Origin of the sequence: Paracoccus versutus (assembly GCF_000763885.1) — a bacterium.
GTDB lineage: Bacteria > Pseudomonadota > Alphaproteobacteria > Rhodobacterales > Rhodobacteraceae > Paracoccus > Paracoccus versutus.
In genome coordinates this window covers 1-55,882 of sequence record NZ_JRKO01000030.1, presented here as the reverse complement: position 1 = coordinate 55,882, position 55,882 = coordinate 1, and the positions used below count along the sequence as shown (strand labels likewise).

Annotated in this window: 51 protein-coding genes and 1 tRNA gene (1 of these 52 cut by a window edge); 19 read left to right on the top strand and 33 right to left on the bottom strand. The window is 68.8% G+C overall.

Annotated elements, in window-relative coordinates; translation table 11 throughout:
* Positions 1–583, bottom strand: partial view of a UbiX family flavin prenyltransferase gene (locus IT40_RS14680; RefSeq protein WP_036756583.1) — the 5' portion only. Its footprint begins 11 nt before the window's first position; only the first 583 of its 594 coding nucleotides appear in the window; it begins with the start codon at positions 581–583; its stop codon lies off the left edge, out of view.
* Complete coding sequence (locus IT40_RS14675) at positions 580–2,049, bottom strand: UbiD family decarboxylase (protein WP_036756580.1); 1,470 nt, start codon at positions 2,047–2,049, stop codon at positions 580–582. Before IT40_RS14675 ends, IT40_RS14680 begins: the two co-directional genes overlap by 4 nt.
* 123 nt (positions 2,050–2,172) lie before the next feature.
* On the opposite strand from IT40_RS14675, the gene ubiT reads away from it, so the two are divergent.
* The 4 genes from ubiT to IT40_RS14655 are packed head-to-tail and all read left to right on the top strand — an operon-like array spanning position 2,173 to position 5,829.
* Positions 2,173–2,706, top strand: a complete 534-nt coding sequence (ubiT, locus tag IT40_RS14670) for a ubiquinone anaerobic biosynthesis accessory factor UbiT (RefSeq protein WP_036756577.1) — start codon at positions 2,173–2,175, stop codon at positions 2,704–2,706.
* Complete coding sequence (gene ubiU / locus IT40_RS14665; protein WP_036756575.1) at positions 2,706–3,698, top strand: ubiquinone anaerobic biosynthesis protein UbiU; 993 nt, start codon at positions 2,706–2,708, stop codon at positions 3,696–3,698. Before ubiT ends, ubiU begins: the two co-directional genes overlap by 1 nt.
* 2 nt (positions 3,699–3,700) lie before the next feature.
* The gene (gene ubiV / locus IT40_RS14660) at positions 3,701–4,591 is read left to right on the top strand and encodes a ubiquinone anaerobic biosynthesis protein UbiV (RefSeq protein WP_036756572.1); all 891 of its coding nucleotides are present in this window, start codon (positions 3,701–3,703) and stop codon (positions 4,589–4,591) included.
* A 23-nt stretch (positions 4,592–4,614) separates the two neighbouring features.
* The gene (locus IT40_RS14655; protein WP_036756569.1) at positions 4,615–5,829 is read left to right on the top strand and encodes an NnrS family protein; all 1,215 of its coding nucleotides are present in this window, start codon (positions 4,615–4,617) and stop codon (positions 5,827–5,829) included.
* A 94-nt stretch (positions 5,830–5,923) separates the two neighbouring features.
* On the opposite strand, the gene IT40_RS14650 is transcribed toward IT40_RS14655, so the two are convergent.
* Genes IT40_RS14650 through IT40_RS14620 form a run of 7 tightly spaced genes read right to left on the bottom strand, consistent with a single transcriptional unit; the run spans position 5,924 to position 16,639 of the window.
* Positions 5,924–6,436 carry a DUF2478 domain-containing protein gene (locus IT40_RS14650; RefSeq protein ID WP_036756566.1) on the bottom strand — a complete coding sequence of 171 codons (513 nt, stop codon included), beginning with the start codon at positions 6,434–6,436 and terminating at the stop codon, positions 5,924–5,926.
* Entirely contained in the window at positions 6,436–7,239 is an 804-nt protein-coding gene (locus tag IT40_RS14645; protein ID WP_036756563.1) for a peptidylprolyl isomerase, read from the bottom strand. The genes IT40_RS14650 and IT40_RS14645 overlap by 1 nt, the downstream gene beginning before the upstream one ends.
* A 6-nt stretch (positions 7,240–7,245) precedes the next feature.
* Complete coding sequence (narI, locus tag IT40_RS14640) at positions 7,246–7,947, bottom strand: respiratory nitrate reductase subunit gamma (protein WP_036756561.1); 702 nt, start codon at positions 7,945–7,947, stop codon at positions 7,246–7,248.
* A 10-nt stretch (positions 7,948–7,957) separates the two neighbouring features.
* A complete protein-coding gene (gene narJ / locus IT40_RS14635) occupies positions 7,958–8,647 on the bottom strand; it encodes a nitrate reductase molybdenum cofactor assembly chaperone (protein WP_036756559.1) in 690 nt (229 codons plus the stop codon).
* A complete protein-coding gene (gene narH / locus IT40_RS14630) occupies positions 8,644–10,161 on the bottom strand; it encodes a nitrate reductase subunit beta (protein ID WP_036756557.1) in 1,518 nt (505 codons plus the stop codon). Before narH ends, narJ begins: the two co-directional genes overlap by 4 nt.
* Entirely contained in the window at positions 10,158–13,907 is a 3,750-nt protein-coding gene (locus IT40_RS14625) for a nitrate reductase subunit alpha (protein ID WP_036756554.1), read from the bottom strand. The genes narH and IT40_RS14625 overlap by 4 nt, the downstream gene beginning before the upstream one ends.
* A 14-nt stretch (positions 13,908–13,921) precedes the next feature.
* Positions 13,922–16,639 (bottom strand): nitrate/nitrite transporter, encoded by a 2,718-nt coding sequence (locus IT40_RS14620; protein ID WP_036756551.1) that lies wholly within the window; start codon positions 16,637–16,639, stop codon positions 13,922–13,924.
* A gap of 273 nt (positions 16,640–16,912) precedes the next feature.
* Between IT40_RS14620 and IT40_RS14615 the strand changes: the two genes are divergently transcribed.
* Complete coding sequence (locus IT40_RS14615) at positions 16,913–17,617, top strand: helix-turn-helix domain-containing protein (protein WP_036756548.1); 705 nt, start codon at positions 16,913–16,915, stop codon at positions 17,615–17,617.
* Between the two features lie 222 nt (positions 17,618–17,839).
* Here IT40_RS14615 and IT40_RS14610 read toward each other — a convergent pair whose 3' ends face one another.
* Positions 17,840–19,030, bottom strand: a complete 1,191-nt coding sequence (locus IT40_RS14610) for a multidrug effflux MFS transporter (protein ID WP_036756545.1) — start codon at positions 19,028–19,030, stop codon at positions 17,840–17,842.
* A gap of 390 nt (positions 19,031–19,420) precedes the next feature.
* Between IT40_RS14610 and IT40_RS14605 the strand changes: the two genes are divergently transcribed.
* Together IT40_RS14605 and IT40_RS14600 are read left to right on the top strand one after the other, a co-directional pair.
* The gene (locus IT40_RS14605) at positions 19,421–20,113 is read left to right on the top strand and encodes a FadR/GntR family transcriptional regulator (RefSeq protein ID WP_240540514.1); all 693 of its coding nucleotides are present in this window, start codon (positions 19,421–19,423) and stop codon (positions 20,111–20,113) included.
* A gap of 210 nt (positions 20,114–20,323) precedes the next feature.
* Complete coding sequence (locus tag IT40_RS14600) at positions 20,324–21,283, top strand: asparaginase (RefSeq protein WP_036756539.1); 960 nt, start codon at positions 20,324–20,326, stop codon at positions 21,281–21,283.
* 188 nt (positions 21,284–21,471) lie between these two features.
* Here the strand turns inward: IT40_RS14600 and IT40_RS14595 are convergent.
* From IT40_RS14595 to coaBC, 12 genes are all read right to left on the bottom strand, one after another.
* Positions 21,472–21,548, bottom strand: a tRNA-Arg gene (locus IT40_RS14595).
* Positions 21,549–21,601: 53 nt separating this feature from the next.
* Positions 21,602–22,258 (bottom strand): cytochrome b/b6 domain-containing protein, encoded by a 657-nt coding sequence (locus IT40_RS14590; protein ID WP_036756536.1) that lies wholly within the window; start codon positions 22,256–22,258, stop codon positions 21,602–21,604.
* Positions 22,251–23,873 (bottom strand): tetrathionate reductase family octaheme c-type cytochrome, encoded by a 1,623-nt coding sequence (locus tag IT40_RS14585; protein WP_036756533.1) that lies wholly within the window; start codon positions 23,871–23,873, stop codon positions 22,251–22,253. Before IT40_RS14585 ends, IT40_RS14590 begins: the two co-directional genes overlap by 8 nt.
* A 177-nt stretch (positions 23,874–24,050) precedes the next feature.
* Complete coding sequence (locus IT40_RS14580; protein WP_036756531.1) at positions 24,051–25,262, bottom strand: cysteine desulfurase; 1,212 nt, start codon at positions 25,260–25,262, stop codon at positions 24,051–24,053.
* Positions 25,259–25,846 (bottom strand): YIP1 family protein, encoded by a 588-nt coding sequence (locus IT40_RS14575; RefSeq protein WP_036756528.1) that lies wholly within the window; start codon positions 25,844–25,846, stop codon positions 25,259–25,261. The genes IT40_RS14580 and IT40_RS14575 overlap by 4 nt, the downstream gene beginning before the upstream one ends.
* Positions 25,843–26,331, bottom strand: coding sequence for a hypothetical protein (locus IT40_RS14570; protein ID WP_036756525.1), 489 nt, complete (start codon positions 26,329–26,331; stop codon positions 25,843–25,845). The genes IT40_RS14575 and IT40_RS14570 overlap by 4 nt, the downstream gene beginning before the upstream one ends.
* A complete protein-coding gene (locus tag IT40_RS14565; protein ID WP_036756615.1) occupies positions 26,328–27,689 on the bottom strand; it encodes a SufB/SufD family protein in 1,362 nt (453 codons plus the stop codon). Before IT40_RS14565 ends, IT40_RS14570 begins: the two co-directional genes overlap by 4 nt.
* Positions 27,689–28,444 (bottom strand): Fe-S cluster assembly ATPase SufC, encoded by a 756-nt coding sequence (gene sufC / locus IT40_RS14560; RefSeq protein WP_036756524.1) that lies wholly within the window; start codon positions 28,442–28,444, stop codon positions 27,689–27,691. Before sufC ends, IT40_RS14565 begins: the two co-directional genes overlap by 1 nt.
* 9 nt (positions 28,445–28,453) lie before the next feature.
* Positions 28,454–28,765, bottom strand: coding sequence for a heavy metal-binding domain-containing protein (locus IT40_RS14555; RefSeq protein ID WP_036756521.1), 312 nt, complete (start codon positions 28,763–28,765; stop codon positions 28,454–28,456).
* A complete protein-coding gene (sufB, locus tag IT40_RS14550; RefSeq protein ID WP_036756519.1) occupies positions 28,762–30,288 on the bottom strand; it encodes a Fe-S cluster assembly protein SufB in 1,527 nt (508 codons plus the stop codon). Before sufB ends, IT40_RS14555 begins: the two co-directional genes overlap by 4 nt.
* Before the next feature lies 1 nt (position 30,289).
* The gene (locus IT40_RS14545; protein WP_036756517.1) at positions 30,290–31,363 is read right to left on the bottom strand and encodes a cysteine desulfurase family protein; all 1,074 of its coding nucleotides are present in this window, start codon (positions 31,361–31,363) and stop codon (positions 30,290–30,292) included.
* Entirely contained in the window at positions 31,360–32,634 is a 1,275-nt protein-coding gene (gene coaBC, locus IT40_RS14540; RefSeq protein WP_036756515.1) for a bifunctional phosphopantothenoylcysteine decarboxylase/phosphopantothenate--cysteine ligase CoaBC, read from the bottom strand. Before coaBC ends, IT40_RS14545 begins: the two co-directional genes overlap by 4 nt.
* 146 nt (positions 32,635–32,780) lie before the next feature.
* Here coaBC and IT40_RS14535 point away from each other — a divergent pair, with 146 nt between their 5' ends.
* A complete protein-coding gene (locus IT40_RS14535; RefSeq protein WP_036756512.1) occupies positions 32,781–34,295 on the top strand; it encodes a YifB family Mg chelatase-like AAA ATPase in 1,515 nt (504 codons plus the stop codon).
* A gap of 331 nt (positions 34,296–34,626) precedes the next feature.
* Here IT40_RS14535 and gshB read toward each other — a convergent pair whose 3' ends face one another.
* From gshB to IT40_RS14520, 3 genes are all read right to left on the bottom strand, one after another.
* Complete coding sequence (gene gshB, locus IT40_RS14530; protein WP_036756510.1) at positions 34,627–35,577, bottom strand: glutathione synthase; 951 nt, start codon at positions 35,575–35,577, stop codon at positions 34,627–34,629.
* A 149-nt stretch (positions 35,578–35,726) separates the two neighbouring features.
* Entirely contained in the window at positions 35,727–36,479 is a 753-nt protein-coding gene (locus tag IT40_RS14525; protein ID WP_036756507.1) for an RlmE family RNA methyltransferase, read from the bottom strand.
* A gap of 2 nt (positions 36,480–36,481) precedes the next feature.
* Positions 36,482–37,606, bottom strand: coding sequence for a Ppx/GppA phosphatase family protein (locus IT40_RS14520; RefSeq protein ID WP_036756504.1), 1,125 nt, complete (start codon positions 37,604–37,606; stop codon positions 36,482–36,484).
* Between the two features lie 76 nt (positions 37,607–37,682).
* Between IT40_RS14520 and IT40_RS28680 the strand changes: the two genes are divergently transcribed.
* The 6 genes from IT40_RS28680 (at position 37,683) to IT40_RS14495 (ending at position 43,986) form a co-directional block, all read left to right on the top strand.
* Positions 37,683–37,889: a hypothetical protein gene (locus IT40_RS28680; protein ID WP_147307311.1), complete on the top strand. Its 207-nt coding sequence runs from the start codon at positions 37,683–37,685 to the stop codon at positions 37,887–37,889.
* Entirely contained in the window at positions 37,889–39,070 is a 1,182-nt protein-coding gene (locus tag IT40_RS14515; RefSeq protein WP_036756501.1) for a vWA domain-containing protein, read from the top strand. The genes IT40_RS28680 and IT40_RS14515 overlap by 1 nt, the downstream gene beginning before the upstream one ends.
* Before the next feature lie 27 nt (positions 39,071–39,097).
* On the top strand, positions 39,098–39,784 hold the full coding sequence (locus IT40_RS14510) for a M48 family metallopeptidase (RefSeq protein WP_036756498.1): 687 nt from the start codon (positions 39,098–39,100) through the stop codon (positions 39,782–39,784).
* 53 nt (positions 39,785–39,837) lie between these two features.
* On the top strand, positions 39,838–41,037 hold the full coding sequence (locus IT40_RS14505; RefSeq protein WP_036756496.1) for a hypothetical protein: 1,200 nt from the start codon (positions 39,838–39,840) through the stop codon (positions 41,035–41,037).
* On the top strand, positions 41,034–42,389 hold the full coding sequence (locus tag IT40_RS14500) for a cytochrome P450 (protein WP_036756613.1): 1,356 nt from the start codon (positions 41,034–41,036) through the stop codon (positions 42,387–42,389). The genes IT40_RS14505 and IT40_RS14500 overlap by 4 nt, the downstream gene beginning before the upstream one ends.
* A gap of 235 nt (positions 42,390–42,624) precedes the next feature.
* A complete protein-coding gene (locus tag IT40_RS14495; protein ID WP_036756611.1) occupies positions 42,625–43,986 on the top strand; it encodes an aminotransferase in 1,362 nt (453 codons plus the stop codon).
* A 15-nt stretch (positions 43,987–44,001) separates the two neighbouring features.
* On the opposite strand, the gene IT40_RS14490 is transcribed toward IT40_RS14495, so the two are convergent.
* Positions 44,002–44,271: a DUF3572 domain-containing protein gene (locus IT40_RS14490; protein ID WP_036756493.1), complete on the bottom strand. Its 270-nt coding sequence runs from the start codon at positions 44,269–44,271 to the stop codon at positions 44,002–44,004.
* A gap of 114 nt (positions 44,272–44,385) precedes the next feature.
* Between IT40_RS14490 and IT40_RS14485 the strand changes: the two genes are divergently transcribed.
* The 3 genes from IT40_RS14485 to IT40_RS14475 all read left to right on the top strand — a co-directional run bounded on the left by IT40_RS14485 (position 44,386) and on the right by IT40_RS14475 (position 47,034).
* Positions 44,386–45,774, top strand: a complete 1,389-nt coding sequence (locus tag IT40_RS14485) for a diguanylate cyclase (RefSeq protein ID WP_036756491.1) — start codon at positions 44,386–44,388, stop codon at positions 45,772–45,774.
* Positions 45,775–45,877: 103 nt separating this feature from the next.
* Positions 45,878–46,312, top strand: coding sequence for a DUF983 domain-containing protein (locus IT40_RS14480; RefSeq protein WP_036756488.1), 435 nt, complete (start codon positions 45,878–45,880; stop codon positions 46,310–46,312).
* 5 nt (positions 46,313–46,317) lie between these two features.
* On the top strand, positions 46,318–47,034 hold the full coding sequence (locus IT40_RS14475) for an NUDIX hydrolase (RefSeq protein WP_036756485.1): 717 nt from the start codon (positions 46,318–46,320) through the stop codon (positions 47,032–47,034).
* Between the two features lie 19 nt (positions 47,035–47,053).
* Here IT40_RS14475 and IT40_RS14470 read toward each other — a convergent pair whose 3' ends face one another.
* The 7 genes from IT40_RS14470 to IT40_RS14440 form a co-directional block, all read right to left on the bottom strand.
* Positions 47,054–47,824 carry an enoyl-CoA hydratase-related protein gene (locus tag IT40_RS14470; protein ID WP_036756483.1) on the bottom strand — a complete coding sequence of 257 codons (771 nt, stop codon included), beginning with the start codon at positions 47,822–47,824 and terminating at the stop codon, positions 47,054–47,056.
* 67 nt (positions 47,825–47,891) lie between these two features.
* On the bottom strand, positions 47,892–48,344 hold the full coding sequence (locus IT40_RS14465) for a cytochrome c-type biogenesis protein (RefSeq protein ID WP_036756481.1): 453 nt from the start codon (positions 48,342–48,344) through the stop codon (positions 47,892–47,894).
* Between the two features lie 3 nt (positions 48,345–48,347).
* Positions 48,348–50,309 carry a heme lyase CcmF/NrfE family subunit gene (locus IT40_RS14460; RefSeq protein WP_036756478.1) on the bottom strand — a complete coding sequence of 654 codons (1,962 nt, stop codon included), beginning with the start codon at positions 50,307–50,309 and terminating at the stop codon, positions 48,348–48,350.
* A 90-nt stretch (positions 50,310–50,399) separates the two neighbouring features.
* On the bottom strand, positions 50,400–50,933 hold the full coding sequence (locus IT40_RS14455) for a holin family protein (RefSeq protein WP_036756476.1): 534 nt from the start codon (positions 50,931–50,933) through the stop codon (positions 50,400–50,402).
* Complete coding sequence (locus IT40_RS14450; protein ID WP_036756474.1) at positions 50,924–51,535, bottom strand: holin-associated N-acetylmuramidase; 612 nt, start codon at positions 51,533–51,535, stop codon at positions 50,924–50,926. The genes IT40_RS14455 and IT40_RS14450 overlap by 10 nt, the downstream gene beginning before the upstream one ends.
* A 76-nt stretch (positions 51,536–51,611) precedes the next feature.
* Positions 51,612–52,055: a cytochrome c maturation protein CcmE gene (ccmE, locus tag IT40_RS14445; protein WP_036756472.1), complete on the bottom strand. Its 444-nt coding sequence runs from the start codon at positions 52,053–52,055 to the stop codon at positions 51,612–51,614.
* A gap of 18 nt (positions 52,056–52,073) precedes the next feature.
* Positions 52,074–52,886 (bottom strand): glutamate racemase, encoded by an 813-nt coding sequence (locus tag IT40_RS14440; protein ID WP_036756470.1) that lies wholly within the window; start codon positions 52,884–52,886, stop codon positions 52,074–52,076.
* A 476-nt stretch (positions 52,887–53,362) separates the two neighbouring features.
* On the opposite strand from IT40_RS14440, the gene IT40_RS14435 reads away from it, so the two are divergent.
* Both IT40_RS14435 and purL read left to right on the top strand, forming a co-directional pair.
* Positions 53,363–54,283, top strand: coding sequence for a LysR family transcriptional regulator (locus IT40_RS14435; RefSeq protein ID WP_036756468.1), 921 nt, complete (start codon positions 53,363–53,365; stop codon positions 54,281–54,283).
* Positions 54,284–54,589: 306 nt separating this feature from the next.
* Positions 54,590–55,882, top strand: a 1,293-nt coding sequence (gene purL, locus IT40_RS14430) for a phosphoribosylformylglycinamidine synthase subunit PurL (protein WP_036756466.1), incomplete at its 3' end; no start/stop codon positions are given.

The window sequence follows — 55,882 nt, the reverse complement described above, 5'->3', positions numbered from 1 at the left end:
GGTCTCCTCCATGGGGGGCGGGTCGAGAGGGGGCCCAGGCTTGGGCCAGGGGCGGGCCGAGGCGCAGCAGATCGACCGCGCGGGCGGCGATCTGGGCGGTGACTTCGGCCAGGCTTTGCGGGCGCAGGTAGAAGGCCGGCACCGGCGGCAGGATCACCGCGCCCATCCGGGTCGCGGCCTGCATGTTTTCCAGATGCGCCAGGGTCAGCGGCGCCTCGCGCGCCAGCAGCACCAGCGGCCGGCGTTCCTTCAGCTGCACCCCGGCGGCGCGGGTCAGCAACCCGTCGTCGAAGCCATGCGCGATGGCCGCGAGGCTGCGCATGGAACAGGGCGCGACGATCATGCCCGCGACCGGGCACGACCCCGAGGCGATGGCCGCGCCCAGGTCGCGCTGCGCATGCACGCGCGCGGCCAGCGCCTGCAAGGCGGTCAGCGCGTCCAGCCCGACCTCTTCGGCCAGCGTGCGCCGCGCCATGTCCGAGACGACCAGGTCGATTTCCGCCCCGGCGCGGGCCAGCGCGCGGGCGCAATCCAGCGCCAGCATCGCGCCCGAGGCTCCCGAGACGCCCAGCACCACCCTCATGGCAGCACCGCGGCCAGCAGCGCCTCGGCCCGCGCCTCGTGCGTCGGGTCAAGCCGCATGACACGGCCCCATTCGCGGCTGGTCTCGGCGCCGATCTTGGTGGTGGCGTCCAGCCCCAGCTTGCCCGCCAGCCCCTCGACGGGCGAGGCGAAGTCCAGGTAGTCCATCGGCGTGCGGTCCAGCAGCATCACGTCGCGGCCGGGGTCCATCCGGGTCGAGATCGCCCAGGCGATGTCGTCCCAGCTGCGCACGTCGATGTCGCGGTCCACGACCACCACCAGCTTGGTATAGCTGAATTGCGGCAGCATCCCCCACAGCGCCATCATCACCCGCCGCGCCTGGCCGGGATAGCGCTTGTCGATCGCCACCACCGCCATGCGATAGGAACAGGCGGCGGGCGGCAGCCACAGGTCGGTGATCTCGGGGATCTGGGCGCGGATCACCGGCAGGGCGAGATCGTTGAACACCTCGCCGATGACCGAGGGCTCGTCGGGCGGCCGGCCGGTGACGGTCGACAGGTAAAGCGGATCGCCCCGGCAGGTGATGCGGCTGACGCGCATGACCGGAAAGGACTCGACGGCGTTGTAATAGCCGGTGTGGTCGCCGAAGGGGCCCTCGGGTGCGGTCTCGCCGGGATGCACCCAGCCCTCGATGACGATTTCGGCGCGGGCGGGGACCATCAGCGGCACGGTCTGCGCCGCAACCAGTTCGGTCCGCGCGCCGCGCAGCACGCCGGAAAAACCCAGTTCGGAAACCGTCTCGGGCAGCGGCAGCGCGGCGGCCAGCAGCAGCGCCGGATCGGCGCCAAGCGCGATGGCGACCGGCATCGGCTCGTCCGCCTGCGCCCAGCTGCGGTGATGCGCCGCACCGCCGCGATGCGCCAGCCAGCGCAGAATCAGCCGGTCGGGGCCCAGCACCTGCGCGCGATAGACGCCCAGGTTGTAGCGGGTCAGATCCTCGGCCCGGCTGTCCTGCGGCCGGGTCAGCACCACCGGCCAGGTGATCAGCGGCCCGCCATCCTCGGGCCAGGGCGTCTGCACCGGCAGCGAATCGAGGCCGGGCAGTTCGGCCTCTTGCACCGGGCCGTGGCGCAAGAGCTTCGGCCGCGTCGCCAGCGCCGCGCGCAGCATGGGCCAGCGCGACATGGCGTCGCGCATGCCCTCGACCGGGGCCGGGCTGCGCAGCGCGGCCAGGAATTCGCCAAAGCCCGCGACCTCGTCCGGCTGCAGGCCCAACCCGGCCGCGACCCGCGCCCTGGTGCCGAAAAGATTGGCGATGACGGGGATGCGCGCGCCCTCGGGCCGGTCGAAGCGCAGCGCCGGCCCGCCGCGGCGCAGGCAGGCCAACTCGACCGCCGTCATCTCGTGGCGCAGCGACACCGGCTCGGCGATGCGCGCGAACTCGCCCCGCGCCTCCAGCCAGGACAGAAAGGCCCGCAGGTCGGGAAATGAGGGAAGGCTGCGCATCAAGGGCTCCGGCAGGCCCGCGGCAAGGCGGGCGGATCATGGCGGAAAGGCTAGGCGGGAATTTCCGCGGCTGATTTGACGAATATCAATCACAGCGCCGATTGATCGGCCTAGACCCGGAACATGACCCAGCGCCCCACCCTGCCGCCGCTGCTGATGCGGCTTCCGCCCCCGCCGCTTTCCCGCCCGGCCCTTGGCCTGGCGCTGACCGCGTTCCTGCGCCGGATCGCCGCGAAGAACCCGGCGATCCTGGCGCGCCTTGGTCCCTATGGCCAGGCGCGCTTCCTGCTCGATGTCAGCGACGGGCCGTTCCTGCTGCTGATGCAGCCCCAGGCGCGGCGGCTGACCGCCCATCCGCGCCATGCCCCCGAGCCCGAGCATGACGCCGCGATCCGGGGCGGGCTGGCGGCCTTCCTTGCCATGCTGCATGGCGCCGAGGACGGGGACGCGCTGTTCTTTTCCGGCGAGTTGCAGATCGGCGGCGATACCTCGGCGGTTCTGGCGCTGCGCAATGCGCTGGACGATGCCGAGCTGGACCTGACCGAGGAACTGGCGGCGCTGACCGGCCGGCCGCTGGACCGCTGGCTGCGCCGCGGCTCGGCGCTGGTCGCGCGCAGAAGCGGGCTGGTCCTGTCCCGACAAGAGGTGATGCCATGATGGAGCTGGTCTGCCCGGCCGGAACCCCGGCGGCCTTGCGCGCCGCGGTCGATGCGGGGGCGCATACGGTCTATTGCGGCTTTGCCGACGAAACCAATGCCCGCAACTTCCCCGGCCTGAACTTCAGCCGCGAGGAACTGGCCGAGGGCATCGCCTATGCCCATGCCCGCGGCGCGCATGTGCTGGTGGCGATCAACACCTTCCCGCGCGCCGGCGACCAGGCGCTGTGGCACCGCGCCGTCGGCGACGCCGCCCGGCTGGGCGCGGATGCGGTGATCCTGGCCGACCTGGGCCTGATCGCGCATGCCGCCGAGGCCCATCCCGGCCTGCGGCTGCACCTGTCGGTGCAGGCCGCCGCCGCCAATCCCGACGCGATCAACTTCTATGCCGAAACCTTCGGCATCCGCCGGGTCGTGCTGCCCCGCGTGCTGTCGGTCGAGGAGATCACCGCCATCAACCGCGAGATCGAGGTGGAAACCGAGGTCTTCGTCTTTGGCGGGCTCTGCGTCATGGCCGAGGGGCGCTGTTCGCTGTCCTCCTATGCCACCGGGCTGTCGCCGAACATGAACGGCGTCTGCTCGCCCGCCAGCCACGTCGCCTACGCCGATGTCGCCGGCAATCACGAGGCGCGGCTGGGCGATTTCCTGATCCACCGCACGCCCAAGGGGATGCCGGTGCCCTATCCGACGCTGTGCAAGGGCTGCTTCAGCTCGCCCGACGGCAAGGGCGGCGGCCAGACCGGCCATATCTTCGAGGATCCGGTCAGCCTGGACGCGACCCGGCTGATCCCGGCGCTGCAAAAGGCCGGGGTCAGCGCATTGAAGATCGAGGGGCGGCAACGCTCTCGCGCCTATGTGGCGCAGGTGGTGCGCGCCTTCCGCGCCGCTGTCGAGGCTGCCGACCAGGGCGCGCCCATGCCCGAGGGACTGCTTGCGCGGCTGACCGAGGGCCAGGCCGCGACCACCGGCGCCTATGCCAAGACCTGGAGATGACCATGGACCTGACCGTCGGCCCCATCGCCTTTTTCTGGAGCGCGGAGCAGGTCCGCGCCTTTTACCGGACGCTGGCCGATACCCCCGTTCAGCGGGTTGTGATCGGCGAATGGGTCTGCTCGAAGCGCCTGCCCTTCTGGCAGCACGAGATCCCCGCCGCGGTCGAGGTGCTGCAGGCCGCAGGCAAGGAGGTGGCGCTTTCCACGCTGACGCTGATCACGCTCAAGCGCGAGCGGCGGCAGACGGCCGAGCTGTTCGCCTCGGGCCTGCCGGTCGAGATCGCCGACCTGACCGCGCTCCAGCACCTGCCCGAGGGCGCCCCCTTCTGGGTCGGCCCGACGGTCAACGTCTATAACGAGGGCACGCTGGAGTGGCTGGCCGCGAAAGGCGCGCAGCGCATCTGCCTGCCGCCCGAGCTGCCGCTGGAATCGGTGGCGCAGCTGGCCCGCGCCGGGCAGGACGCCGGCGTCGCGGTCGAGGTCTGGGGCCATGGCCGGGCGCCGCTGGCGATCTCGGGGCGCTGCTATCACGCGCGGCTGCACGACCGCGCCAAGGACAGCTGCCAGTTCGTCTGCGCCGAGGATCCCGACGGCCGCACGGTCGAGACGCTGGAGGGCCAGCCCTTCCTGACCGTGAACGGCGTGCAGACGCTGAGCTATACGCATATGAGCGTCGCGGGACAGGCCGATGCCCTGCGCGATGCCGGCGTCGCCGCGCTGCGGCTTTCGCCGCAGCCGGGCGATTTCGCCGCCGTGACCCGGCTTTACGCCCAACTGCTGGAAAGCGGGCTTTCGGCGCAGGACGCGCTGGCCGGCTTGCGCCGCATCCAGCCCGGCGCCATCTTTGCCCAAGGGTTCCTGGAGGCGCGCCCCGGCGCCGCCCCCTGCCCATGACCCCATCTTGACGGAGACGCGCGATGTCCACCTCGGAACGCATGCGCAACTATCGCGGGCCGGTGCTGCTGAGCCACGGCTTCCGCGCCTTCTTCCTGATCTCGGCGCTCTGGGCGGCGCTGGCCATGGCGATCTGGGTGGCCATGCTGGCGGGGGCCGAGATCCTGCCCCTGGCCTTCGACCCGTTCAGCTGGCACGCCCATGAATTCCTTTACGGCTATCTCGGCGGGGTCATCGCCGGCTTCCTGCTGACCGCGGTGCCGAACTGGACCGGGCGGCTGCCGGTGATGGGGGCGCCCCTGGCCGGGCTGGTCGGGCTGTGGCTTCTGGGCCGGGCCGCGGTCGGGGTCTCGGCGCTGCTCGACTGGCGCGTGGTCCTGCTGGCCGATCTGGCCTGCGGGCTCATGCTGCTGGCCTTCCTGGCGCGCGAGATCCTGCATGGCCGGAACTGGCGCAACCTGCCGGTTCTGGCGCTGCTGGGGCTGTTCGCCGCCGGCAACGCGCTGTTCCATGCCGAGGCCGCCCGCGGCGACGCGGCCTTCGAGGGCATGGGGATGCGGCTGGGCCTGGCCGCGGGCCTGATGCTGATCGCGCTGATCGGCGGGCGCATCATCCCCAGCTTCACCCGCAACTGGCTGGCGGCGCGGGGGGCGCAGCAACTGCCGGCGCCCTTCGACCGCGGCGACGGGCTGGTGCTGGGGCTGACCGGGGTGACGCTGGCGGGCTTCGTCGCCCTGCCCGACGGCCGGGCCATGCCCTGGCTGATGCTGGCCTGCGGCGCGGCGCATCTGTGGCGGCTGGCGCGCTGGCAGGGGGCGCGGACCGGGGCCGAGCCGCTGCTTTGGGTGCTGCACCTGGCCTATGGCTTCCTGGCGCTCGGCTTCTGGGCCGAGGCGGCGGCGGGCCTGGGCCTGATGGCGGCGGCACCGGCGCGGCATGTCTGGCTGGCCGGCGCCATCGGGCTGATGACGCTGGCGGTGATGAGCCGGGCGAGCCTGGGCCATAGCGGGCGGGCGCTGCATGCTGGGCGCGGCACCACGGCGCTTTACCTGGCGCTCGCCGCCTCGGTGGTGCTGCGGCTGCTGGCCGGGGTACTGCCGGCGCAGGTCTGGCTGCTGCACCTGTCGGGGACGCTGTGGGTTCTGGCCTTCGGCGGCTTCGCCCTGCTCTACCTGCCGGTGCTGGCGCGGCCGCGCGTGGCGAAAAAGCCGGTCTCGGGCGCAAGGCGGACAGCCTGAAGCGCACCACGAAAAGAAAGGCCCGGTCGCGACGACCGGGCCTTTTTCGTTGCATGAGCCTTGGGGGCTTTGGGGGCCTTGGCGGCCTTGCAGGTCAGGCGGGCTGCAGCCGGCAGGCCCGCTGGCACCAGCCCATGACCGCCGCCTGATCGGCGGGAAGCGGCATGGCGAGCCCGTCTGCAAAGGCCTGGAACGCCGGCAGGTTCAGCCCGTTCACCCCGGCCAGCACCGGGATGCCGCGCGACAGCGCCTCGGCGATCAGGGGCGCAAAGCCGCGGCCCTCGGATTCCTGCTTGCCGAACTTGTTGACCAGCAGCAGGTCGGCGCCGGGCAGCGCGGCGGCGACGCCCAGCACCGCCGCCTCCAGCACGCCGGCGTCCAGCCGGCAGCCGCGGGCGCCGTTGCCGCGATCCTCGCTGATGCGCAGCACCGGGCCGTCGGGCAGCACGCGCAGGTCCATGTCGCATTTGACGCGGCCCTCGCGCTCGGGGTTGGTCTGCACCGTCCCGGCCAGCCGCAGCCCCGCCGCCTGCGCCGCCCCGGCAAGGGCGGCAAGGAAGCGGTCGTTCGCGCCGCGGCCGGGCAGGCTGACATAGGCCAGTTGCATCACGCCCGCCTTTCCTGGTCGAAGGAAACGCCCGAGATCTCGGCCCCGGCGACCAGCCCGTCCAGGTAGTCGCGGCTGGCGCGCAGCCAGGCCGCCTTGTCATGCGCCTGGCGCAATTGCGGCAGCACGGCCTGGAACGGCAGCACCGCGCCCTGCGCGCGCGCATCCAGGCGGACGACATGCAGGCCATAGCGGGTTTCGGCCAGGGCCAGCGCGCCTTCCTCCATCGTGGCCAGCACGGCCTCGAACTCGGGGACGGTATCGCCCGAGGTCAGCTGCCCCAGAACCCCGCCGGCATTCTTGGAAGAACAGGCGCTCAACTCGGCCGCCAGTTCGGCAAAGCGGCGCGGCTGGGCGCGCAACTGGGCCAGCACCGCCTCGGCCTTGGCCTGCGCCTGGGCACGGGCCTCGGCATCGTCGGGGGCGGCGGCGAACAGGATATGCGCCGCCTCGAAAAGCGAGGGGGCGCGGAACTGTTCGGGATGGGCGGCGTAATGCGCGGCCAGCGCCGCCTCGTCGGCGGGCGCGGGCCGGATCTTCTGGTCCAGCAGGGCGCGGATCGCGGCCTCGTCCTCGGTCTCCCACTGGCCGGGGGCAAGCTCGGCCGGTTCGGCCGCGATGCCCTGGGCGCGGGCTTCCTGCAGCAGAAGCTCGCGCACCGCCAGCGCCCGCGCGGCGGCGCGCCAGGCATGGCCGGGCTTGCCCTTGGGCGCGGGGTGGTTCTGCGCCTCGGCCGCGATGCGGCCGGGGTCCAGGGTCACGCCGTTCACGACGACGGGCGGCAAGAGCGGTTTCACCTCCATCGCCGCTTACTCCGCCGGGTGGCGCTTGGCCGGGTAACGCTTGGTCCGCACGATCTGGTAGCCCGGCCGCCACAGGTAGCGCACGGGGGCCGAGATCATGTGGACCAGCCGGGTGAACGGGAACAGCAGGAAGATGGTCAGCCCCAGCAGGATATGCAGCTTGAAGAGCCAATGCACGCCCACCAGGTGATCCGCCGCGCCCGAGCGGAAATAGACGATGCCCTGCGCCCAGGACATCAGCCGCGTCATCTCGTGCCCGTCCAGGTGCTGCATCGAGACCAGGATGGTCGCAAGCCCCAGCACCAGCTGGGCGACCAGCAGGGCCAGGATGCCGGTATCGGCCAGCGTCGTATGGGCGCGCACCCGCGGGTCGGTCAGCCGGCGATGCAGCAGCATCCCGCCGCCCACCAGCGCCATGACCCCGGCGATGCCGCCGGCGGTCATCGCCAGCACCTGCTTGGCGCCATGGCTGATGCCGAAGGCGTCGAACACCGCGATCGGGGTCAGGAGCCCGACCAGATGGCCGAAGAAGATCACCAGCACGCCGACATGGAACAGGACCGAACCGATGACGAATTGCCGCCGCCGCAGGATCTGGCTGGACTTGGATTTCCAGCTGAACGGATCCTGGTCATAGCGGATGATCGAGCCGAGGATCATCACCGTGATGGCGATATAGGGATAGATCCCGAAAAGGAAATTGTTCATCTGCTCCTCCTCATTGCGCCGGGTTCGCGACGCGCGGGGCGTCCATGCGGGCAAGGATGTCGCGGCTGACCGGGCAGCCGGCATTGGGGTCGGGACCGAAAGTGACCTGCGCCTCTTCCCAGACGGCATCCAGCGCGGCCAGATCCTCGGGGTCGTCGTCGGGAACGGCGGCCAGCTCCTCGGGCAGTTCGGGCGGCTCGGTCACGACCAGCGTCACCAGCGCGCTCAGCACGCCGGCATAGGCGCTTTCGCGCCGCGTCAGCCGGTCGGCCAGCGCGACCAGGATATGGGCGGCATCGGCCAGCAGCGCCTCGGCCTCGGGCAAGGGCCGGGTGGACAGGTATTCCAGCAGCACCGGCAGGTGGTCGGGCAGTTCCGGCCCGACCAGGTCGAAGCCGCCGGCGCGATAGGTTTCCAAGAGATCGACCATGGCGCCGCCGCGGTCGCGGCTTTCGCCATGCACATGCTCGAACAGGTTCAGCGACAGGCTGCGCGAGCGGTCGAACAGCAGCACATAGCGTTCCTGCAGGTCGTAGAGGTCGCCCTGGCGCAGCTCTTGCAGCAGCCGGGCGATTTCCTCCATGCGCTTGGGGCCAAGCAGCCCCTCGGCATGCAGCACCGCGTCGATTTCGGGCAGCGCGGCGATCAACTCCTCGCTGGGATAGGAAAGCAGCGCGGAAAGGGCCTTGAAGCTTTTCATGCGATGAACTCCTGCGGGCTGCGGAACTTCTTGCCGCCGAAGAGCGAGGGGGTGTCGCCCGACGAACAGCCGTGCCCGTCGGTAAAGCCGCAGCCGCCGCGCAGGTCATAGGCGTCCTCGACGATCTCGCGATGCGTGGTCGGGATGACGAAGCGGTCCTCGTAATTGGCGATGGCGAGCAGCTGATACATCTCGTCGATCTGGTGCGGGGTCAGGCCGACGCGCTTGGCCACGCCCAGGTTCACCACCCCGTCCAGCGTCTTGGAACGCATGTAGCTGCGCATGGCCAGCATCCGCTCCAGCGCGGCGGCGACCGGGGCCTCGTCCCCCGCGGTCAGCATGTTGGCCAGGTAGCGCAGCGGGATGCGCAGGCTGCGCACGTCGGGCATGTCGTCCTGCGCTGCGATCTTGCCCGCCTCGGCCGCGTTCTGGATCGGCGACAGCGGCGGGACATACCAGACCATCGGCAGGGTGCGATATTCCGGGTGCAGCGGGAAGGCGATCTTCCATTCCATCGCCATCTTCCAGATCGGCGAGCGCTGCGCGCCGCGGATCCAGTCCTCGGGCACGCCCTCGGCGCGGGCGGCGGCGATCACCTCGGGGTCGTTCGGGTCCAGGAACACGCCCAGCTGCGCGTCGTAGAGGTCCATTTCCGATTCCGCCGCCGCGGCTTCGGCGATCCTGTCCGCGTCATAGAGCATCACCCCCAGGTAGCGGATGCGGCCGACGCAGGTTTCCGAACAGACCGTGGGCTGGCCCGATTCAAGCCGGGGATAGCACAGGATGCATTTTTCCGACTTCCCGGTGGACCAGTTGTAATAGATCTTCTTGTAGGGGCAGCCGGACACGCACATCCGCCAGCCCCGGCACTTGTCCTGGTCGATCAGCACCACCCCGTCCTCTTCGCGCTTGTAGATCGCGCCCGAGGGGCAAGAGGCGACGCAGGCCGGGTTGAGGCAATGCTCGCAAAGCCTCGGCAGATACATCATGAAGGTGTTTTCATATTCGCCGTAGATGTCCTTCTGGATGCCCTCGAAGTTGTAGTCCTTGCTGCGTTTCTCGAACTCGCCGCCCAGGATTTCCTCCCAGTTCGGGCCCCATTCGATCTTTTCCATCCGCTCGCCCGAGATCTTGGATCGCGGCCTTGCGGTCGGGAAGGCCTGCATCTCGGGCGCCGATTTCAGGTGGTCGTAGTCGAAATCGAAGGGCTCGTAGAAATCGTCGATCTCGGGCAGGTCGGGGTTGGCAAAGATATTGGCCAGGATGCGCCACTTGCCGCCCTGCTTGGGCCGCAGATGGCCCGAGCGGGTCCGCACCCAGCCGCCGTTCCAGCGCTTCTGGTTTTCCCAGTCCTTGGGATAGCCGATGCCGGGCTTGGTCTCGACGTTGTTGAACCAAGCGTATTCGACGCCTTCGCGCGAGGTCCAGACGTTCTTGCACGTCACCGAGCAGGTATGGCAGCCGATACACTTGTCCAGGTTCAGCACCATGCCGATTTGCGCACGCACTTTCATTCCGCTGCCTCCATCTTTTGGGTTGCGGGCTGGTCGAGCCAGTCGACCTTGTTCATCTTGCGGACGATGACGAATTCGTCGCGGTTGGCCCCCACGGTGCCGTAGTAGTTGAAGCCATAGGCCAGTTGCGCATAGCCGCCGATCATGTGGGTGGGCTTGGGCACGATGCGCGTCACCGAATTGTGGATGCCGCCGCGCAGGTTGGTGATCTGGCTGCCGGGCGTGTTCACGATCTTTTCCTGTGCGTGATACATGAACATGCTGCCTTCCTTCATGCGCTGGCTGACCACCGCGCGCGCGGTGATGACGCCATTGCTGTTGAAGACCTCGACCCAGTCGTTGTCGACCAGCCCGGCTTTCCTGGCGTCGATCTCGGATATCCACACCACCGGGCCGCCGCGGTTCAGCGTCAGCATCAGCAAGTTGTCGGTATAGGTCGAATGGATGCCCCATTTCTGGTGCGGGGTGATGAAGTTCAGCACTACGTGCTTTTCGCCCGCGGCCAGCGACTTCCTCGCATCCGCGCCGACGGTCTTCAGGTCCACCGGCGGGCGCCAGGTCACGAAGCTTTCGCCAAAGGCGCGCATCCATTCGTGGTCCTGGTAAAGCTGCTGGCGGCCCGAGACGGTACGCCACGGGATCAGCTCATGCACGTTGGTCCAGCCAGCGTTATAGCAGACCTCCTCGCTTTCGATGCCGGACCAGGTGGGGGACGAGATGATCTTGCGCGGCTGGGCGGCGATGTCGCGGAAGCGGATCTTCTCGTCCTCCTTGACCTCGGCCAGATGGGCGTGGTCGCGGCCCGTGGCGCGGCCGAGCGCGGCCCATGCCTTGACCGCCACCTCGCCATTGGTTTCGGGCGCCAGCATCAGCACCACCTCGGCGGCGTCGATCGCCGTCTCGATCCGCGCCATGCCCTTGGTCGCGCCCTCTTCGGTCACGCGGCCGTTCAGCGCCTGCAGGTGATGCACCTCGTCCTTGGTGTCCCAGCTGATGCCCTTGCCCCCGTTGCCCAGCTTTTCCATCAAGGGGCCCAGCGCGGTGAAGCGCTTGTAGAGGTTCGGATAGTCGCGCTCGATCTCGATATAGGCGGGCGCGGTCTTGCCGGGGATCAGCTCGCATTCGCCCAGCTTCCAGTCCTGCACGAAGGGCTGGGCGATCTCGCCGGCGCTGTCGTGCTGCAGGGGCAGCTGCACCACGTCGGTCTCGACCCCCAGCACCTCGGGCGCGATCTCCGAGAACTTGCGGGCGATGGACTTGAAGATCTCCCAGTCGGATTTCGACTCGTAGGCCGGGTCCACCGCCGCTTGCAGCGGGTGGATGAACGGATGCATGTCCGAGGTGTTCATGTCGTCCTTTTCATACCAGCTGGCGGTCGGCAGGACGATGTCGGCATAGACGGCGGTGGTGGACATGCGGAAGTCGATGGTGACCAGCAGGTCCAGCTTGCCCTCCGGCGCCTGCTCGTGCCAGGCGGCCTCGACCGGCTTCTGCCGGCCCTCCTGGCCCAGATCCTTGCCCTGCACGCCGTGATCGGTGCCCAAGAGGTGCTTGAGGAAATATTCATGCCCCTTGCCCGAGGAACCGAGCAGGTTCGAGCGCCAGACGAACAGGTTCCTCGGCCAGTTCTCGGGCGCGTCGGGGTCTTCGCAGGACATCTGCAGATCGCCTGACTTCAGCTCGCGCGCGACGTAATCCCTGGCGGGGATGCCTTCGGCCTTGGCGGCACGGCCGACCTCCAGCGGGTTGGTCCTCAACTGCGGGGCCGAGGGCAGCCAGCCCATCCGCTCGGCGCGGATGTTGTAGTCGATCAGGCTGAGCCGGTTCCAGTCGCCCGCCGGCGCGGTCGGCGACAGGATCTCCTGCGCGCTGACCGTCTCGTAGCGCCATTGGTCGGTATGGGCATACCAGGCCGAGGTCGCGTTCATGTGCCGCGGCGGGCGCGCCCAGTCCAGCGCGAATGCCAGCGCCGTCCAGCCGGTCTGCGGGCGCAGCTTTTCCTGGCCGACGTAATGCGCCCAGCCGCCGCCCGACTGGCCGACGCAGCCGCACATCACCAGCATGTTGATGACGGCGCGATAGTTCATGTCCATGTGGAACCAATGGTTCATCGCCGCGCCGATGATGATCATCGACCGCCCATTGGTCTTTTCGGCATTGGCGGCGAATTCGCGCGCGACCTGGATGATCTTGTCGCGGCGCACGCCGGTGATGCGCTCGGCCCAGGCGGGGGTAAAGGGCACGTCGGCGTCATAGTCGCGCGCGACGTTCTCGCCGCCCAGGCCCCGGTCCAGGCTGTAATTGGCGCAGAACAGGTCGAAGACGGTGGCGACCAGCGCCTGCTGGCCATCGGCCAGGGTCAGCCGCTTGACCGGCACGTTGCGGGTCAGCACCGCGCCGCGGTCGTCGACGGCGAAGCCATTGGTCGCGGCGCCGCCGAAATAGGGGAAGTCGACGCCGACCACGTCGTCGCGATCCTCGTCCAGGATCAGGCTCATCTTCAGCCGGACCTCGTCCCCGCCGGCCTTCTGCTCAAGGTTCCAGCGCCCCTGCTCGCCCCAGCGGAAGCCGACCGAGCCGTTCGGGACCACGATGCGGCCGGTCACGTCGTCGATGGCGACCGTCTTCCATTCCGGGTTGTTCGCCTGGTCCAGCGCGCCGTCGAAATCGCTGGCGCGCAGCTGGCGGCCGGGGATCAGGCGGCCGTCCTGTTCCTCCAGCCGCACCAGCATGGGCATGTCGGAATAGCGCCGGCAGTAATCCTCGAAATATTCGGCCTGCCGGTCCAGGTGGAACTCGCGCAGGATGACATGGCCGAAGGCCATGCCCAGCGCCGCGTCGGTGCCCTGCTTGGCGTTCAGCCAGATGTCGCCGAACTTCGCCGCCTCGGAATAGTCGGGGCAGATCACCGCCGACTTGGTGCCGCGATAGCGCGCCTCGGTATAGAAATGCGCGTCGGGCGTGCGGGTCTGCGGCACGTTCGAACCCCAGAGCAGCAGGTAGCCCACGTTATACCAATCCGCCGATTCCGGCACGTCGGTCTGTTCGCCCCAGGTCTGCGGGCTGGCCGGCGGCAGGTCGCAATACCAGTCATAGAAGGACATGCAGGTGCCGCCCAAGAGCGACAGATAGCGCGTGCCCGCCGCATAGGAGATCATCGACATGGCCGGGATCGGCGAGAAGCCGAAGACCCGGTCGGGGCCATAGGTTTTCGCCGTATAGGCATTGGCCGCGGCCACGATCTCGGTCGCCTCGTCCCAGGTCGCGCGCACGAAGCCGCCCTTGCCGCGGATGCGGGTATAGCTTTCGCGCGCCTGCGGGTCGGCCTGGATCGCGCTCCAGGCCTCGATGGGGGTCATGGTCCGGCGCTTTTCGCGCCAGAGCTTCATCAGCCGGCCGCGGATCAGCGGCGTCTTCACCCGGTTCGCGGAATAGAGATACCAGCTGTAGGAGGCGCCGCGCGCGCAACCGCGCGGCTCGTGGTTGGGCAGGTCCGGCCTGGTGCGGGGATAGTCGGTCTGCTGCGTTTCCCAGGTGACGATGCCGGATTTGACATAGATCTTCCAGGAACAGGAGCCGGTGCAGTTCACCCCATGGGTCGAGCGCACGATCTTGTCGTGCCGCCAGCGCCCGCGATAGGTGTCCTCCCAGTCGCGGTTCTCGGTCGTGGTCTGGCCATGCCCTTCCGAAAACACGTCCTTGCGCGTGGATTTCAGGAAGTTCAGGCGGTCCAGCAGATGGCTCATGGCTGTCTCCTATGTCAGGCAGGGGTGGCGGCGCCGGCAGGGGCGCGGCCGCGTTCGATGTCGTGCAAAAGCCCGCCCGGCCGGGTGTAGAACACCCAGGTCACGGCAAGGCACAGCACGTAGAAGCCCAGGAAGGCCCAGAGCGCGCCCAACGCCGATCCGGTCAGCGCGATCGAGCTGCCGTAGGCCTTGGGTATGAAGAAGCCGCCATAGGCGCCGATCGCGCTGGTGAAGGCGATGATCGCGGCGGATTCGCGGTCGGACTGCCGGCGGCGGTCCTCGGGGGAAAGCTGCGGCTCAAGCCGGGCGACTTCCTTGCGCATGATGACGGGGATCATCTGGAAGGTCGAGGAATTGCCGACCCCGGTAAAGAAGAACAGCGCCATGAAGCCCGCGAAGAAGCCCCAGAAGGACAGCGCCTGGAGCGAGACGATCACCAGCCCCACCGACACGATCATGCCGGCAAAGACCCAGAAGGTCACGCGCCCGCCGCCGACCCGGTCGGAAAGCCAGCCCGTCCCCGCCCGGCTGAGCGCGCCGACCAGCGGCCCCAGGAAGACGAATTGCAGCGCGTTCACATCGGGGAAGGCCAGCTTGATCAGCAGCGGGAAGCCCGCCGAATAGCCGATGAAGCTGCCGAAGGTGCCGATATAGAGCAGGCACATCACCCAGTTGTGCAGCCGGGTAAAGATCACCGCCTGCTCGCGGAAGCTGGCGCGGGCATCGGTGATGTCGTTCATGCCCAGCCATGCCGCGATGGTCGAGGCGATGATGAAGGGCACCCAGATGAAGCCCGCGTTCTGCATCCAAAGCCGGCTGCCGTCCGAAAGCTCCTGCGCCGCGCCGCCCATGGCGCCGAAGACGCCCATGGTGATGACGATGGGCACCAGGAACTGCATCAGCGACACGCCCAGGTTGCCCAGGCCCGCGTTCAGCCCCAGGGCGTTGCCCTTTTCCGATTTCGGGAAGAAGAAGCTGATATTGGCCATGGACGAGGCGAAGTTCGCGCCCCCCAGCCCGCAAAGCAGCGCCAGCGCCACGAAGATCACATAGGGCGTCGAGGGATCCTGCACCGCATAGCCGATGCCCATGGCCGGGATCAGCAGCGAGGCGGTGGACAGCGTGGTCCACAGCCGCCCGCCAAAGATCGGCACCATGAAGCTGTAGAAGATGCGCAGCGTGGCCCCCGACAGCGCCGGTAGCGCCGCCAGCCAGAACAGCTGGTCCTGCGTGAAGTCGAAGCCGATCAGCGGCAGCTTGGCCACGACCACCGACCACACCATCCAGACCGCGAAGGCCAGCGTCAGCGCCGGGATCGAGATCCACAGGTTGCGCCGGGCGATCCTGCGGCCCTGCTCGGCCCAGAAGGTCGGGTTCTCGGGGCGCCAGTCGTCCAGCACGCGCGGCATCACCGTGCGCTCGGGGTCATGCACCTCGGCCAGTTCGGGAAAGTTCGGCAGCCGGTCCAGGGCGCGGCCCTGGGCGCGGCGCTCCATGGCGCGGATCGACAGGTGCATCCAGGCCATCGAGACGACGACGATCAGCAAAAGCAGGGCAAAGCACGAGGTCCAGATCCCGGTCAGGTCCAGCGCCGCGCCGAAGATGATGGGCAGAACGAAGCCCCCCAGCCCGCCGATCATGCCGACAAGCCCGCCGACCGCGCCGACGTGGTTCGGGTAATAGACCGGGATGTGCTTGAAGATCGCGGCCTTGCCCAGGCTCATGAAGAAGCCCAGCGCAAAGAGCGTCACCACGAAGGGCCAGAGCCCCATCTCGGTCGAGAACGAGATCAGCCCGTCCTTGCCGCGGATGGTATAGTCGGTCGGCGGATAGGACAGCATGAACAGGAACAGCGCGCTGAAGCCGAAGGTCCAGTACATCACCGTGCGCGCGCCGAAACGGTCCGACAGGATGCCGCCATAGGCGCGGAAGATGCTGGCCGACAGGCTGAAGGCCGCCGCCGCCATGCCGGCCACCCGCAGGTCGACGCCATAGACCTGCGTCAGGTAATGCGGCAGCCACAGCGCCAGGGCGACGAAGCCGCCGAAGACGAAGAAGTAGTAAAGCGCAAACCGCCAGACCTGCAGATTCCTGAGCGGCGCGAACTGCTCGGCCAGGGTCGGCGCGGCGATGCCCTGGGCGCGGCGCGCCTCGAAATCGGGATCGTCGCGGGCGACCAGCAGGAAGACCACGCCCATCAGCGCGATGCCCACCGCCCAGATCTGCGCGACCGCCTGCCAGCCCCAGGCCACCAGGATGAAGGGCGCGATGAACTTGGTCACCGCGGCGCCGACATTGCCCATGCCGAAGATGCCAAGCGCGGTCCCCTGGCGCTGGGCCGGGAACCATTTCGAGACATAGGCGACGCCGATGATGAAGGAACCGCCCGCCATGCCCACGCCAAGCGCGGCCAGCAGGAAGGTGGCATAGCTGTCGGCCCAGGTCAGCGCCCAGGTGGCAAGGCCGGTGAACAGCATCTGCAACGAGAACACCAGGCGCCCGCCATAGCGTTCGGTCCAGACGCCCAGGATCAGCCGGATCAGCGACCCGGTCAGGATGGGCGTGGCGATCAGCACGCCATATTCGAACTCGGTCAGGCCGAGTTCCTGCTTGATGGTGATGCCGATGATGGAAAAGATCGTCCAGACGGCGAAGCACAGCGTGAAGGCGGTGGTGCTGAGCCACAGCGCCTTTTGCTGCTGCATCGGGGAATAGGAACTTGGGTCCGGCATGGCGGATGCTCCGATTGGGACGTTCGCGCGCTGTTTGTGGCGCTCACCCAACACGGACCCCGGCGGCAATGTTTGATCTGGATCAACCTGTCCCAGCCGCACCCCGAAAACCGACCGGATTTCGATTCTGCGCCGTCAGGATTGGAGGATACTCAATCCGGCACCCATCATTCTCCCTGTCATTTCATGACAAATATGCCATCATTGATTGACAAATATCAAGATTTTTGCTATGTCAGAGGCGATTCCAGACCCATCCGACAGGACAGCTTTATGCGCGAAGAGGACCGCAACGACATCCGCAACCTGCCGCTGTTTCGCAACATGACCAGCCCGTGCTTCGACGCGCTGATCCATGCGGCCTACGACCAGGTGTTTCCCGCCCAGCTGGAGCTGATCCGGCAGGGCGAGGTGGCGAATTTCCTGCATGTCGTGCTGGAGGGCGCGGTCGAGCTTTACGCCAACTGGCAGGACCGCGACACCACCATGGCCGTGGTCCAGCCGGTCGCCACCTTCATCCTGGCCGCCTGCATGCGCGACGCGCCCTATCTGATGTCGGCGCGCACCCTGCAACGCTCGCGCATCGTGCTGATCCCGGCGGTGGACGTGCGCGCGGCCTTTTCGCGCGACCACGGCTTTGCCCTGGCCACGGTGCAGGAACTGTCCGAGGGCTATCGCAACCTGGTGCGCCATGCCAAGAACCTCAAGCTGCGCAATGCCCGCGAAAGGCTGGGCGCCTATCTGTGGCAGCGGTCGCAGGACGCGGGCGGCGTGGCGGGATTCGTGCTGCCGCAGGAAAAGCGGCTGCTGGCCTCTTACCTGGGCATGACGCCGGAAAGCCTGTCGCGCGCCTTCAAGGCGCTGCGCGACCATGGCGTGCATATCGACGGCATGCGCGTCACCATCACCGACCCGGCCGCGCTGAAGGCGCTGGTCCAGCCCAACACCCTGCTGGACACGGCGCTGAACATTCCCTGACGGCAGGGATCCGAGCACAAGCGGCGGCCTCCGACCGCGCCCGGATATGCCGGCGGATAGGTTCCGCCGATCCTAACCGAAAGGCAGCGGGTGCTGGCGCGCGACACGACGGGCCGGCCCAGCGTGCCAGCCCGCCGGCGCGATCCATGATGCGGGTTTCGGCCCGAGCGCGCCCTGCCCGCCCGCAAGGGCGCGGCGCAGGCTGGGGCGGAACCGGGAAGGTCAGGCCAGCAGCCGCAGCCGCGGCAGCGAGGCCGCGGCCGCCGCCCAGGCAAGGGCCGCGCAAAGCGTGATCGCCGGCACCATGGTCGCCGCGGTATTGTCCAGGAGCGGCCCGGTCACGGCGATCATCAGCCCGCCCGTCAGCATCTGCAGCGTCCCGCCCAGCGACGAGGCGAGCCCGGCGATGTCGGGATGCGGGTCCAGCGACATGACCATGGCCGTCGGCATGACCAGCCCCAGGCAGGCATTGGCCACAAACAGCCCGGCGATGACCACCGCCAGCGCGTCGAACCCCGCCAGCACCACCAGGGATAGCGCCAGCGACAGCCCGGCAAAGCCGGTGATGGCCAGCGAGATCACCCGCTCCATCCCGAAGCGCTCGGCCAGCCGGCCGGCGAATTGCGAGGCGGTGAAGAAGCCCACCGCATTCACCGCGAAGGCCAGCGAGAACCCGGTCGGGCTGAGCCCGTATTGCCGGGTATAGACGAAGCTCGCCGAGGCCAGGAACACGAAGAAGCTGGCCATGCCGAAGCCGCCGATCATGGTCAGCCCCAGAAAGCGGCGGTCGGACAGCAGCCGCCGCGCCCCGGCCGTCATGGCCGCCAGCCGCACCGGCCGGCGCCGCTCGGCCGGCAGGGTCTCGGGCAGCACGAACAGGATCAGCCCCAGGCTCAGCAAGGCGGCCGCGGCCAGCACGGCGAAGATCTCGCGCCAGCCGCCCCAGGCCATCACCGCCGATCCGGTCAGCGGCGCCAGCATGGGCGAGACCGAGATCACGATCATGATCGCCGCCATCATCCTGGCCGCCGCGGGGCCGGTCGCCATGTCGCGGATCACCGCGCGCGGCACCGCCATCAGCGTGGCCGCGCCCAGCCCCTGCAAGGCGCGGGCGGCGATCAGCCAGCCGATGGTCGGCGCCAGGCTGGCCGCGACGGTGGCGGCCAGAAAGATCGCCACGCCGATCACCAGCGGCTTCTTGCGCCCGACCGCATCGGCCATGGGCCCATAGATCATCTGCGCAAAGCCGAAGACGATGAAATACGAGGTCAGGGTCAGCGCCGCCCCGGCCTCGGTGGTGCCAAGGTCGCTGGCCACCTGCGGCAGGGCGGGCAGATACATGTCGATCGCAAAGGGACCGACGGCGGAAAGCAGGCCAAGAAGCAGGGCCATGCGGAACAGGGGATCACGCATCGGAAAACCTGTAGCTGTTCGGATATGGGAAATGCGGGCGCAGAATCGCGCCAAGGGTCGTTCGCCGCCGCCGGCCCTGACTGCCATACCGCAGCGGCGGGCGCAACCCCGCACGGGCCAGGCGGGCAGAGTTGATAAATGTTCACCGCGCCCGGAATCCGACTTCCAAAAATCCGCGACCCCCGGCAGGATGAGAAACGATTTCCCCGGATTCTGGACGCGGAGCGACGCGGATGAGGATCTATCACCTGATTTTCATGGCGCAGATCGCCGGCCTGGCCGGGCTGCTCGGCGCCGCCATTCTGTACTGGTAGACGGTTCCCCCACAGCACGTCTTGACAGGTGCGCCTGACATGCAACATTGGCGCCATGAACAAGGTGGCTGATTGGTTGTCCCATAAGAGCCCGGTCAGTCGGAAAAACGCCGCCGAGACGGTGTTCGAGGATCTGCGAGGCGCGATACTGGCCGGCCGCTTGCCGGTCGGCATCCGGCTGCCCTCCGAGGCCAAGCTGGCCGAGCATTACGGCGTCAGCCGCCCGATCATCCGCGAGGCCATGCGCTCGCTGCAGACGCTGGGCCTGACACGCAGCCGCAGCGGCAGCGGCAGCTTCGTCATCTCGGACCGGCAGGCGCCGGAGCTTGCCTATGGCAATTATTCGGCGCGCGAGCTGATCGAGGCCCGCCCCTTCATCGAGATCCCCGCCGCCGGCTGGGCCGCCCTGCGCCGCAGCGACGAGGACATGGCCCGGCTCTTGCAGCTTTGCGACAGCATGGAGCGACAGGAGGACGCGCTGAAATGGGTGCGGCTGGATTCCGATTTCCACTGCCTGATCGCCGAGGCCGCCCGCAACCGGCTGTTCGCCCGCATCGTCACCGATTCCCGCGACGCGCTGATGCGGCAGTCCGAACTGGTGAACCTGATGGCGGATCGGCGCATCACCTCGAACCTGGAACATCGCCGCATCGCCGAGGCGATCGCCGCCGGCTCCGAGACCGAGGCGCGCACCGCCATGCGCGACCATCTCGACGAGGTCGAACAGGCGATGACCTGGATCATCAGCCAGCGCCCGGCCAATTCCTGATCTTGCGGTGGCAGGCCCGCTGCGGCAATGATCCGCCCGCTTTCGCCCCCGTCCGCGCAAGATTACGCAGGGTGCGGGCGACCGGCCGGGCTTGACCCCGGCGGCGGCTGTGTTTATCGCAAGCTGTCAGACAGATCGCGGCAGGCCGGGCCCGCCCAAGCCGGCCGCAGTTCTGCAAGGGAGGGATTGCGCAACCATGCAGTTCGTGTCGTGACCGGGACCGGACGGATTCCGCTGCTGGCGGTGCTTGCCACCGGCGGCACCATCGCCAGCAGCCGGGACACGAACGGCGCCGCCAGCCCCAGCCTGGGGGCGGCGGATCTTTTGGCGATGCTGCCGCCGATGGCGGCCGACCTGCGCCCGCAAGAGGTGCTGGCCAAGGATTCCGCCAGCCTGACGCTGGCCGACATGCAGCGCATCAGCGACGCGGTGGCGGCCCAGCTGGCCGACCCCGGCATCGCCGGCATCATCGCCCTGCACGGCACCGACGCGATGGAGGAAACCGCGCTTCTGGTGCAATTGCAGCATGCGCCGCGCAAGCCGGTGGTGTTCACGGGGGCGCAATTCGCCTCGGACCACCCGCGTTCGGACGGGGCGCGCAACCTGGCCGATGCCGTCCGCGCGGCCCTGCAGCCGCCTGGCCAGGGGGGCGTGGTCCTGGCCTTCGGCGGCCGGCTGCTGCCGGTCTGGGGGCTTTACAAATTCGCCTCGGACGCGCCGGACGCCTTTCGCCGCGTGGCCGAGGAAGGGCCCAGCGTCACCCAGCCCCTGCCCGTCCCGGTCGACGGCCTGCGCGTCGACATCGTCGCCACCCATCCCGGCAGCGACGGGCTGCATCTCGAGGCCAGCCTGGCCGCCGGGGCGCGGGGCATCGTGATCTCGGCGCTGGGATCGGGCAATGCCACGCCCGAACTGGTCGCCGCCATTGCGCGGGCACGGGCGCAGGGCGTGGTGGTGGTGGTCTCCAGCCGGGTGCCCGAGGGGCTGCTGTCGCCGATCTATGGCGGCGGCGGCGGCGGCCATGACATGCGTCGTGCGGGTGCCATCCATGCCCGGCTGCTGCGCCCCGGCCAGGCGCGCATCCTGCTGGCGGCGATGCTGGCCAATGGCTGCCCCGAGGCCGAGATCGCCCGCGCCTTCGAAACCGCGCCGGAAGCCGCAACGACCTGAGCCCGGCCGCGCAGCTCGTGGCTGACGCCACGCCGCTGATCTTGGCGGATGGAAGCCTCTGCCCACCCGCCAACGAATCGCGCCGCGGCGGGCCTTTCCCGCGCAGCCAATGCAGGGGAACCGTGGTGGTTGGCCAAGCCCGGCAGGAACATCCCAAGCGGCCGATGTCCGGTGGTGGTTCGGGGAAATGGCGCACCCGACAGGATTCGAACCTGTGACCTTCGCCTTCGGAGGGCGACACTCTATCCAGCTGAGCTACGGGTGCCTCAGGCCGGTCCATAGCCGATCGGACCGGCCCCCGCAATGGCAAATCGCCGGTCAGGGCTTCAGGCGCCGGGGTTCCTCGGCGGCCAGATAGGCTTCCTGCTCGGGCGTCAGGTCGACGGTCTCGAACCCGGTCAGCATCGGCTTCACATGCTCGCGAAAGCCGTGGCCGACGGTCAGCAGGTAGACATGCGCCACCACGAAGCTGCCGATCGCAAAGGCGGTCAGGATGTGGATATTGGCCACCGCCCAGATCGCCCAGCCCGACGGGTCGAGATCGTCCCACAAGCCATAGCCCAGATAGGCAATGCCGCTGAGAAACACCGCCGGGAACAGCAGCACCTTCAACGCCAGATAGGCCAGCGCCTGCAGGGGGTTGTGCCGGCGCCGCAGCACCTTGCGATAGGGGTGCTCCTCGCCGCGGAACACCCCCCAGGCATAGAAGCGCGCGACCTGCCACAGCCCCGCCCGGCGCGGCGCGAACTGCCGCCACGTCCCGGTCGTCAGCAGCCAGAAGGCGGTGAAGGCCCAGAGCAGCATCAGCGCCACCGCGACGACGGAATGGATCGTCACCGCCAGGCCGAAGGTCAGAACCCCGTGCAGCCCCATGATCCGCAGCCCGGTGAACAGCAGGACCAGGATCGAGGCCGCCTGGCTCCAGTGCCACAGCCGGTTGAAGCGGGTATAGACCAGAACCTTGCGCTCAGCCATGATGCGCCCCCTTTCCCTTCCTGCCAAGCAGGCGCAGAAGCCCGTGCCCGGCCACGCCCGCGACCGCCATCGCCAGCAGGGCCAGCCCGATGATCCCGCCCGGCGGCAGGCCGGTGCCGGGAATATAGACGCCGGTGATTCCGGCCATGCGGCCTTCCGGCCGGTGGCAGGCACCGCATTTCAGCGCATCCTCGGCCGGCGCGACCATATGGGTGATCGGCCAATACATCTGCGTGTCGACGAAATCGAACTTCCCGGAATAATCCGTGCCCATGTAATGCGCCGCCGCCTGCAGCGCCTTGGACCAGTCGAAATTCGTCCAGAAGGCGGTGTCGGTCTGCGGGCCATAGACCTGGCTGTGCAGAAGCACGTTGCGCTCGGTGTCGAAGGCCTGGCGGCCGACCATCTGCTTGAAGGGCCAGATCCGCGCATCCGGGTCGGCGGCCGACCCCTCGAGCCGGTTGATCTCGACCGGCAGCGACGGATCGAAGACCGTCTCGGCGGTGGTGTATTCGACCGTGCCGTTGAACCAGCCATAGAAGGGCACCACGTTCTCGGCCCATTCGAAATTGCCCTTGGTGGACAGATAGGTATGCAGGTGCTGGCCGTCGGACTGGGTGAACTCCTCCTCGGCGAAGGGCTTGCCGTCCTTGAACTTGCCGGCGGTCGACCAGTCCCACAGCGTCTTGGTCGCGACGCCGCCGCGGGCAAAGGACGGAATGTGGCAGGTCTGGCAGGCGACGCGGTCGGTATGGTCGTTCAGCTTCATCCCCGTCGGCGTCGCGGCATGGGGCCGGTTGCCGTGGCAGCTTTCGCAGGTCGCGGCATCGCGCGGCTGGCCCAGCAGATGCGCGTCGACGATGTCCTTGGCCTCGACGGCATAGCGCGAGCCGGCGACGCGGTGATCCTCGGTGACATGGCAGGTCTGGCAGGTGAAATTGCCGCCCTCGGGCGACATATGCACATCGGTCGCCAGGTCCGGCCGGATCAGCGCCGAGGACAGGTCGCCATGCTTCACGTTGTCGCCGCCGCCGCCGTAGAAATGGCAGTTGCCGCAATTGTCGCGTCCCGGCGCGCCCACCGATTGCGCCGCCCGCGCCAGATCGACCGGCTTGGCATCGGCGCCGGTGATGGTCTTGGCCCCGGCGGGCACCGGCTCGAGCGGCGGGTGGCCCGCCATGTTGTCGAGCTTGGTATATTGGCCGGAACGGTCATGGCAGGCCAGGCAATCAACCCGCGCCGGGTCAGAGGGGGGCGGCTGGCGCACGTCGGTCCAGCCATAGCCGGCGTGGCAGGATGTGCAGCGCGCCTCGTTCGAGCCGACATTGCCGCAAAACGAATTGATGACGCTGGATTTTCCCAGCTTCTGCCCAGTTTCGGCATGGGTATAGTCCCATGTCCAGTGCAGCGTGTGCATGACCTGGTCGCCCGCCTCGGTATGGCAGGACAGGCAGGCCTGGGTGACTTCCAGCCCCGATGAGAAGGGCCCCTTCAGCGCCGGAAATTTCGAATGGTCGGCGGTGCTGCCGCTGCCCGGAACGGCAGGCGCCTCCTGCGCCTGCGCCGGCGCGGCCATCGCGGCCGCGACCCAAAAGGCCCATGCGAGCAAACGCATGGCCCGGTTTGTCGGTGGCATTTGCCCTCTTCCTCCCAAGGGTCGGCCGGTTCGCTACGGCCGAAGAGAGCGCGCTTCCTGAATGCAGTCTAGCAATGCCGGCACAACGCCGCCAGAATCGGGCGCCGCCGCAAATTGACGCATGCCTACGAAGGAACGAATATTACGCCGGAGGGGTCAGGCGAACAGTTCCCGGCAGAAAGACAGCCCGTCCACCAGCGCATCGACCTCGGCGCGGGTGTTATACATGGCGAAGCTGGCGCGCGCGGTGGCGCTGAGGCCAAAGAAATCCAGCAGGGGCATGGCGCAATGCGTTCCCGCCCGCACCGCGATGCCGCGCTTGTCGAGGATGGTCGAGATGTCATGGGCATGCGCGCCCTGCATCGTCATCGAGAAGATCGCGCCCTTCTCGGCCGCGTCGCCCTGCACCGACAGCCAGTTCAGGCTGCGCAGCCGCTCGCGGGCATAGTCGCGCAGGTCGCGCTCATGCGCGGCGATGTTCTCCATGCCAAGCGCCATCAGGTATTCCAGCGCCGCGCCCAGGCCGATCTGGTTGGCGATGCCGGGGGTGCCCGCCTCGAAGCGCAGCGGCGGGTCGGCGTAATCCACGCCGTCGCGGGTGACGGTGCGGATCATGTCGCCGCCGCCCATGAAGGGGCGCATCTCGGCCTGGCGCTCGGCCCGGATCCAGATCGCGCCCGAACCCGAGGGGCCATAGAGCTTGTGCCCGGTGATGCAGTAGAAATCGACGCCCAGCGTGGACAGGTCCACCGGCATATGCACGGCGGCCTGCGACCCGTCGGCCAGCACCGGCACGTCGGTCGCCCGCGCGATGGCGCCGACATCGACCACGGTGCCGGTCACGTTCGACATATGGGTGACGGCGATCAGCCGGGTGCGCGGTCCCACCGCCGCCAGCACCTTTTCGGGCGGCAGCGAGCCGTCGGGCTCGGGCTCGACCCATTTCAGCGCCACGCCCTGGCGTTCGCGCAGGAAGTGCCAGGGCACGATATTGGCGTGATGCTCCAGCACCGACAGCACGATCTCGTCGCCCGGCCCCAGCCGCGGCGCGGCCCAGCCATAGGAGACCAGGTTGATCCCCTCGGTCGCGCCCGAGGTGAAGATCACCTCGTCCTCGCGCGGGGCGTTCAGGAAGCGGGCGATGATGGCGCGCACCCGCTCGTAATTCTCGGTCGCGAGGTTGGACAGGAAATGCAAGCCGCGATGGACATTGGCATATTCCGCCTCATAGGCGCGGGTGATGGCGTCGATCACCACGCGCGGCTTTTGCGCCGAGGCGCCATTGTCCAGGTAGACCAGCGGCCGGCCGTTCACCTGCCGCGACAGGATCGGGAAATCGGCACGGATCTTTTCGACGTCGAAGCTCATGGTGTCACCTCGGGGACGATGCCGAATGCCGCCGCGATCAGCGACAGCACGAAGCCAAGCAGGAAAATGCTGCCGATCAGGCCCACGACCACCTTGCCGGTGCTGGTGAACCCGTGCAGCGCCTTGGTCATGGTCACGGCAAGATAGAGGAAAAGGCCAAAGGCCAGCATGGACAGCAGCGTGGCGGTGGCCGGGAACAGCGCCATCATCACCACCTGCACCGCCTGCAGCCCGACCAGCATCAGCTCGACCCAGCCGACGATCAGCAGCGCATCGGCGAACGTGCCATGCCCGCCGAACAGCCGGCCGATCTGGGCCACGAACAGCGCCGACAGCGCCATGGCGCCCAGCTGGATGCCGGCCAGCGTCATCGGTTCGGAAAGCATGCGCGAGACGGGGTTGTCCACCTCGATCGGGAACAGCAGCAGCGACAGCGCGGCCAGCAGCGTGGACAGCGTCACCGCCAGCAGCAGCACCATCCAGCGCGTCGCCATCGGCAGGTCCAGCCCGCGCAGCACCGCGACCGCCGCATCGGGGTCGCGCAGGGTCAGGACCATCAGATCGCCAAGATCGCCCAGTTTCATCCGTTCCCCGCCAATGCGCGCAATCCCGCGCCCCATATCACGAGAAAGCCGAGCCCCGCCACCGCCCGCGTCACGCCAAGCGCCGCACCGGGGCCGACCAGCCCGGCGGTCAGCCCCGCCAGCAGCATCGCCGGCGCCACCGCCAGCAAGGCCCAGAACAGCGCCAGCCGCGAATCCTGCGGCGCGACCGGCCAGGGCGTCAGCCGCGACAGCGCCGAAACCAGCGCCGCCAGCCCATAGGCCAGCAGCGGCATCATGAACATCACCGCCAGCAGCGCCCCGCCCATGCGCGCGCCCAGGGGCACCTCGGGCATGAGCTGCGCATCCCGCGCATGGCCCGGCGCCTGCGCGATCAGAAAGATCAGCATCGCCGCCATCAGCACGACGATCAGCGCCCGGTCGGGCATGCCGCGCAGGGACCTAACTACCCTGCCCGGCGCCCACCAGCTTTCCAGGATGCGCGGGACGATGCCGGCCCGGCTCATGCCTTGCCCGGACTGGCCTTGCCCGGATTGCCCGCGCGCGCCGTCAGCCAGTCCTCCAGCCGGCCCAGGATGTCGTCGCGCAGCCGCTGGTCCTCGATCTCGTCCAGCGCATCGGCCAGGAAGGACAGCACCAGCAGCACGATGGCGCGCTCCTTGGGCACCCCGCGCGAGCGCAGGTAGAACAGCGCCGTCTCGTCCAGCGCGCCGGTGGTCGAGCCATGCGAGCATTTCACGTCGTCGGCATAGATCTCGAGTTCCGGCTTGGCGAGGAACTGGCTGCCCTCGTCCAGCAGAAGCCCCTGGCTGATCTGGTAACCGTCGGTCTTTTGCGCGCCGGGCTTGACCAGGATCTTGCCCTGGAAGATGCCCTCGGCCCCGTTCTTCAGCACCTTCTTGAACACCTGGCGGCTTTCGCAGCGCTCGGCGGCATGGGTGACGAAGACGGTGTCGTCATGGTGGAAGCGGCCGATGTCGCCGTCGCCCAGCACGGCGGCGGCGATATGGGCCACGGCATCGTCGCCGGCGATGTCGATCACCGCCTCGTTGCGCATCATCGAGCCGTTGACCGAAAGCGTGAAGGACTTGAACAGCGCTTCGGCAGCGACGCGGGCAAAGATATGGCCCAGCCCCAGCTTGGGATCGTTGGCGCGCTTGGCGCTGATGTGATGGAAGCGGGCGCCCCGGCCCAGGTCGGCCTCGATCACCACGTTCGAGCGCGCGCCGATCGAGCCGGTTTCCAGCAGCGTCAGCTCGGCCCCCTCCTCCAGCTGGACGAGGTGGTGCAGATGCACGTCGGCATCCGCCGCCGAGCGGCGATAGGTGATATGCACCGGACGCTCGACCTTGCCGGTGACGCGGATCAGCACGCCCTCGGCGGCGACCAGCGTGTTCAGCGCGGCGAAGGGTCGCTTGACCGGCACCTGGCCCGCGGTTTCCAGCCGGCCGTAAAGCCCGGCCGCCCAGTGATCCGCCCCGGCATCGGCGGCGGCCAGGCTTTCGACCTGCACCCCCTCGGCCGCAAGCGCATCCGAGGCCTCGGCGTCGAAGCGCCCGTCCACGAAGACCAGGTTCAGCCGGTCGATGCCGGTGAACAGGGTGGTTTCATCCACCGCCAGTTCGACCGGCTGCGGCCGGGCCGCGTTGAAGGGCGCGGGATCGGTATAGCGCCAGTATTCGTCGCGCGCGCCGGGCAGGCCCATGGCCTCCAGCCGCTGCGCCGCATCCTCGCGCGCGGCGCGGGTAAAGCCGCCGCGCGGCAGGTCCAGCGCGTCCAGGCGCGCCGCAAGCGCGGCATCGCCGGGACGGGCCTTGCCCTCGACCGTGGGCACCTGCGCGGCAAGAACAGCCGTGTCCGCCATCATCCGACCTCCGCCAGCAGATCGCCGTAGCCGTTCTGCTCGACCTCCAGCGCCAGTTCGGGGCCGCCGGTGCGCACGATGCGGCCGTCGGCCATGATATGCACCACGTCGGGCCGGATATGGTCCAGAAGCCGCTGGTAATGGGTGATGACCAGGAAGCTGCGGTCGGGCGAGCGCAGGGCGTTCACGCCCTCGGCCACCAGCCGCATCGCGTCCACGTCAAGGCCGGAATCGGTCTCGTCCAGGATGCACATGCGCGGCTCGAGCATGGCCATCTGCAGGATCTCGTTGCGCTTCTTCTCGCCGCCCGAGAAGCCGACGTTGACCGCGCGCTTCAGCATCTCGCTGTCGATCTTCAGCGTCGCCGCCTTCTGGCGGATCAGCTTGAGGAAATCGGCCGAGGACAGTTCTTCCTCGCCGCGCGCCTTGCGCTGCGCGTTCACCGCGGTGCGCAGGAAGGTCATATTGCCCACGCCGGGGATCTCGACCGGGTATTGGAAGGCCAGGAACAGGCCGGCGGCAGCGCGTTCCTCGGGCTCCATCTCCAGCAGGCTCTCGCCGTCCAGCGTGGCCTCGCCGCCGGTGACTTCATAGCCGTCGCGACCCGACAGCACATAGGACAGCGTGGACTTGCCCGAGCCGTTCGGCCCCATGATGGCATGGACCTCGCCAGCCGGGACGGTCAGATCGACGCCCTTGAGGATCTGCTTGTCCTCATCCTCGAGCTTGACGTGCAGGTTCTTGATTTCCAGCATGGTTCGTTCCTATTCGACGCTTACGGCGGTGCCCGAGGCGGACACCATCAGCATGTTGTTGATGACTTCATAGTCCAGATCGACGCCGACCACGGCATTGCCGCCCAGGGCGGCCGCGCGGTCCTGCATCTCGGACAGGGCGGTTTCGCGGGCCGAGGCCAGCGCGGATTCATAGGCGCCCGAACGGCCGCCCACGATGTCGCGAATCCCGGCGAAGATGTCGCGAAAGATATTGGCGCCGATGATGGTCTCGCCGGTCACCACGCCGTGATAGGCGCTGATGCGGCGGCCCTCGATGCCGGGGGTGGTGGTGACGATCATCCGACCGACCCCTCCAGGCTGATGGCGACCAGCGATTGCGCCTCCATGGCGAATTCCATCGGCAGGGCCTGCAAGACCTCGCGGCAGAAGCCGTTCACCACCAGGGCGACCGCCTCTTCCTCGTCCATGCCGCGCGAGCGGCAATAGAACAGCTGGTCGTCGTCCACCTTGCTGGTGGTCGCCTCATGCTCCACGCGGCTCGAGGTGTTCTTGACCTCGATATAGGGCACGGTATGGGCGCCGCATTTGTCGCCGATCAGCAGGCTGTCGCATTGCGTATAGTTGCGGCTGTTCTTGGCGCGCGGATGCATGGTCACGAGGCCGCGATAGGTATTCTGCGCCTGCCCGGCAGAAATCCCTTTGGAAACAATGCGCGAGCGAGTGTTCTTGCCAAGATGGATCATCTTGGTGCCGGTATCGGCCTGCTGGTGGTTGTTGGCAATGGCGATCGAATAGAACTCGCCCTGCGACTCGTCGCCGCGCAGGATGCAGGAGGGGTATTTCCAGGTGATCGCCGAGCCGGTCTCGACCTGGGTCCACATCACCTTGGCCCGCGCCTCGCGGCAATCGGCGCGCTTGGTGACGAAGTTGTAGATGCCGCCCTTGCCTTCCTCGTCGCCGGGGAACCAGTTCTGCACGGTCGAATACTTGACCTCGGCATCCTCCAGCACGACGATCTCGACCACCGCGGCGTGCAGCTGGGCCACGTCGCGCTTGGGCGCGGTGCAGCCTTCCAGGTAGCTGACGTAAGCGCCCTTGTCGGCGATGATCAGCGTGCGCTCGAACTGGCCGGTATTCTCGGCATTGATGCGGAAATAGGTGGACAGCTCCATCGGGCAGCGCACCCCCGGCGGCACATAGACGAAGCTGCCGTCCGAGAAGACCGCCGAGTTCAGCGTGGCGAAGAAATTGTCCGACTGCGGCACGACCGAGCCCAGGTATTTCCGCACCAGCTCGGGATGCTCGCGGATCGCCTCGCTGATCGAGCAGAAGATGACGCCGGCCTTGGCCAGTTCGTCCTTGAAGGTGGTGCCGACGCTGACGCTGTCGAAGACCGCATCGACCGCGACCTTGCGCCCTTCGGCGGGCGCGCCCTCGGCGCCCTCGATCCCGGCCAGGATCATCTGCTCCTTCAGCGGGATGCCCAGCTTTTCATAGGTGGCCAGCAGCTTGGGATCGACCTCGTCCAGCGACTTGGGCTTTTCGGCCATGCTTTTCGGGCGGGCGTAGTAATACTGGTCCTGATAGTCGATCTCGGGATAGTTGAGCATCGCCCATTTCGGCTCGGTCATGGTCTGCCAGCGGCGGAAGGCCTGCAGCCGCCACTCGGTCATCCATTCCGGTTCCTCGTTCTTCTTCGAGATCAGCCGGACGATGTCCTCGTTGATGCCCTTGGGGGCATATTCCATCTCGATCTCGGTATCCCAGCCGTATTTGTACGACCCCATGTTCTGGACGGTCTCGACGGTCTCGCGGTCTACGCCCTCGCGGATTTCGATTGCCTCGCCGATCTCTACAGTCATCTCAAACCCTTCCCGCGGTCGCCCGCCAATCATTCCTTTGCCGCCAGCGGCCATGCGCCGCAAGCCAGGCATCCGCAAAACGCATCACGTCCCGAGGCTCCGTCGCCGGGCCGATCGAGACGCGGATCGCATCGCCCGCCCATTCCGCCGCGATGCCCATGGCCGTCAGAACCGAACTTGGCCGGACCTTGCCCGATGAACAGGCCGAGCCTGCCGAGACGGCAAATCCGGCCAGGTCCATCTGCATCACCTGCGTCTCTCCGCGCCATCCCGGCGTCAGGATCGACAATGTATTGGGCAGGCGGCGGGCCTCGCGCCCCGGAAATGTAACCATTTCCGCCCCGGATTCCAGTGTGGCCATCAGGGAATCGCGCAGTTGCGACACTTTTTCCCCGATTCCTTGATCCAGATCATTCTGCGCCGCTTTTGCGGCCGCTGCAAAGCCCATGATGCCGATCAGATTCTCGGTCCCGGCGCGGCGGCCCTGTTCCTGGCCGCCGCCCTTGATGCGCGCCTCGACCTCGGTGCCGCGGCGGACCACCAGCGCGCCGATGCCGCGCGGCCCGCCCAGCTTGTGGGCGCTGACGATGCCGGCCTCGATCCCCAGCCAGTTGAAGGCAAGGGGGATCTTGCCGAAGGCCTGCGTCAGGTCGCTGACCGCCAGGCCCTGCGGCAGGTCCTGGATCACCCCGGTTTCGGAATTGGCCAGTTGCAGCGCGGTGCGGGCGGGATCGGCGACGGCGACCAGCCCCGCGCGGTCCGCGGGCAGCGATGCCTCGCACCAGGCCAGGACCGCCGGATGCTCGACCGCCGAGCAGACAAGGCCCCGGCCCTGAAGCGCCAGCGCCGCCGCCTCGGTCGCGCCCGAGGTGAAGATCACGTCCGCCCCCTCGGCGCCAAGCGCCACGGCGACGTCCTCGCGCGCGCGCTCCAGCGCGGATTTCGCCGCCCGCCCCTCGGCATGGACCGAGGAAGGGTTGCCGACGATTTCCATCGCCGCCAGCATCGCCTCGCGCGCCTCGGGGCGCAGCGGCGCGGTGGCGTTCCAGTCCAGGTAGACCCGGCCGCTGCTCATCCGTGGTCCTCCGGCAGGCCCTGGCCGGCGGGGCTCAGCGCCTCGGCGATGCGGCCGGCCAGGCGGCGCGCCACCTCGTCCTTGGTCAGGCGCGGCCAGCTTTCCGCCCCTTCCTCCGAAATCAGCGTGACCGCATTCTCGGTCCCGCCCATGATCCCGGTCTCGGGGTTCACGTCATTGGCGACGATCCAGTCGCAGCCCTTGCGCTTGCGCTTGCGGGTGGCATTGTCCAGCACGTCGTCGGTCTCGGCGGCAAAGCCCACCACCAGCGCCGGCCGGTCGCGGTCGAGCCGGCTGATCCAGGCCAGGATGTCGGGGTTCTCGGCGAATTTCAGTTCGGGCAGCTTGCCCGAGCCGTCCTTCTTGATCTTGCCCGGACGGGCATTGGCGACATGCCAGTCGGCGACCGCCGCCGCCATGACCGCGGCATCGGCAGGCAAGGCCGCCTCGACCGCCTCGCGCATCTCGCGCGCGGTCTGGACGGCGATCACCTCGACGCCCTGGGGCGGCGGCACCTCGGCCGGGCCGGTGACGAAGCTGACCCGCGCGCCCAGGTCGCGCAGCGCCGCGGCGATGGCCGCGCCCTGCGCCCCGCTGGAGCGGTTGGCGATATAGCGCACCGGGTCGATGGGCTCATGCGTGGGCCCCGAGGTCACGATGACATGCCGCCCCGCCAGCACGCGGGCGGGCAGCGAGACCACCGCCTCGGGCGGCAGGCGCAGCGGCCGGTCGCGCCCCAGCGCCGCGCGGATCGCCGCCAGGATCGTCTGCGGCTCGGCCATGCGGCCGGGGCCGTATTCGCCGCAGGCCATGTCGCCCTCGTCAGGGCCGACGAAGCGGATGCCGTCGTTCTCCAGCGTCTCCAGGTTACGTTGCGTCGCCGGATGCTGCCACATGCGCACGTTCATCGCCGGCGCCGCCAGCACCGGCTTGTCGGTCGCCAGCAGCAGGGTCGAGGCCAGGTCGTCCGCCATCCCCGCCGCCATCCGCGCCAGCAGATTCGCCGTGGCCGGGGCGACCACCACCAGGTCGGCGGCGCGCGACAGCTGGATATGGCCCATCTCCGATTCGCGCGTCAGGTCGAACAGCTCGGTATGGCAGGGCGCCTCGGCCAGGGCCGAGAGGGTCAGGGGTGTCACGAACTCGGCCCCCGCCTGGGTCAGCACCGGCACGACCGAGCCGCCCTCGCGCCGGATCATGCGGACCAACTCGGGTATCTTGAATGCGGCGATGCCCCCGCCGACGATCAGCAATATGCGGCTGCCTTGCATGGTCGTTTCCCTGTGCCCCGTATGTGCCCCGTGTCATCCGCCCTGCACATAGGCGCAAGCGCGGCCCGGAACAAGCAAGCCGAACCCGTTAACCATTCTTTAAACCCTGCGGGTTAAGCCTGCCCCGGTGCAGGGGAGAAGTGCCGATGGCGGCGATTGCCTATACCGTGGCCTTCGACGGGGTCGAGGCGCGGCTGGTCGAGGTGCAATGCTCGGTCTCGCCGGGCCTGCCGGGATTCGGCATCGTCGGCCTGCCCGACAAATCCGTCAGCGAGGCGCGGGAACGGGTGAAGGCCGCCTTCGGGGCGCTGTCCATCGCCATGCCCTCGCGCCGGGTGACGGTGAACCTGTCGCCCGCCGACCTGCCCAAGGAGGGCTCGCATTTCGACCTGCCCATCGCGCTTGCGGTGCTGGCCGCGCTGGAGATCGTCCCGGCCGAGGCGCTGGAGCGGGTGGTGGCGCTGGGGGAACTGGCGCTGGATGGGCGGCTGTCGCCGGTCGCAGGCGCCCTGCCCGCCGCCGTGGCCGCGGCCGAGGACGGCCGCGCGCTGTTGGTGCCGCGCGCCTGCGGGGCCGAGGCGGCGTGGGTCGGCACCGTGCCGGTCCTGGCGCCGCAGAGCCTGCGCGAGGTGGTCGATCACCTGACCGACCGCGCGCCCCTGGCCCGCGCCGCACCGGGCGAGCTGGCGGAAGCCGTGTTCGAGGCCGACCTTGCCGAGGTCAAGGGCCAGGAACGCGCCCGCCGGGCGCTGGAGATCGCCGCCGCCGGCCGCCACCACCTGCTGATGATCGGCCCGCCCGGCGCCAGCAAGTCGATGCTGGCAACCCGCCTGCCCGGCATCCTGCCGCCGCTGAGCCCGCAGGAGGCGCTGGAGACCTCGGTGATCCATTCCGTCGCCGGCCTGCTGGCCGAGGGCGGCATCTCGCGCACCGCCCCCTTTCGCCAGCCGCATCACACCGCCTCGATGGCGGCGATGGTGGGCGGCGGGCGCAACGCCCGGCCCGGCCAGGCGAGCCTTGCGCATAACGGCGTGCTGTTCCTGGACGAGCTGCCCGAGTTCGAGCGCCGGGTGATCGACGCCTTGCGCGAGCCGATCGAGACCGGCGAGATCCACGTCTCGCGCGCCAATGCCCATATCCGCTATCCGGCGCGTTTCCTGCTGGTCGCGGCCGCCAATCCCTGCCGCTGCGGCGAGATCGCGGATGCCAGCCGCGCCTGTTCCAAGGCACCGCGCTGCGGGGCGGATTACCTGGGCCGCATCTCGGGGCCGATGATGGACCGGTTCGACCTGCGCATCGAGGTGCCGCAGGTCGCGATCGAGGATCTGGGCCTGCCCGCCACCGGCGAAAGCTCGGCCAGCGTCGCCCTGCGCGTGGCCGCCGCCCGCGCGCTGCAAGCCGCCCGCTTTGCCGATCACCCGACAGCGCGGGTGAACGCCGACGCCTCGGGCCGGCTGCTGGAGGAGATCGCGCCGCTCGACGGCGAATGCCGGTCGCTGCTGGCGCTGGCGGCCGAGCGGCTGGGGCTGACCCCGCGCGGCTATCACCGCATCCTGCGCAGCGCACGCACCATCGCCGACCTGGACGCCTCGGCCGCGATCCGCCAGCCGCACCTGGCCGAGGCGCTGTCCTATCGCCTGCCCTTCGGCCGCCCGGATTGAGGGGCGGGGAAGGAGTCGCCATGGCGGCAGGTGGCAGGCGGCAGGTGGCAGGCGGCAGGCGGCAGGCGGCAGGTGGCAGGTGGCAGGTGGCAGGTGGCAGGTGGCAGAAAGGATGGTTGCCAGAACAGGCGGCGCCGCAAGGCCGGCGGCCAGGTTCGAGCCATGCGGCTGGGAGAAAGGGCAAGCCGCGGGGCTGGCTCCCTCTTGCCGAAAACCGGCTCGCCCGCCGCCAGGGCATGGCGGCGCGGCACCTTTCCACGCCGGGCCGGTCCACACCGGGCCGGCATCGCGACAGGCCAATCCGCCCCCGCGCCGACCCCGCGGCCGCGGGTCAGCCCCGCTCGGCCAGCCGCCGCTCGATGGCGTCCCAGATCAGCGCCGCGGCGTTGATGCCGTCGAAACGCTCAAGCTCCTGGATGCCGGTGGGCGAGGTCACGTTGATCTCGGTCAGCCAGCCGTCGATCACGTCGATGCCGGTGAAGATCAGCCCCTTTTCGCGCAGCACCGGGCCGATGCGGGCGCAGATCTCGTATTCGCGCTCGGTCAGGCCGATCTTTTCCGGCCGGCCGCCGACATGCATGTTGGAGCGCGCCTCGCCCGCGGCCGGGACGCGGTTGATCGCGCCGACCGGCTCGCCATCGACCAGGATGATGCGCTTGTCGCCGCGGACCACGGCGGGCAGGTATTTCTGCGCGATGATCGGCTCGCGGCTGTTCGACAGGAAGGTCTCGACCAGCGAGGACAGGTTCGGATCGTCGGGCCGCATGTGGAAGATGCCGACCCCGCCATTGCCGTAGAGCGGCTTGAGGATGAAATCGCCGTGCCGCTCGCGGAAGGCGCGGATCTGCGCCAGTTCGCGGGTGATCAGCGTGGGCGGCGTCAGTTCGGGGAAATCCAGCACCAGCAGCTTCTCGGGGCTGTTGCGCACCCAGAAGGGGTCGTTGACGACATAGGTCGAGGGGTGCACCCGGTCCAGCAGATGCGTGGTGGTGATATAGCCCATGTCGAAGGGCGGGTCCTGGCGCAGCCAGACCACGTCGAATTCCGACAGGTCCACGTCGGCCCAGTCGCCGAAGGTCACATGGTTGCCCTGTTCGCGGCGCAGGCTGATCGGGCGGCCGCGGGCCATGACCCGCCCCTCGCAATAGCTCAGCCGGTCGGCGGTATACTGGAACAGCCGGTGGCCGCGAGCCTCGGCCTCCAGCCCCAGCCGGAACGTGCTGTCACCGTCGATCGAGACATGCTCGACCGGGTCCATCTGAAGGGCCACGTAAAGACTCATGCTATCATTCCCAGCCAGTTTCGCCCGAAGTTCTGGCAAGCATGGGCGGGCTTTGCAAGCGGCAGCGCCGCGGCCCGCCCGCGGCAGGACCGGCGCGCCGGCACCGCCGCCCTGCGCGGTGGCCGGCCTGGGGGACGCCCAGGGGCGGCTCAGCCCTGGTCGGTTTCGTCCGCGTCCTGGCCGCGAAACCCCTGCGCCACCACGAATTTCTCGGAGGAATCCGAGCGGCTGGCCGGCGGCTTCACATTCGCCACCTTGCGGAAATTGCGCTTGAGCATGGCCTGCATCTCGGTCTCGGCCCCGCCGGCCAGAACCTTGGCGACGAAGGTGCCGCCCGGCTCCAGCACGTCGAAGGCCAGCTGCGCCGCCGCCTCGACCAGCGCCACGATGCGCAGGTGGTCGGTGCCCTTGTGCCCCGACGAGGCCGCCGCCATGTCCGACATCACCACATCGGCCCGCCCGCCCAGCCAGGCCTTGACCTGCGCGTCGGCGCCGTCGGACAGGAAGTCGAGCTGGTGGATCTCGGCCCCCGGAATCGGATCGACCTCTTGCAGGTCGACGCCCAGCACCCGGCCGACCTTCTTGCCGGGTTTGTCGCCAAGCGCGTTCACGCGCGCGACCGCCACCTGGCACCAGCCGCCGGGCGCGCAGCCCAGATCGACCACCCGCGCGCCGGGCACCAGGAAGCGATACTTGTCGTCCAGTTCCAGGATCTTGTAGGCGGCGCGGCCGCGATAGCCCTCGCGCTTGGCGCGCGCGACATAGGGGTCGTTCAGCTGCCGCTCCAGCCACAGCGTGCTGGAAAGCTTGCGCCCCTTGGCCGATTTCACCCGCACCCGCAGGTCGCGCTGGCCGCGGCCCGAGCTTTTGCGCCCCTCGCCCGGCTTCTTGCCTTCGCTCATCTTCAAGCCACCCCGTTCATTCCATCCGGGGCCAGCACCCCGTCCTTGACCATCTGCACATAAAGCAGCCCCTCGCGCAGGCCGCGGTCGGCGACCGAAAGCCGCGTCGTCGGCCAGACCCGCATCAGCGTCTGCAGGATCGCCGCGCCCGACATGATCAGCGCATGGCGTTCCCGCCCGATGCGCGGATCGGCGCGCCGCCCCTCGGGGCCAAGCGCCAGGTAGTCGCGGATCACCCGGTCGATCTGGGCCGTGGTCATGGTCAGCCCGTCCACCTTGGTCCGGTCATAGCGGCGCAGGCCCAGATGGCTGGCCGCAACCGTGGTCACGGTGCCCGAGGTGCCGATGATCTGGAACCCCTCCCGCATGGTCTGGGCCAGCGCATAGGGGGCGAAATCCGCCAGCATCTCCTCGAAATGCCAGGACATCAGGGCAAAGCGGCCCTGGTCGTCCTCGACATCCTCGAACTGGTCGCGCAGCGTGGCCACGCCCAGCGGCACGCTGATCCAGTCCACCACCCGCGCGCCGCCCGGCTGCGGGTCAGTGAAACCATTGCCCAGCCGCATGATCGCGCGCGAGCGTTCCTTGGGCTCGACATCCTCGAGGTCGATCCAGACCAGCTCGGTCGAGCCGCCGCCGATATCCACCACCAGCAATTGCTCGGTGCGCTGGCTGACCAGCGGCGCGCAAGAGATCACGGCCAGCCGCGCCTCTTCCTCGGCGTCGATGATCTCGACCGGCAGGCCGGTCTCGCGCCGGATCATGCGCAGGAAGTCGCGGCTGTTCCTGGCCCGCCGGCAGGCCTCGGTGGCGACAAGGCGCATGCGCACGACCTTGTGCGCCTCGAGCTTGCGCCGGCACACCTGCAAGGCATGCACCGTCCGCGCCATCGAGGGACGCGACAGCCTGCCTGATGCCTCGAGGCCGTGCCCAAGCTGGACCGGCTTCGAGAAACTGTCCACCACCTGGAACTGGCTGCCCGCGGGACGGGCAATCAGCATCCGGCAGCTGTTGGTGCCAAGATCCAAGGCCGCATAGAGCGGCCCGTCCTCGGCCGGGCGGGTGACGAAAGGCTCGACCGTTTTTCTCGGGAACGCGTCCGCACCCGCAGGACGCCTGGGCGCCATGGTCACGCCCTCCGATAACAAGTTGGACCGAAAGTAACCTGCGGCCGCCACGCCTTCAAGGGGGCGTGCGTGGGGCGTGCCTCTCGACAGGGGCGCGGGGGCGGGCTATGCCCTGCCCATGATCGTGATCGCCGCCTTCCTGATTGGCGCAGCGTTCGGCTGGATGCGCGCCGCGAAAGCCGGCGGCAGCCGCGCCGACAAGCTGCAATATGCCGCCGCCCATGCCCTGGCGCTGACCGTGCTGGGGCTGTTCCTGACCATATTGCTCAGCCGGATGGGCTGATGTTCCGGCCCTTCCTCGACAGTCTGCGCCGCCATGGGGTGCCGGCCAGCCTGCGGGAATACCTGGACCTGCTGGCGGGGCTGCAGGCCGGGCTGTCGGACTGGTCGCCCGAGGGCTTTTATCACCTCGCCCGCGCCACGCTGGTCAAGAACGAGGCGCATATCGACCGATTCGACCGCGCCTTTGCCGAAGCCTTCGCGGGCCTCGACGAGATCCCGGTCGAGGCGCTGGTGAACGAGGTCTCGATCCCGCGCGAATGGCTGGAAAAGCTGGCCGAGAAGCTGCTGACCCCCGAGGAACGCGCCGCCGTCGAGGGCGCCGGTTCCTTCGAGGAGCTGATGAAGCGCCTGCGCGAGCGGCTGGCCGAGCAGCAGGGCCGCCACCAGGGCGGCAACAAATGGATCGGCACCGCCGGCACCTCGCCCTTCGGCGCCTATGGCTACAACCCCGAGGGCGTGCGGATCGGCCAGCACGAAAGCCGCCACCGCCGCGCCGTCAAGGTCTGGGACAAGCGCGAGTTCCGCGATTTCGACGATTCGGTGGAACTCGGCACCCGCAACATCAAGGTGGCGCTGAAGCGGTTGCGGCAATGGGCCCGCCACGGCGCGCTCGAGGAGCTGGACCTGCCCGGCACCATCCGCGCCAGCGCCGAGCATGGCTATATCGACGTCCAGACCCGGCCCGAGCGCCACAATGCCGTCAAGGTGCTGCTGTTCCTGGATGCCGGCGGCAGCATGGACGACCATTCCCGGCTGGTGGACGAGCTGTTCTCGGCCGCCCGCGCCGAGTTCAAGCACCTGGAGCATTTCTATTTCCACAATTGCGTCTACGAGGCGCTGTGGAAGGACAACCGCCGCCGCTGGACCGAAACCACGCCGACGTGGGAGGTCATCAACCGCTTCGGCCGCGACTACAAGGCGATCTTCGTCGGCGACGCCGCGATGTCGCCCTATGAGATCGCCATCCCCGGCGGCGCCAACGAACACTGGAACCCCGAATCGGGCGAGACATGGCTGCGGCGCCTGCGCGAGACCTGGCCCGACCATGTCTGGCTGAACCCGGTGCCCCGCGCGCATTGGCCGCATACCCGCTCGATCGACATGATTCGCGAGATATTCGAGGATCGCATGCAGCCCCTGACGCTGGAGGGGCTGACCCAGGCCATGCGCATCCTTGGCTGAGCGCCGCGCCATGCCCATATTGCGCTTATGCTGAAATTCACGCCGATCCTGCTGATCCTGCTCTATGCCGCCGCGATGTGGTTCTTTTCCGCATGGCGGCTCAAGGCCGAGCTGAACCAGAAGTCCACGCCGCTGCAGCACCCCCGGCTGGTGCCGATGCTGGAACGGCTGGGCCGGGCCATGGACCTGCCGCGGGTGCAGGCGCATGTCTACGAGGTCGGCCATGTGAACGGGCTGGCCGCGCCGGATGGCCGCATCTTCCTGACCCGCGGTTTCCTCGACCGGCTGGACCGCGGCGAAGTGACCGAGGCCGAGCTGGCATCGGTCATCGCGCATGAGCTGGGCCATGTCGCCCATGGCCATACCCGGCGCCGCATGGTGGATTTCGCCGGCCAGAACGTGGTGCGCATGGTGCTGGCGGGCGTCCTGGGCCGTTTCCTGCCCGGCATCGGCGTCTGGATTGCCAATCTCGCCGCCAGCGCCATCGCCGCGCGCCTGTCGCGCCAGGACGAGTTCGAGGCCGACGCCTTCGCCAGCGCGCTGATGGTCAAGGCCGGGCTGGGCACCGAGCCGCAGAAAAGCCTGTTTCGCAAGCTCGACCGGCTGGCGGGCGCGGGACGCGCCGGGGCGCCGGCCTGGCTGATGTCGCATCCGCCCGCCGCGGCGCGCATCGCCGCCATCGAAAAGCTCGAGGCGCGCTGGGAATTAGCCTAACTTGTCTGCGCGCGCGGATCGCGTATGCTGCGCGGGCAAGCAGTTGATTTCCCATGACCCGCCCCTTTCGTCGCCGCGTCCTCTACATTCCGGGCTATGATCCGATCCCGCCCCGCCGCTATCGCGAGCTTTACCGGCGCGAGGGGGCGGAACAGGCGCGCATCTCGGGCTACGGCCTGGTCTTCGGCCCGCGCCGCGACCGCACGGGCTTCGGCTGGGGCGTGACCGGCGATTTCGCCGGCATCGCCGCCGAGGCCGAGTTCGAGGTGCTGGTCTGGGCCGACATCGTGCAGGGCTCGATGGGCCAGGGCATTCTTGCGACCTATGGCCAGCTTTTCCGCACCGCCTGGGCCTATGTCGGCTCGGGCGCGCTGTTCCGGCTGATGCGGCTGCGCCGCGGTCCCGTCATCGCGGCGCTCTACCCGGTGGCGGTGCTGCTGGCGCAACTGCTGGCCTCGGCGCTGGCCGGGGCGCTGCTCGGCTGGGCGCTGGGACGGCTGACCGGGTTCGGCTGGTGGCTGGGCGGACCCGTCGCGCTGGCGCTGACCTGGGCCGGGCTGCACCTGTGGCGGCGCATCGACGGCAAGATCTTCGCCTGGTATCTGATGCACGACTATGCCTTCACCGCCCAGGACCGCGGCGCCTATCCCCCGGCGCTCAAGGCGCGGCTGGCGCGTTTCGCCGACCGCATCGCCGAGGTGCTGGCGGGCGACTGGGACGAGGTGCTGGTCGTCGGCCACAGTTCCGGCGCCTATCTGGGCGTCTCGGTTCTGGCCGAGCTGATCCGCTCGGGCCGGGTTCCCGCGCAGGGGCCGCGGCTTTCCTACCTGTCGCTGGGCCATGTCGTGCCCATGGCGTCCTTCCTGCCGCGCGCGGACCGGCTGCGCGCCGACCTGCGCTTTCTCTCGGCGCGCGGGGAACTCGACTGGATCGACGTGACCGCGCCGGGCGACGCCTGCTGCTTCGGCCTGTGCGATCCGGTCGCGGTCTCGGGCGTCGAGCCGCCCGGCCGCCGCCACCCGCTGGTGCTGTCGGCGGCCTTCACCCAGACGCTTTCCCCGCAAAAGCGGCGCGCGCTGCGCGGGCGCTGGTTCCGGCTGCATTTCCAATATCTCTGCGCCTTCGACCGGCCCGGCGACTACGATTACTTCGCCATCACCGCCGGGCCGCTGACGCTGGGACAGCGCTTCGCCGGGCGCAGCCATTCGCCGGGCCGTATCGCGCGCGCCGTCAACCGCTGGTGCGCGCCATGATCCCGCCCAAACCGCCGGCCCGACCGGGAAAAGCCTCGGTCTGGCGTTTCATCCGCGATTTCCGCCGCGACATCCTGTCGGCGCAATCCGACCGGCTCTATCGCGCCTGGATGGCCGAGTTCCGCGGCCCCTTCGTCCACAGCTTCACCTGCAACGACCCGGCGCTGGTCGATCTGATCCTGAAGAAGCGGCCGATGGATTTCCCGAAATCGCCGCGCATGGCCGCGGGCTTGCAGCCGCTGCTGGGCAATTCCAGCTTCATCTCGAATGGCGAGACCTGGCTCCACCAACGCCGCATCATCGACCCCGCCTTCGAGGGCGGCCGCCTGCGCGAGGCTTTCCCGGCGATGTGGGACGCGGCCCAGGCCGGCGTCTCGCGCCTGCAGCCACTGGCCGACGGCGCCGAGATCGACATCGAGCCGCAGACCAGCCATATCGCCGCCGACGTGATCTTCCGCACGCTGTTCTCGATCCCGATCGAGGATGCGACCGCCGCCCAGGTCTTCCAGGCCTTCCGCGAGCATCAGGAGGCGCAGCCGATGGTGAACCTCGGCGGGCTGATGGCGTTGCCCCGCTGGGCGCGGCTGCACGGCCGCCGGGTGCGCCGGACCGCAAGCCGCATCCGCACCCTGATCCGCCAGCTGGTCGCGGCCCGCGCCACCGAGATCGCCGCGGGCACCGCGCCGCCGGACCTTGCGACCAAGATCATGACCACCCCCGACCCGCAGACCGGCCGCACCTTCACCGAGGCCGAGATGATCGACGAGGTCGCGACCTTCTTCCTGGCAGGGCACGAGACCGGCGCCTCTGCCCTGGCCTGGGCGCTCTACCTGCTCGCCGAAAGCCCCGACTGGCAGGACCGGCTGGCCGAAGAGGCGCGGCAGAACCTCGCCCCCGATTTCGCCGCCATGCGCCACCTGCCGCTGGCCCGCGCCGTCTTCCGCGAGGCGCTGCGGCTCTACCCGCCCGTGGCGATGACCGTGCGGCAATGCCGCCGGCCCGAGGCCCTGCGCGACCGCAAGGCACCGAAAGGGGCGCAACTGGTGCTGTCGCCCTGGCACCTGCACCGGCACCAGCGGCTCTGGGACGACCCCGACCGCTTCGACCCCGCGCGCTGGGAAACCGAAAACGGCAAGACCTGCCAGCGCGAGGCCTTCATCCCCTTCTCGGCCGGCCCCCGCGCCTGCCCCGGCGCCGGCTTCGCCATGATCGAGGGGCCGCTGATCCTCGCGGCGCTGCTGCGCGCCTATCGCCTGGAACCGGCCCGCGAACGCCCGGTGCCGGTGATGCGGCTGACGCTGCGCGGCAAGGACGGCATCCGCCTGCGCCTTTCCCCAAGGCAAGGGGGATGACCCGCGCCCGCCGCAGCTACCAAGGCACCGACGCCAAGGCATTTCTTCGTTCCACAAATACCCATGCGACGCCGCCAACCAGCGCAAACCGCCGCGCCCCGCGCCGGCATTTCCACCGCCCGCCCCGGCAATTCGCCCGTCCCGCCGCCCGCCATCCGTCACTTGGCCGCGGCCCCCATTGAACCGCCCCCGGCGCCCGGCTAGCCTTCCGCCAAAGCAGATGGAGGCTGACGTCATGAACCAACCGCAAAGCTGGGAAGCCAGGGCCGAGACCTATTCGCTCTACGGCTTCACCGACATGCCCTCGGTCCATCAGCGGGGCACGGTCGTCGTGACCCATGGCGAGGGGCCCTATATCGTCGACGTGCATGGCCGCCGCTACCTCGACGCCAATTCCGGCTTGTGGAACATGGTCGCCGGCTTCGACCACAAGGGCCTGATCGAGGCCGCCAAGGCGCAATACGACCGCTTTCCCGGCTATCACGCCTTTTTCGGCCGCATGTCCGACCAGACGGTGATGCTGTCGGAAAAGCTGGTCGAGGTCTCGCCCTTCGACAGCGGCCGGGTCTTCTATACCAACTCCGGCTCCGAGGCGAACGACACCATGGTCAAGATGCTGTGGTTCCTGCATGCCGCCGAGGGCAAGCCGCAAAAGCGCAAGATCCTGACACGCTGGAACGCCTATCACGGCGTGACCGCGGTTTCCGCCTCGATGACCGGCAAGCCCTACAACTCGGTCTTCGGCCTGCCGCTGCCCGGCTTCATCCACCTGACCTGCCCGCATTACTGGCGCTATGGCGAGGAGGGCGAGACCGAGGAACAGTTCGTCGCCCGCCTGGCCCGCGAACTCGAGGACACCATCGAGCGCGAGGGCGCCGACACCATCGCCGGCTTCTTCGCCGAGCCGGTGATGGGCGCGGGCGGCGTGATCCCGCCGGCAAGCGGCTATTTCCAGGCCATCCTGCCGATCCTGAAAAAGCACGACATCCCGATGATCTCGGACGAGGTGATCTGCGGCTTCGGGCGCACCGGCAATACCTGGGGCTGCCTGACCTATGACTTCATGCCCGATGCGATCATCTCGTCCAAGAACCTGACGGCGGGCTTCTTCCCGATGGGCGCGGTCATCCTCGGCCCCGACCTCGGCAAGCGCCTGGAAGCCGCCGTCGAGGCGATCGAGGAATTTCCGCACGGCTTCACCGCCTCGGGCCACCCGGTCGGCTGCGCCATCGCGCTGAAGGCCATCGACGTGGTGATGAACGAGGGGCTGGCCGAGAACGTGCGCCGCCTCGCCCCCCGCTTCGAGGCCGGGCTGAAGCGCATCGCCGACCGCCCGAACATCGGCGAATACCGCGGCATCGGCTTCATGTGGGCGCTGGAGGCGGTCAGGGACAAGCCGACCAAGACCCCCTTCGACGCCAATCTCTCGGTCAGCGAGCGCATCGCCAACACCTGCACCGACCTGGGTCTGATCTGCCGGCCGCTGGGCCAGTCCATCGTGCTGTGCCCGCCCTTCATCCTGACCGAGCCGCAGATGGACGAGATGTTCGAGAAGCTGGAAAAGGCGCTCGACAAGGTCTTCGCCGAGGTCGCCTGAGCCCTCGGGCGGCCCCTACCAGGGGTCGCCCCCGCCCAGCACGGCGCGCGCCAGCTGCACCCGCTGCGGCGCGATCTGCGCCGCCTGCGCGAAATCCAGCACGCGCTGGTCGTGTTCCAGCAGGAAATCCAGCACGAAGACGGAAAACTCCGGCCGCGCCGCCATCGCGCGCAACCCCGTCACGTCGCTGCCCGATTGCGCCAGCAGCGCCCCCACCAGTTCCGCATCCCCGGCGATATGGGCAAAGCCCGCATCGGCAATGTCGCGCGCCTCGTTTCGTGTCATTCCGCTCTCGCTTTCGTGAAGCCCGGCGCGAATTTCTTCGCGGCCGGAAAGGATTTGTTAACCATTGCCGCGCAAGATGCGGCTCTGGGCTCGGGGTGTAAAGCAGGCGTAACCATGGCAGGGCGCATTCTTGTCGTTGACGGCGTGCCGACGAATCGCATCACCATGAAGGTGCGGTTGTCCTCGGCCTGCTACGAGGTCACGACCGCCACCTCGGGGGCCGAGGCCCTGCGCATCGCGCGGCTGATCCATCCGCAGATCGTGCTGGTCGGCGCCAGCCTGCCCGACATGGACGGGGCCGCGCTGTGCAGCGCGCTGCGCGCCCAGCCCTGGGCCGCCGACCTGCCGGTCCTGGTCCAGGCCAGCGGCACGGATCGGGTGGCGGCGCTGCGGGCAGGCGCGGCGGCGCTGATCGACGCAAGCAGCGACGAGTTGACGCTGCTTGCGCGCATTCGCGGGCTGATGCGGCATGAATACGGCGGGCTCGATCATCCCGCCCCCGGCATGGCCGAGGCGGCGGCGGGCTTTGCCGCGGACAACCGCCCGCGCGCGGTCTTCGTCGCCGACCGGACCGCCACGGCGCTGGGCTGGCGACACGCCCTGCGCGACCGGGTGGATTTCGCCATCGCGGTCCACGAACCCGAACATGCGCTGGCCGAGGCGGCATCCAGCCGGGTCGCCGATCTCTACCTGATCGCCGCCGACATCCAGCAACCCGGCGACGGGCTGCGGCTGCTGTCGGAACTGCGCTCGCGCCCACGCTCGCGCGAGGCGGCGGTGGTGGTGGCGCTGCGCCCCGAACGGGCCGAGATGATGCCGGTGGCGCTGGATCTTGGCGCCGGCGACGTGCTGCCCTGGTATCTGGCCCGCCCCGATGCGGCGCCCGAGACGGCGATGCGCCTGCAGGCCCAGCTGGCCCGCAAGCACGAGGCCGACCGCCGCCGGCACGAGACCCAGCGCAACATGCGCTGGGCGATGACCGATCCGCTGACCGGGCTGCACAACCGCCGCTTTGCCCTGCCTCGCCTAGGCGAACTGGCGGCCGAGATGCAGGAGCGCCAGGGTGACCTGGCGGTGATGCTGCTGGACCTGGACCGTTTCAAGCAGGTGAACGACGTCCACGGCCATCCGGCCGGCGACGCCGTGCTGGCCGAGATCGCCGCCCGCCTGGCCGCCACCCTGCCCGAGGGCGCGCTGCTCGCCCGTTTCGGCGGCGAGGAGTTTCTGGCCGTCCTGCCCGATTGCCCGGCCCGCGCCGCCCGCCGCGTGGCCGAGGATCTGCGCCGCGCGGTGATGGCCGCGCCGGTCGCCCTGCCGCAGGGTTGCCAGAACGCCGAGCTGGGCGTCACCATCTCGGTCGGCGTGGCCACCGGCCAGGGCGCCCCGCATCTGCTGCCGCTGGACCCCGAGGCGCTGCTGGCCAGCGCCGACCGCGCGCTGCTCAATGCCAAGTCCGCGGGGCGCAATCGAATCGTCATGGCCGCGCCCGGAATTGCGGCCTGATTGCCACTGCGTCCCTTTGTCGCGGCAATTCCCGACTTACGGCGCGCTTTTCTTTATGGGCCGCATCCCCTAGATAAAGGCGGAACAGGAAAGGAACGCGCCCATGCCTCATGCCTATTCCGACACCGCCCTGCCCGAACGTCCCGTCAAGCCGGCCATGCTGCGCGGCGCGCTTGGGCGCTGCCCCTCTTGCGGGCAGGGCCGGCTGTTTCGGGGCTATCTGTCGGTCAGCCCCACCTGCCCGCATTGCCACGAGGAACTGCACCACCAGCGCGCCGACGACGGCCCGGCCTATCTGACCATCCTGCTGGTCTCGCATCTGGGTGCGCCGCTGCTGCTGGCGATCTTCATGATGTATCGCCCCTCGGCCATGGCCATGCTGATCGGCTTCGGCCTGGGCGCGGTGGTGCTGTCGCTGCTGCTGCTGCCGCGGATCAAGGGCGGGATGATCGGCTTCCAATGGGCGCGCCGGATGCATGGCTTCGGCGCCGAGCCCGCCTCGATCGAGCCTGCCGCGATCGAGGCCGCCGCGTCGTGAGCACCATGGCCGGAACCCCCGCCCCGACGCGCGACGCCGCCGAGCAGCCGATCCGCGATGCCGCCACCGTCATCGTGCTGGACCGCAACGCCCAGGGCGGGCCTTCGGTGCTGATGGGGCAGCGCGGGGCTTCGGCCGTGTTCATGCCTTCGAAATACGTCTTTCCCGGCGGCGCGGTGGATGCGGGCGATGCGCAGGTGCGCCTGGCCGGCGAACTGCCGCCCCGGACCTCGGCGCTGCTGGCGGCCGAGCCGCGCAACGGATCGCAGGTCACGCCCCTGGCGCTGGCCGCCGCCGCCCTGCGCGAACTGGCCGAGGAAACCGGCTTGCTGACCGGCCCCCCCGGCCCCGCACCCGAGGGCTGGGACCATTACGCCGGCGCCGGGCTGGCGCCGGATGCCTCGGCGCTGATCTACATGTTCCGCGCCATCACCCCGCCCGGCCGGCCCCGCCGCTTCGACGCGCGCTTCCTGCTGCTGGACGCCGAGCGGCTGCACGGCGACCGCCACGATTTCAGCGCCGCCTGCGACGAGCTTTCGCACCTGCATTGGGTGCCCCTGCCCGAGGCGCGGGCGCTGGACCTGCCCTTCATCACCGAGGTGGTTCTGGCCGAGGTGGCAAGCCTGCTGGCCGGGGCCGGCGACGGGCCGCTGGCCCCGCCGCCGACGGTGCCCTTCTTCGACAACCGCCTGGCGGTGCCGCGCTTCAAGCGCATCGGCTAGGCGGGCTCAGCCCCCCGATTCAGCGCCCGTTGAAGCGGGGCGCGCGCTTTTCCAGGAAGGCCGCGACGCCCTCGGCGAAATCCGCGGTGCGGGCCATGTCGCCTTGCAGCCTGGCCTCCAGCCGCAACTGCCCGGCCATGTCGTTGCCGCCCGAGGCGCGCAGGGCCTGCCGGATCGCCAGGAAGGCCGCGGTCGGCCCCTGGGCCAGGGCTTGGGCCCGCGCGGCCACCACGGTTTCGAACTCGGCATCCGGCACCGCTTCCCAGATCAGCCCCCATTCCGCCGCCTTCGCCGCCGGGATGCGGTCGGCGAACAGCATCATCCCCATGGCGCGCGGCACCCCGACCGAGCGCGGCACGATGAACGTCCCGCCCGCATCCGGGATCAGGCCGATCCGGCTGAACGCCTGCACGAAACTGGCGCTTTCCGCGGCGATGACCACATCGGCGGCCAGCGCCAGGTTGGCCCCCGCCCCCGCCGCGATGCCGTTCACCGCGGCGATCACCGGCACCGGCGCGTCCGAGATGGCGGCCAGCATCGGCTCGTATTCCTCGCGCAGGATGGTTTCCACGTCGAACCCGCCGGTGGCATCGGTCAGATCCTGGCCCGAGCAGAAGCCGCGCCCGTTCCCGGTCAGCACCACGCAGCGCGTGCCCGGCGGCAGGTCCGTCAGCGCCGCGACGATCTCGGCCCGCATGGCGCGGTTGAGCGCGTTGACCACGTCGGGCCGGTTCAGCGCCAGCCTTGCGATGCCGTCTCGATGCGTGAATTCGATGGTCTGAAAGCTCATCCTGCCCCTCCCCCGGTTTCGGCCATCCTGCCGGGGCGGGGCGCGGCGGGAAAGCCCCGACCCTGCGTCAGTCGCGCAGGATCCGCTCCAGCCGGGCCTTTTCCTCGTCGCTGAGCTTGGCCGGCCCTTCCTCGGCCAGGCCGCGCGAGCGGATGAAGCGCCAGCCCACCAGCAGCGCCAGCAGCGCCATGACCGGCCCGGCCAGGTAAAGCAGCCAGTTCGCCCCACGCGCCGGCGGCTCGAACAGGACATATTCGCCGAAACGGTCGGCGATGGCCTGCACCGCCTCGCTGTCGCTGTCGCCGGCGACCAGGCGCTCGCGCAGGTAAAGCCGCAGGTCGCGGCTGATGGCGGCATTCGATTCGTCGATGGTCTCGCCCTGGCAGACCGGGCAGCGCAGGGTCTTGGAGATCTCGCGCGCCCGCGCCTCCAGCGCCGGGTCGGACAGCACCTCGTCCGGCTGGACGGCCAGGGCGGGCAGCGCAAGCAGCAGCGACAGGCACAGGATCAGGGCGCGCATGGGCTACTCCGCCGGCTGGGGCGCGACGCGGGCATGGCGGGCGCCGGCAGCGACGCGATAGCGCCGGTCCGACAGGCTGATGAAGCCGCCAAGCGCCATCAGCGCCGAGCCCAGCCAGATCCAGCTGGCGAAGGGCTTGATATAGACCCGCACCGCCCAGCCGCCGTCCTGCTGCTCGTCGCCGATGACCAGGTAGAGGTCACGGAACAGCCCGTTCTGGATCGCCGCCTCGGTCGTGGGCATGGATTGCACCGGATAGACCCGCTTTTCGGGATGCAGCAGTGCGACCTGTCGCCCGTCGCGATCGACGCTCATCGCGGCGATGATCGAGTTGTAGTTGGGGCCCGGACGCTCTTCGACGCTGTCCAGGGTGATGTCGTAGCCGGCGACGGTGAAGGTCTCGCCGATCCGGGCCACGCGGATGTCCTCGACCTGCCAGGCCATCAGCAGGCTGATGCCGATGAAGGTGACGCCCAGCCCGGAATGGGCCACGGCCTTGCCCCAATCGGCGCGCGGCAGCCGGCGCAGGCGCGCAAGGCCGGAATTGCCGGTGCGCAGCCACAGGTCGGCGGCCGCGCCCGCGACCAGCCAGGCGCCCAGGCCCGCGCCGATCACCGCCAGCGCCGAATGGCCGGTCGAGACGGCAAAGACCAGCGCCATCACCGCCCCGGCAAAGACCAGCGCGCCGCGCAGCGGGTAAAGCGCGCGCTTCAGCCTGCCGCGCTTCCACGGCAGGATGGCGCCGACCGGCAGGATGATCGCCAGCGCCACCATGAAGGGCGTGAAGGCCTGTTCGAAGAAGGGCGCGCCGACCGACAGCCTGCGGTCCCACAGCATCTCGGCCACCAGCGGCCAGACCGTGCCGATGAAGACCACGAAGGTCGAGACCGCCAGCAGGATGTTGTTCAGGACCAGCGCCCCCTCGCGCGAGACCGGGGCGAAGGCGCCCCGCGCCTGCATCGAGGCGGCGCGGAAGGTGTAAAGCAGCAGCGCACCGCCGACGAAGAAGGCCAGGATCGCCAGGATGAACACGCCGCGCTGCGGATCGCTGGCGAAGCTGTGGACCGAGGTGATGACGCCCGAGCGCACGATGAAGGTGCCGATCAGCGAAAAGCCGAAGGCCATGATCGCCAGCAGGATGGTCCAGCTTTTCAGCACCTCGCGCTTTTCCACCACGATGGCGGAATGCAGCAGCGCGGCGGCGATCAGCCAGGGCATGAAGCTGGCGTTTTCCACCGGATCCCAGAACCAGAAGCCGCCCCAGCCCAGCTCGTAATAGGCCCACCAGGATCCCAGCGCGATGCCGATGGTCAGGAACACCCAGGCCGCCAGCGTCCAGGGCCTGACCCAGCGCGCCCAGGCGGCATCGACCCGCCCCTCGATCAGCGCGGCGACGGCGAAGCTGAAGGCCATGCTGAGCCCGACATAGCCGAGGTAAAGGAAGGGCGGATGGAAGGCGAGGCCCGGATCCTGCAGCAGCGGGTTCAGGTCGCGCCCGTCGAAGGGCGGGCTTTCCATGCGCAGGAAGGGGTTCGAGGTGAACAGGGTGAAGGCCAGGAAGGCCGCGCCGATCGAGGCCTGCACCGACAGCACCCGCGCCCGCAGCTTGGGCGGCAGGTTGGCGTCGAAGACGGCCGCCATGGCGCCGAACAGCGCCACGATCAGCACCCACAGCAGCATCGAGCCCTCGTGGTTGCCCCAGACGCCGCTGATCTTGTAGATCATCGGCTTGGCGGTGTGCGAGTTCTGGTAGACCAGCGCGACCGAGAAATCCGAGGTCACGAAGGCCATGGTCAGCGCCGCGAAGGAAATGCCGACCAGCCCGAACTGCGCCAGCGCGGCAGGGCGGGCGGAGTCGATCCAGCCGCTCCAGCCCTTGCTGGCACCGATCATCGGCACGACCATCTGGAACAGGGCCACGACAAAGGCCAGGATCAGTGCAAAATGGCCAAGTTCAGCGATCATGGGCTTCCTCCGGGGGTGGCTGCGCCGCAGGATAGCCGCGGTGCGGGCGGCAAACCAGCCCCCCGCACCTGCCAGATTGTCACAGCATCGCTAGCGCGCCGCGCCGGCCGCGGCCCAATCCCGCAGGGCCGGGTTGTCCTCGAAGGGCTCGGCCGTCATCAGCGGCGCCTGGGATGCGGCCGGCGCGTCCTCGGCGCCTGCCTTGCGCGGCGGGACGGGCAGCATGGGCCGGCTGCGAAAGTAATGCGCCTCTCGCGCGCCGAAATAGAAGCTGATGATGGCGCCCAGCAGCCACCAGAGCGGCTCGGGCACCAGGTTCAGGCTCTCCATCCGCAGGCCGAAACCCTCGGGATCGGCCATGGCATAGGTGAACAGCCCCACCGTCCCCAGCGTCATCAGCGGCCGCGGCAGCCGGTTCAGCCCGTTCATCATCGCGTCGAACCAACCACACGGCTGGGCGGCGAACTCGCCGGAAAGCTGGGCGATGGCGCGGGCATAGGCCTCTTCGTCCAGTTCCATGCGCCGCGTCGCGTTCTCGCGGAACACCTCGGCCACGCCGGTCGCGGCATTGGCGACGGTGGTGACGGCGCCGCTGGCGCCCAGGAAACGGTCCATCAGCCCCATTTCGCCACCCTCGCCCGATGCTCGGCCGCCGTCAGGTGATACTTGGCCGAGATGAACTCCTCGGCCCGCAGGATCCAGCCGCCCTTGCCCCCCGTTCTGGTGCGGGCGTATTTGCGGCTGGCCGGGCGCGCATCGCCCAATGCGTAGTAATAGTTGCGCCGCGCGATCCCGTAGGCATCGGCGAAATAGCCCGGCGCCGCCGCATCGGCCTGCTGCGCAGCCTGGATGGTGCGCGGCCCGACCACGCCGTCGTCCGTGGCCGCAAAGCCCATGCGCGTGGCCAGCCGTTGCAGGATCTTCACCGCATTGGCGCCGGCATTGACATACATGTCGAAGACCGAGGCCTGCACCGAGACCGGCAGTTCCGCCAGGCGCGGGCGGCGGAAATAATGCTCGACGAAGATGCGCTCGGCATCGGCGCGGGTCAGCGCCCTGACATCCGCCACGTCGACCCGCCCGTCGCCGGTCCTGTCGATCCCCAGCCGCTGCAGGGTCGCCAGCGTGACGCCGAATTTCGTCGCCCCGCCCGGATCGTCGGGGTCGTTGACGTAGCCCCCCTCACGCGCGACGATCTCGGCCGCGATCTGCGTTACTGTCTTCATGTCCAGCCCCCAATCCTGAAGCGGACCAAGGCTGGAGAAATCCGGTTAACCGGCCGTTAACCGGGCGCGCGTTGCGTCAGGAGTTCGGCTCCTGGTAGACGCCCTGCTCCTTCAGCGAATCCATGACTTCGCGCGGCATGTAGTTCTCGTCGTGCTTGGCCAGGATTTCCGAGGCGACGAAGGTCTCGCCCTCCATCCGCCCGGTGCCGATCATGCCCTGGCCTTCCGAGAACAGGTCGGGCAGCACGCCGGTAAAGCGCACCGGGATGGTGGCGCCGCCGTCGGTCACGCGGAAGGTCACCGTCTCGCTGGCGCCGCGCACCAGGCTGCCGTCCTCGACCAGGCCGCCCAGGCGGAACACCTCGCCCACCTCGGGCGGGTTCTCGGTCATCTGGCTGGGCGAGCGGTAAAGGTTGATGCCGTCGCGAAACCCGTAGCCGATCAGCCCGACGGCCAGCACAAGGGCCACGGCGGCGGCTATCAGGATCTGGATCCGGCGTCTTTTCTTCAATGACTTCATGTTGCAAGCTTTCCTTGTTCAGGCGCTTTCGAACCTGATCGGATGGCGGAGGAATTGCGTGGCCTTGCCCGAGACGCGCTCGGGATCGCCCGTGGTCAGGAAGCGCGAACGGGTGCCCGCGCCCAGCATTTCAGGATGGCGCTCAAGATAGTCATCAAGGCTTTCGGCGACCAGGTCGGGCTGGGAATAGACCTTGACCCCCGGCCCCAGCGCCTTCTGGAAGGCGGCCTGCACCAGCGGGTAATGCGTGCAGCCCAGGATCGCCGCCTCGGGATGCGGCATCCGGCGCAACAGCGCCTCGACATGGGATGTCACCAGCGCCTCGGCCAGGATCTCGTCGCCCATCTCGATGGCGTCGACGACGCCGCCGCAGGGCTGGGCCTCGACATCGACGCCGATGGCGCGAAAGGCCAGCTCGCGCTGGAAGGCGCGGCTTGCCACGGTGGCGGGCGTGGCGAACAGCGCCACATGCTTCACCGCCACCTCGCGCGGGGGCGAATTGTCGCCCCAGCCGCGCTCGGTCAGTGCCTCGATCATCGGCACGAAGACCCCCAGCACGCGCTTGTCCGCGGGCAGCCAGGTTTCCTGCATGCGCTTGAGCGCGGCGGCCGAGGCGGTGTTGCAGGCCAGGATCACCAGATCGCAGCCCTCGGCCCAAAGCCGCTCGACCCCGGCGCAGGTCAGGCCGAAGATGTCCTCGGCGTCCCGCACGCCATAGGGGGTATGGGCATTGTCGCCCAGATAGACCAGCGGCAGGTCGGGCATCCGGGCGGCGATGGCGGCCAGAACAGTCAGCCCGCCCAGACCCGAATCGAATACGCCCACCGCCATGACTAGCCTCCTGCTCGCGAATGGCCTTTTTTAGGATGCGCCGCGCCGGAATGCCATGATTTATGTCACCCCGCCGCCGGGCCGGGGAGTGCGGCGAGGCAAGGCCTTTGGGGCCGCCCCAGCACGGGTTTTCCCGGCCGATTCCCCTGCCGGCGGGGCGCAGGGGCGGCAGCGGCGGGCCGCCCTTGCGGCAGAAGGTCGCGCGGCCCGGTCCCGCGCCCGGTCGGGGGCACCCGCCCGACCACCCGGTGCAGTTCAAAAGCGCGTGACGTTTCGCCGGCCCGAATCGGCACCCCGGACGGGATTTGCACAGGCCTGGCCTGCCCCTGCTCGCCGGGTGGCCATTCGCTGCGCATTGTGGGTAAGCAACACTGTCCGAGAAAGGGTTTTCTTGGCGTTTTGCAGGCTTGTTCCGCTAACCTTCTGTGATAAGGGTTGCACGGATTGCATGGCTGATGCCGCAAGAAAGCACTGTTATGGACTGGGATAAGTTAAGAATATTTCACGCCGTCGCCGACGCGGGCAGCCTGACCCACGCGGGCGATGTTTTGCACCTGTCCCAGTCCGCCGTCAGCCGCCAGATCCGCGCGCTGGAGGATTCGCTGGGCACCACCCTTTTTCACCGCCATGCCCGCGGGCTGATCCTGACCGAACAGGGGGAACTGCTGTTCGAGGCGACCTCTTCCATGGTCCGCAAGCTCGACACCACCGCCGCCCGCATCCGCGACAGCGAGGAAAGCGTCTTCGGCGAACTCAAGGTCACGACCACCACCGGCTTCGGCACCATGTGGCTGGTGCCGCGGCTGGCCAAGCTTTACGACCGCTATCCCGATCTCAAGATCGACCTGATGCTGGAAGAACGCGTGCTGGACCTGCCCATGCGCGAGGCCGACGTGGCCATCCGCATGAAGGAGCCGAACCAGCAGGATCTGATCCGCCGCCGGCTGCTGAACATTCGCATGCGGCTTTATGCCACGCCGGAATATCTGGCCAAGGCCGGCACCCCCGAGACGCTGGAGGATCTGGGGCCGCACCGGCTGATCTGCCAGAACCCGCAGACGCCGCAGGTCAGCTCGGGCGCGGTGCTGTCGCAAATGCTGCTGGCGCGCAACATCAGCTCGACCTTGATGGTGAACAATTACTTCGGCGTGCTGCAAGGCGTGCTGAACCATGTCGGCATCGGCGTCCTGCCGGATTACCTGTCGTCGGATTTCCCCAGCCTGACCCGCGTGTTGCCCGACATCCAGTCGGGCGAGGTGCCGGTCTTCCTGGCCTTCCCCGAGGAATTGCGCGCCTCGCGCCGCGTCGCCGCCTTCCGCGATTTCGTGCTGGAGGAGATCCAGTCCCTGCGCCGCCAGCAGACCGAGGAACAGGCCGCCGACCCGTCCGCAGGATGAGCGCGAAACGGGCAGATGCCGCACGGCTTTGCCCGAGGCATTCGCAGAATGCATATCGGGCATGTGCTGCAATGCGGAAATGATCCTTGAACCGTTCGCCGACTGCACATATTTCCGATCTCGAAGGCGATGGTTTGAGGAAACTCTCATCACCTTCAACCTCCCTGTTGGACTTGAGCCGGGCTTCATGCCCGGCTTTTTTTTGCCCCGCCGGCCGCGGTTTTTCCCGGCCCCGCGCGCGGGCCCCTTTCCTAACCCTTCGCCGCCGCTTAAAAGGCCGCAAAACCGGGGGAAAGGCGCCAGGACATGAACGAACCGCAGATCACCGAGGAACTGATCGCCGCGCACGGGCTCAAGCCCGACGAATACCAGCGCATCCTCGAGATCATCGGTCGCGAGCCGAGCTTCACCGAACTGGGCATCTTCTCGGCGATGTGGAACGAGCATTGCTCCTACAAGTCGTCCAAGAAATGGCTGCGCACCCTGCCGACCACCGGCCCGCAGGTGATCTGCGGTCCGGGCGAGAACGCGGGCGTCGTGGACATCGGCGACGGCCAGGCCGTGGTCTTCAAGATGGAGAGCCACAACCACCCCAGCTATATCGAACCGCACCAGGGCGCCGCGACCGGCGTCGGCGGCATCCTGCGCGACGTCTTCACCATGGGCGCCCGCCCCATCGCCGCCATGGACGCGTTGTCCTTCGGCCGGCCCGAGCATCCCAAGACCGCGCATCTGGTCAAGGGCGTGGTCGAGGGGATCGGCGCCTATGGCAATGCCTTCGGCGTGCCGAACGTGGGCGGCGAGGTGCGCTTTCACCGCAGCTATGACGGCAACTGCCTGGTGAACGCCTTTGCCGCGGGCCTGGCCGACAGCGACAAGATCTTCTATTCCGCCGCCTCGGGCGTGGGCATGCCGGTGGTCTACCTGGGCGCCAAGACCGGGCGCGACGGCGTCGGCGGTGCCACCATGGCCTCAGCCGAGTTCGACGACACCATCGAGGAAAAGCGCCCGACCGTGCAGGTCGGCGACCCCTTTACCGAGAAATGCCTGCTGGAAGCCTGCCTGGAGCTGATGCAGACCGACAGCGTGATCTCGATCCAGGACATGGGCGCGGCCGGGCTGACCTGCTCGGCGGTCGAGATGGGCGACAAGGGGGGCCTGGGCATCAAGCTGGTGCTCGACGCCGTGCCGCAGCGCGAAACCGCCATGACCGCCTATGAGATGATGCTGTCCGAGTCGCAGGAACGCATGCTCATGGTGCTGAAGCCCGAGAAGGAGGCCGAGGCGCGGGCGATCTTCGAGAAATGGGACCTGGACTTCGCCATCGTCGGCGAGACCATCGCCGAGGACCGTTTCCTGATCGTCCACGGCAACGAGGTCAAGGCCGACCTGCCGCTGTCCAAGCTTTCCTCCAGCGCGCCGGAATACGACCGCCCCTGGGTGGAAACGCCCGCCGCGGCCGAGATGCCCGCCCTGCCCGCCATCGGCCCGATCGCGGCGCTGAAGGCGCTGATCGGCAGCCCCAACCACGCCCACAAGGGTTGGGTCTGGGAACAATACGACACCCAGGTCGGCGCCGACACCATCCGCCGCCCCGGC

Excerpts from the sequence above, each read along its gene's own strand:
- IT40_RS14675 (WP_036756580.1), bottom strand. The coding sequence starts at position 2,049 with ATGCGCAGCCTTCCCTCATTTCCCGACCTGCGGGCCTTTCTGTCCTGG.
- ubiT (WP_036756577.1), top strand. The coding sequence starts at position 2,173 with ATGACCCAGCGCCCCACCCTGCCGCCGCTGCTGATGCGGCTTCCGCCC.
- ubiU (WP_036756575.1), top strand. The coding sequence starts at position 2,706 with ATGGAGCTGGTCTGCCCGGCCGGAACCCCGGCGGCCTTGCGCGCCGCG.
- ubiV (WP_036756572.1), top strand. The coding sequence starts at position 3,701 with ATGGACCTGACCGTCGGCCCCATCGCCTTTTTCTGGAGCGCGGAGCAG.
- IT40_RS14655 (WP_036756569.1), top strand. The coding sequence starts at position 4,615 with ATGTCCACCTCGGAACGCATGCGCAACTATCGCGGGCCGGTGCTGCTG.
- IT40_RS14650 (WP_036756566.1), bottom strand. The coding sequence starts at position 6,436 with ATGCAACTGGCCTATGTCAGCCTGCCCGGCCGCGGCGCGAACGACCGC.
- IT40_RS14645 (WP_036756563.1), bottom strand. The coding sequence starts at position 7,239 with ATGGAGGTGAAACCGCTCTTGCCGCCCGTCGTCGTGAACGGCGTGACC.
- narI (WP_036756561.1), bottom strand. The coding sequence starts at position 7,947 with ATGAACAATTTCCTTTTCGGGATCTATCCCTATATCGCCATCACGGTG.
- narJ (WP_036756559.1), bottom strand. The coding sequence starts at position 8,647 with ATGAAAAGCTTCAAGGCCCTTTCCGCGCTGCTTTCCTATCCCAGCGAG.
- narH (WP_036756557.1), bottom strand. The coding sequence starts at position 10,161 with ATGAAAGTGCGTGCGCAAATCGGCATGGTGCTGAACCTGGACAAGTGT.
- IT40_RS14625 (WP_036756554.1), bottom strand. The coding sequence starts at position 13,907 with ATGAGCCATCTGCTGGACCGCCTGAACTTCCTGAAATCCACGCGCAAG.
- IT40_RS14620 (WP_036756551.1), bottom strand. The coding sequence starts at position 16,639 with ATGCCGGACCCAAGTTCCTATTCCCCGATGCAGCAGCAAAAGGCGCTG.
- IT40_RS14615 (WP_036756548.1), top strand. The coding sequence starts at position 16,913 with ATGCGCGAAGAGGACCGCAACGACATCCGCAACCTGCCGCTGTTTCGC.
- IT40_RS14610 (WP_036756545.1), bottom strand. The coding sequence starts at position 19,030 with ATGCGTGATCCCCTGTTCCGCATGGCCCTGCTTCTTGGCCTGCTTTCC.
- IT40_RS14590 (WP_036756536.1), bottom strand. The coding sequence starts at position 22,258 with ATGGCTGAGCGCAAGGTTCTGGTCTATACCCGCTTCAACCGGCTGTGG.
- IT40_RS14585 (WP_036756533.1), bottom strand. The coding sequence starts at position 23,873 with ATGCGTTTGCTCGCATGGGCCTTTTGGGTCGCGGCCGCGATGGCCGCG.
- IT40_RS14580 (WP_036756531.1), bottom strand. The coding sequence starts at position 25,262 with ATGAGCTTCGACGTCGAAAAGATCCGTGCCGATTTCCCGATCCTGTCG.
- IT40_RS14575 (WP_036756528.1), bottom strand. The coding sequence starts at position 25,846 with ATGAAACTGGGCGATCTTGGCGATCTGATGGTCCTGACCCTGCGCGAC.
- IT40_RS14570 (WP_036756525.1), bottom strand. The coding sequence starts at position 26,331 with ATGAGCCGGGCCGGCATCGTCCCGCGCATCCTGGAAAGCTGGTGGGCG.
- IT40_RS14565 (WP_036756615.1), bottom strand. The coding sequence starts at position 27,689 with ATGGCGGACACGGCTGTTCTTGCCGCGCAGGTGCCCACGGTCGAGGGC.
- sufC (WP_036756524.1), bottom strand. The coding sequence starts at position 28,444 with ATGCTGGAAATCAAGAACCTGCACGTCAAGCTCGAGGATGAGGACAAG.
- IT40_RS14555 (WP_036756521.1), bottom strand. The coding sequence starts at position 28,765 with ATGATCGTCACCACCACCCCCGGCATCGAGGGCCGCCGCATCAGCGCC.
- sufB (WP_036756519.1), bottom strand. The coding sequence starts at position 30,288 with ATGACTGTAGAGATCGGCGAGGCAATCGAAATCCGCGAGGGCGTAGAC.
- IT40_RS14545 (WP_036756517.1), bottom strand. The coding sequence starts at position 31,363 with ATGAGCAGCGGCCGGGTCTACCTGGACTGGAACGCCACCGCGCCGCTG.
- coaBC (WP_036756515.1), bottom strand. The coding sequence starts at position 32,634 with ATGCAAGGCAGCCGCATATTGCTGATCGTCGGCGGGGGCATCGCCGCA.
- IT40_RS14535 (WP_036756512.1), top strand. The coding sequence starts at position 32,781 with ATGGCGGCGATTGCCTATACCGTGGCCTTCGACGGGGTCGAGGCGCGG.
- gshB (WP_036756510.1), bottom strand. The coding sequence starts at position 35,577 with ATGAGTCTTTACGTGGCCCTTCAGATGGACCCGGTCGAGCATGTCTCG.
- IT40_RS14525 (WP_036756507.1), bottom strand. The coding sequence starts at position 36,479 with ATGAGCGAAGGCAAGAAGCCGGGCGAGGGGCGCAAAAGCTCGGGCCGC.
- IT40_RS14520 (WP_036756504.1), bottom strand. The coding sequence starts at position 37,606 with ATGGCGCCCAGGCGTCCTGCGGGTGCGGACGCGTTCCCGAGAAAAACG.
- IT40_RS14515 (WP_036756501.1), top strand. The coding sequence starts at position 37,889 with ATGTTCCGGCCCTTCCTCGACAGTCTGCGCCGCCATGGGGTGCCGGCC.
- IT40_RS14510 (WP_036756498.1), top strand. The coding sequence starts at position 39,098 with ATGCTGAAATTCACGCCGATCCTGCTGATCCTGCTCTATGCCGCCGCG.
- IT40_RS14505 (WP_036756496.1), top strand. The coding sequence starts at position 39,838 with ATGACCCGCCCCTTTCGTCGCCGCGTCCTCTACATTCCGGGCTATGAT.
- IT40_RS14500 (WP_036756613.1), top strand. The coding sequence starts at position 41,034 with ATGATCCCGCCCAAACCGCCGGCCCGACCGGGAAAAGCCTCGGTCTGG.
- IT40_RS14495 (WP_036756611.1), top strand. The coding sequence starts at position 42,625 with ATGAACCAACCGCAAAGCTGGGAAGCCAGGGCCGAGACCTATTCGCTC.
- IT40_RS14490 (WP_036756493.1), bottom strand. The coding sequence starts at position 44,271 with ATGACACGAAACGAGGCGCGCGACATTGCCGATGCGGGCTTTGCCCAT.
- IT40_RS14485 (WP_036756491.1), top strand. The coding sequence starts at position 44,386 with ATGGCAGGGCGCATTCTTGTCGTTGACGGCGTGCCGACGAATCGCATC.
- IT40_RS14480 (WP_036756488.1), top strand. The coding sequence starts at position 45,878 with ATGCCTCATGCCTATTCCGACACCGCCCTGCCCGAACGTCCCGTCAAG.
- IT40_RS14475 (WP_036756485.1), top strand. The coding sequence starts at position 46,318 with ATGGCCGGAACCCCCGCCCCGACGCGCGACGCCGCCGAGCAGCCGATC.
- IT40_RS14470 (WP_036756483.1), bottom strand. The coding sequence starts at position 47,824 with ATGAGCTTTCAGACCATCGAATTCACGCATCGAGACGGCATCGCAAGG.
- IT40_RS14465 (WP_036756481.1), bottom strand. The coding sequence starts at position 48,344 with ATGCGCGCCCTGATCCTGTGCCTGTCGCTGCTGCTTGCGCTGCCCGCC.
- IT40_RS14460 (WP_036756478.1), bottom strand. The coding sequence starts at position 50,309 with ATGATCGCTGAACTTGGCCATTTTGCACTGATCCTGGCCTTTGTCGTG.
- IT40_RS14455 (WP_036756476.1), bottom strand. The coding sequence starts at position 50,933 with ATGGGGCTGATGGACCGTTTCCTGGGCGCCAGCGGCGCCGTCACCACC.
- IT40_RS14450 (WP_036756474.1), bottom strand. The coding sequence starts at position 51,535 with ATGAAGACAGTAACGCAGATCGCGGCCGAGATCGTCGCGCGTGAGGGG.
- ccmE (WP_036756472.1), bottom strand. The coding sequence starts at position 52,055 with ATGAAGTCATTGAAGAAAAGACGCCGGATCCAGATCCTGATAGCCGCC.
- IT40_RS14440 (WP_036756470.1), bottom strand. The coding sequence starts at position 52,886 with ATGGCGGTGGGCGTATTCGATTCGGGTCTGGGCGGGCTGACTGTTCTG.
- IT40_RS14435 (WP_036756468.1), top strand. The coding sequence starts at position 53,363 with ATGGACTGGGATAAGTTAAGAATATTTCACGCCGTCGCCGACGCGGGC.